The organism is Massilia sp. NBRC 108631 (genome assembly GCF_059704565.1).
Window position 1 is genome coordinate 1 of sequence record NZ_BAAKJE010000070.1, and the last position, 55746, is coordinate 55746.

General features: G+C 65.0%; 54 protein-coding genes and 1 tRNA gene (1 of these 55 only partly in view). 33 read left to right on the top strand and 22 right to left on the bottom strand.

Annotated features, from left to right (window positions below):
• From AC6H42_RS08740 to hisC, 6 genes are all read right to left on the bottom strand, one after another.
• On the bottom strand, positions 1–1340 hold a 1340-nt coding region (locus AC6H42_RS08740), incomplete at its 3' end, for a histidine kinase dimerization/phospho-acceptor domain-containing protein (RefSeq protein WP_497547849.1).
• 126 nt (positions 1341–1466) lie between these two features.
• A complete protein-coding gene (locus tag AC6H42_RS08745) occupies positions 1467–2822 on the bottom strand; it encodes a sigma-54-dependent transcriptional regulator (RefSeq protein ID WP_497547850.1) in 1356 nt (451 codons plus the stop codon).
• Positions 2819–4681 carry a sensor histidine kinase gene (locus AC6H42_RS08750; protein ID WP_057157799.1) on the bottom strand — a complete coding sequence of 621 codons (1863 nt, stop codon included), beginning with the start codon at positions 4679–4681 and terminating at the stop codon, positions 2819–2821. The genes AC6H42_RS08745 and AC6H42_RS08750 overlap by 4 nt, the downstream gene beginning before the upstream one ends.
• Before the next feature lie 57 nt (positions 4682–4738).
• Entirely contained in the window at positions 4739–5827 is a 1089-nt protein-coding gene (locus tag AC6H42_RS08755; protein ID WP_497547851.1) for a porin, read from the bottom strand.
• Between the two features lie 29 nt (positions 5828–5856).
• Positions 5857–7134, bottom strand: a complete 1278-nt coding sequence (locus AC6H42_RS08760) for a dicarboxylate/amino acid:cation symporter (protein WP_497547852.1) — start codon at positions 7132–7134, stop codon at positions 5857–5859.
• A 262-nt stretch (positions 7135–7396) separates the two neighbouring features.
• A complete protein-coding gene (gene hisC / locus AC6H42_RS08765; RefSeq protein WP_057157802.1) occupies positions 7397–8455 on the bottom strand; it encodes a histidinol-phosphate transaminase in 1059 nt (352 codons plus the stop codon).
• Positions 8456–8572: 117 nt separating this feature from the next.
• Between hisC and AC6H42_RS08770 the strand changes: the two genes are divergently transcribed.
• On the top strand, positions 8573–8923 hold the full coding sequence (locus AC6H42_RS08770) for a c-type cytochrome (protein ID WP_373888202.1): 351 nt from the start codon (positions 8573–8575) through the stop codon (positions 8921–8923).
• A 6-nt stretch (positions 8924–8929) separates the two neighbouring features.
• Here AC6H42_RS08770 and AC6H42_RS08775 read toward each other — a convergent pair whose 3' ends face one another.
• Positions 8930–10384 carry a c-type cytochrome gene (locus AC6H42_RS08775; RefSeq protein WP_057157803.1) on the bottom strand — a complete coding sequence of 485 codons (1455 nt, stop codon included), beginning with the start codon at positions 10382–10384 and terminating at the stop codon, positions 8930–8932.
• Between the two features lie 123 nt (positions 10385–10507).
• Positions 10508–11404: a LysR substrate-binding domain-containing protein gene (locus tag AC6H42_RS08780; RefSeq protein WP_057157804.1), complete on the bottom strand. Its 897-nt coding sequence runs from the start codon at positions 11402–11404 to the stop codon at positions 10508–10510.
• 98 nt (positions 11405–11502) lie between these two features.
• Here AC6H42_RS08780 and AC6H42_RS08785 point away from each other — a divergent pair, with 98 nt between their 5' ends.
• A complete protein-coding gene (locus tag AC6H42_RS08785) occupies positions 11503–12516 on the top strand; it encodes an aldo/keto reductase (RefSeq protein WP_057157805.1) in 1014 nt (337 codons plus the stop codon).
• Between the two features lie 4 nt (positions 12517–12520).
• On the opposite strand, the gene AC6H42_RS08790 is transcribed toward AC6H42_RS08785, so the two are convergent.
• The 6 genes from AC6H42_RS08790 to AC6H42_RS08815 all read right to left on the bottom strand — a co-directional run bounded on the left by AC6H42_RS08790 (position 12521) and on the right by AC6H42_RS08815 (position 20050).
• Complete coding sequence (locus tag AC6H42_RS08790; RefSeq protein ID WP_497547853.1) at positions 12521–14170, bottom strand: Ig-like domain-containing protein; 1650 nt, start codon at positions 14168–14170, stop codon at positions 12521–12523.
• 214 nt (positions 14171–14384) lie between these two features.
• Positions 14385–15524 carry an ABC transporter ATP-binding protein gene (locus AC6H42_RS08795; RefSeq protein ID WP_497547854.1) on the bottom strand — a complete coding sequence of 380 codons (1140 nt, stop codon included), beginning with the start codon at positions 15522–15524 and terminating at the stop codon, positions 14385–14387.
• Between the two features lie 10 nt (positions 15525–15534).
• Positions 15535–16362, bottom strand: coding sequence for a carbohydrate ABC transporter permease (locus tag AC6H42_RS08800; RefSeq protein WP_373888203.1), 828 nt, complete (start codon positions 16360–16362; stop codon positions 15535–15537).
• A gap of 40 nt (positions 16363–16402) precedes the next feature.
• Complete coding sequence (locus tag AC6H42_RS08805; RefSeq protein ID WP_082552141.1) at positions 16403–17401, bottom strand: carbohydrate ABC transporter permease; 999 nt, start codon at positions 17399–17401, stop codon at positions 16403–16405.
• Positions 17402–17487: 86 nt separating this feature from the next.
• On the bottom strand, positions 17488–18738 hold the full coding sequence (locus AC6H42_RS08810) for an ABC transporter substrate-binding protein (RefSeq protein ID WP_057157808.1): 1251 nt from the start codon (positions 18736–18738) through the stop codon (positions 17488–17490).
• 43 nt (positions 18739–18781) lie between these two features.
• The gene (locus AC6H42_RS08815; RefSeq protein ID WP_497547855.1) at positions 18782–20050 is read right to left on the bottom strand and encodes a maltoporin; all 1269 of its coding nucleotides are present in this window, start codon (positions 20048–20050) and stop codon (positions 18782–18784) included.
• Between the two features lie 331 nt (positions 20051–20381).
• Here AC6H42_RS08815 and AC6H42_RS08820 point away from each other — a divergent pair, with 331 nt between their 5' ends.
• From AC6H42_RS08820 to AC6H42_RS08845, 6 genes are all read left to right on the top strand, one after another.
• A complete protein-coding gene (locus AC6H42_RS08820) occupies positions 20382–21656 on the top strand; it encodes an ABC transporter substrate-binding protein (RefSeq protein ID WP_497547856.1) in 1275 nt (424 codons plus the stop codon).
• 15 nt (positions 21657–21671) lie between these two features.
• The gene (locus tag AC6H42_RS08825) at positions 21672–22385 is read left to right on the top strand and encodes a response regulator (protein ID WP_181259912.1); all 714 of its coding nucleotides are present in this window, start codon (positions 21672–21674) and stop codon (positions 22383–22385) included.
• Entirely contained in the window at positions 22378–23931 is a 1554-nt protein-coding gene (locus tag AC6H42_RS08830) for an ATP-binding protein (protein WP_497547857.1), read from the top strand. Before AC6H42_RS08825 ends, AC6H42_RS08830 begins: the two co-directional genes overlap by 8 nt.
• 22 nt (positions 23932–23953) lie before the next feature.
• Positions 23954–25000 (top strand): serine endopeptidase, encoded by a 1047-nt coding sequence (locus AC6H42_RS08835; RefSeq protein WP_057157810.1) that lies wholly within the window; start codon positions 23954–23956, stop codon positions 24998–25000.
• Positions 25001–25148: 148 nt separating this feature from the next.
• On the top strand, positions 25149–25925 hold the full coding sequence (locus tag AC6H42_RS08840; RefSeq protein WP_057157811.1) for a GIN domain-containing protein: 777 nt from the start codon (positions 25149–25151) through the stop codon (positions 25923–25925).
• A gap of 57 nt (positions 25926–25982) precedes the next feature.
• A complete protein-coding gene (locus tag AC6H42_RS08845; protein ID WP_057157812.1) occupies positions 25983–26600 on the top strand; it encodes a tetratricopeptide repeat protein in 618 nt (205 codons plus the stop codon).
• A gap of 5 nt (positions 26601–26605) precedes the next feature.
• Here AC6H42_RS08845 and AC6H42_RS08850 read toward each other — a convergent pair whose 3' ends face one another.
• Genes AC6H42_RS08850 through AC6H42_RS08870 form a run of 5 tightly spaced genes read right to left on the bottom strand, consistent with a single transcriptional unit; the run spans position 26606 to position 31690 of the window.
• Positions 26606–27136: a cytochrome b/b6 domain-containing protein gene (locus tag AC6H42_RS08850; RefSeq protein ID WP_229418330.1), complete on the bottom strand. Its 531-nt coding sequence runs from the start codon at positions 27134–27136 to the stop codon at positions 26606–26608.
• Positions 27123–27395, bottom strand: a complete 273-nt coding sequence (locus AC6H42_RS08855; RefSeq protein ID WP_057157813.1) for a PepSY domain-containing protein — start codon at positions 27393–27395, stop codon at positions 27123–27125. The genes AC6H42_RS08850 and AC6H42_RS08855 overlap by 14 nt, the downstream gene beginning before the upstream one ends.
• A gap of 25 nt (positions 27396–27420) precedes the next feature.
• Entirely contained in the window at positions 27421–28104 is a 684-nt protein-coding gene (locus AC6H42_RS08860; RefSeq protein ID WP_497547858.1) for a Fe2+-dependent dioxygenase, read from the bottom strand.
• Positions 28098–29237: an alpha-hydroxy acid oxidase gene (locus AC6H42_RS08865; protein ID WP_497547859.1), complete on the bottom strand. Its 1140-nt coding sequence runs from the start codon at positions 29235–29237 to the stop codon at positions 28098–28100. Before AC6H42_RS08865 ends, AC6H42_RS08860 begins: the two co-directional genes overlap by 7 nt.
• Before the next feature lie 56 nt (positions 29238–29293).
• Positions 29294–31690 (bottom strand): TonB-dependent receptor, encoded by a 2397-nt coding sequence (locus AC6H42_RS08870; RefSeq protein ID WP_497547860.1) that lies wholly within the window; start codon positions 31688–31690, stop codon positions 29294–29296.
• A gap of 198 nt (positions 31691–31888) precedes the next feature.
• Here AC6H42_RS08870 and AC6H42_RS08875 point away from each other — a divergent pair, with 198 nt between their 5' ends.
• The 25 genes from AC6H42_RS08875 (at position 31889) to AC6H42_RS08995 (ending at position 53228) form a co-directional block, all read left to right on the top strand.
• Positions 31889–32869 carry an NAD(P)H-quinone oxidoreductase gene (locus tag AC6H42_RS08875; protein ID WP_057157816.1) on the top strand — a complete coding sequence of 327 codons (981 nt, stop codon included), beginning with the start codon at positions 31889–31891 and terminating at the stop codon, positions 32867–32869.
• A 113-nt stretch (positions 32870–32982) separates the two neighbouring features.
• Positions 32983–33735, top strand: coding sequence for a triose-phosphate isomerase (tpiA, locus tag AC6H42_RS08880; protein WP_497547861.1), 753 nt, complete (start codon positions 32983–32985; stop codon positions 33733–33735).
• Positions 33736–33782: 47 nt separating this feature from the next.
• Positions 33783–34232, top strand: a complete 450-nt coding sequence (gene secG, locus AC6H42_RS08885) for a preprotein translocase subunit SecG (protein WP_497547862.1) — start codon at positions 33783–33785, stop codon at positions 34230–34232.
• A 132-nt stretch (positions 34233–34364) separates the two neighbouring features.
• Positions 34365–34449 (top strand) — tRNA-Leu (locus AC6H42_RS08890).
• 186 nt (positions 34450–34635) lie between these two features.
• On the top strand, positions 34636–34995 hold the full coding sequence (locus AC6H42_RS08895; protein ID WP_057157819.1) for an NADH-quinone oxidoreductase subunit A: 360 nt from the start codon (positions 34636–34638) through the stop codon (positions 34993–34995).
• Positions 34996–34998: 3 nt separating this feature from the next.
• A complete protein-coding gene (locus tag AC6H42_RS08900; RefSeq protein ID WP_056397301.1) occupies positions 34999–35475 on the top strand; it encodes a NuoB/complex I 20 kDa subunit family protein in 477 nt (158 codons plus the stop codon).
• An 18-nt stretch (positions 35476–35493) separates the two neighbouring features.
• On the top strand, positions 35494–36087 hold the full coding sequence (locus tag AC6H42_RS08905; RefSeq protein WP_057157820.1) for an NADH-quinone oxidoreductase subunit C: 594 nt from the start codon (positions 35494–35496) through the stop codon (positions 36085–36087).
• The gene (locus AC6H42_RS08910) at positions 36087–37340 is read left to right on the top strand and encodes an NADH-quinone oxidoreductase subunit D (RefSeq protein ID WP_057157821.1); all 1254 of its coding nucleotides are present in this window, start codon (positions 36087–36089) and stop codon (positions 37338–37340) included. Before AC6H42_RS08905 ends, AC6H42_RS08910 begins: the two co-directional genes overlap by 1 nt.
• Positions 37341–37358: 18 nt before the next feature.
• Positions 37359–37847 carry an NADH-quinone oxidoreductase subunit NuoE gene (gene nuoE / locus AC6H42_RS08915; RefSeq protein ID WP_057157822.1) on the top strand — a complete coding sequence of 163 codons (489 nt, stop codon included), beginning with the start codon at positions 37359–37361 and terminating at the stop codon, positions 37845–37847.
• Positions 37844–39139 carry an NADH-quinone oxidoreductase subunit NuoF gene (gene nuoF / locus AC6H42_RS08920; RefSeq protein ID WP_057157823.1) on the top strand — a complete coding sequence of 432 codons (1296 nt, stop codon included), beginning with the start codon at positions 37844–37846 and terminating at the stop codon, positions 39137–39139. Before nuoE ends, nuoF begins: the two co-directional genes overlap by 4 nt.
• A 17-nt stretch (positions 39140–39156) precedes the next feature.
• Entirely contained in the window at positions 39157–41487 is a 2331-nt protein-coding gene (gene nuoG, locus AC6H42_RS08925) for an NADH-quinone oxidoreductase subunit NuoG (protein WP_497547863.1), read from the top strand.
• A complete protein-coding gene (gene nuoH, locus AC6H42_RS08930) occupies positions 41487–42569 on the top strand; it encodes an NADH-quinone oxidoreductase subunit NuoH (RefSeq protein WP_497547864.1) in 1083 nt (360 codons plus the stop codon). Before nuoG ends, nuoH begins: the two co-directional genes overlap by 1 nt.
• A gap of 10 nt (positions 42570–42579) precedes the next feature.
• Entirely contained in the window at positions 42580–43068 is a 489-nt protein-coding gene (nuoI, locus tag AC6H42_RS08935; protein WP_056397264.1) for an NADH-quinone oxidoreductase subunit NuoI, read from the top strand.
• Between the two features lie 28 nt (positions 43069–43096).
• Positions 43097–43759: an NADH-quinone oxidoreductase subunit J gene (locus tag AC6H42_RS08940; protein WP_057157826.1), complete on the top strand. Its 663-nt coding sequence runs from the start codon at positions 43097–43099 to the stop codon at positions 43757–43759.
• On the top strand, positions 43756–44064 hold the full coding sequence (gene nuoK, locus AC6H42_RS08945; protein WP_008450334.1) for an NADH-quinone oxidoreductase subunit NuoK: 309 nt from the start codon (positions 43756–43758) through the stop codon (positions 44062–44064). Before AC6H42_RS08940 ends, nuoK begins: the two co-directional genes overlap by 4 nt.
• A 36-nt stretch (positions 44065–44100) precedes the next feature.
• Positions 44101–46191, top strand: a complete 2091-nt coding sequence (gene nuoL, locus AC6H42_RS08950; RefSeq protein WP_057157827.1) for an NADH-quinone oxidoreductase subunit L — start codon at positions 44101–44103, stop codon at positions 46189–46191.
• Between the two features lie 37 nt (positions 46192–46228).
• Positions 46229–47713 (top strand): NADH-quinone oxidoreductase subunit M, encoded by a 1485-nt coding sequence (locus AC6H42_RS08955; protein WP_229418332.1) that lies wholly within the window; start codon positions 46229–46231, stop codon positions 47711–47713.
• A 21-nt stretch (positions 47714–47734) separates the two neighbouring features.
• Positions 47735–49252, top strand: coding sequence for an NADH-quinone oxidoreductase subunit NuoN (gene nuoN, locus AC6H42_RS08960; RefSeq protein WP_057157829.1), 1518 nt, complete (start codon positions 47735–47737; stop codon positions 49250–49252).
• Positions 49253–49606 (top strand): DUF2818 family protein, encoded by a 354-nt coding sequence (locus AC6H42_RS08965; protein WP_057157830.1) that lies wholly within the window; start codon positions 49253–49255, stop codon positions 49604–49606.
• Positions 49607–49642: 36 nt separating this feature from the next.
• Positions 49643–50200, top strand: a complete 558-nt coding sequence (locus AC6H42_RS08970; protein ID WP_057157831.1) for an NUDIX domain-containing protein — start codon at positions 49643–49645, stop codon at positions 50198–50200.
• A 41-nt stretch (positions 50201–50241) separates the two neighbouring features.
• Positions 50242–50928: a hypothetical protein gene (locus AC6H42_RS08975; protein ID WP_497547865.1), complete on the top strand. Its 687-nt coding sequence runs from the start codon at positions 50242–50244 to the stop codon at positions 50926–50928.
• 9 nt (positions 50929–50937) lie between these two features.
• Entirely contained in the window at positions 50938–51660 is a 723-nt protein-coding gene (gene ispD, locus AC6H42_RS08980; protein WP_057157833.1) for a 2-C-methyl-D-erythritol 4-phosphate cytidylyltransferase, read from the top strand.
• The gene (ispF, locus tag AC6H42_RS08985) at positions 51657–52148 is read left to right on the top strand and encodes a 2-C-methyl-D-erythritol 2,4-cyclodiphosphate synthase (RefSeq protein WP_057157834.1); all 492 of its coding nucleotides are present in this window, start codon (positions 51657–51659) and stop codon (positions 52146–52148) included. Before ispD ends, ispF begins: the two co-directional genes overlap by 4 nt.
• Before the next feature lie 352 nt (positions 52149–52500).
• Positions 52501–52803 carry a hypothetical protein gene (locus AC6H42_RS08990; protein ID WP_057157835.1) on the top strand — a complete coding sequence of 101 codons (303 nt, stop codon included), beginning with the start codon at positions 52501–52503 and terminating at the stop codon, positions 52801–52803.
• Between the two features lie 17 nt (positions 52804–52820).
• On the top strand, positions 52821–53228 hold the full coding sequence (locus AC6H42_RS08995) for a VOC family protein (protein ID WP_497547866.1): 408 nt from the start codon (positions 52821–52823) through the stop codon (positions 53226–53228).
• Positions 53229–53253: 25 nt separating this feature from the next.
• Here AC6H42_RS08995 and AC6H42_RS09000 read toward each other — a convergent pair whose 3' ends face one another.
• The 3 genes in view from AC6H42_RS09000 to ribA are tightly spaced (at most 35 nt apart) and all read right to left on the bottom strand, a layout consistent with a single transcriptional unit that may run on beyond the window.
• Positions 53254–54231, bottom strand: coding sequence for an FHA domain-containing protein (locus AC6H42_RS09000; protein WP_057157837.1), 978 nt, complete (start codon positions 54229–54231; stop codon positions 53254–53256).
• Complete coding sequence (locus AC6H42_RS09005; protein WP_057157838.1) at positions 54228–55664, bottom strand: S1 family peptidase; 1437 nt, start codon at positions 55662–55664, stop codon at positions 54228–54230. The genes AC6H42_RS09000 and AC6H42_RS09005 overlap by 4 nt, the downstream gene beginning before the upstream one ends.
• A 35-nt stretch (positions 55665–55699) precedes the next feature.
• Positions 55700–55746: the 3' portion of a GTP cyclohydrolase II gene (gene ribA / locus AC6H42_RS09010; RefSeq protein WP_056397224.1), read on the bottom strand. Its footprint extends 604 nt past the window's final position; the window shows 47 of its 651 coding nt (coding positions 605–651); its start codon lies beyond the right edge, outside the window; the stop codon is at positions 55700–55702.

Here is a 55746-nt window from a genome sequence, read left to right on the forward strand (position 1 = left end):
CCCCCCCCCACGCCGATGCCGCTGTCGTGCACCTCGAAGCGCAGGCCGACCGCTTGCGCATCCTCGCTGGCAACGTGCACCTTGACCGTGATCTTGCCGGTCTCGGTGAACTTGATGGCGTTGCCCAGCAAGTTGAACAGCACCTGGCGCAGCCGGTTCGGATCGCCGCAAATGGCCACCGGGATGTCGTTGGCGATGATGAACTCCAGCAGGATGCGCTTGGCCTGCGCCTGCGGCGAAAACACATTGTCGATGTCGTCCAGCAGCTCGCGGAAATTGAAGTGGATGTACTCCACCGTCAGCTTGCCGGCCTCGATCTTGGAGAAATCCAGAATGTCGTTGATGATGAACAATAAGTGCTCGCCGGATCGCTTGACCATGCTGGTGTAGTGGCGCTGCTGTGCCGTGAGCGGCGAGGCCAGCAATAGCTCCGTCATGCCCAGCACGCCATTCATCGGCGTGCGGATTTCGTGGCTCATGGTGGCCAGGAAATTGCTCTTGGCCCGGCTGGCCGCCTCGGCCGCATTCTTGGCTTTTTCCAGCTGCTCGGTGCGCACCCCCACCTGGCGTTCCAGCTGGTCGCGGTACTGCGCCAGCTTGGCGTCGCGGCTGGCGACCTGCACCAGCATGTCGTTGAAGCTGTCGATCAGGGCGCCCAGCTCGTCGCTGCGCGCGTGCAGCACCGGCGCGCCAGGCTGGCCGTCGGCCGTCTGGCGCGCGGCGGCGATCAGGTTGGCGATCGGCTCGGCAATGTTGTCGCGGAAGCGGCGCGCCAGCAACAGCGCCACGCAGGACGACAGCAGTGCCGCGGCCGCGCCCGCCGCCAGGTTTTGCAGCACATCGCGCCACATGCGCGGCAGCCCGGCCTCCACCATCACGGCGCCCACCTGGTCGTGCTGGAAATGCACGCCGCGGAACTGGCGCAGGCCCGGCGCCCACAGCGGGCCGCTCAGTTCATACGCGCCGGCCTTGCCCAGTGCGGCCAGCGTGCCCGGCGCCAGGTCTGGCGGCGGCAGCCGCTCATGGCGCGGACTGATGCGCGACAGCAGCCTGCCGTCGCGGTCGAACAGCGCCACCTGGCGGATGTCGTCGCGGCCCTCGAAGCTGGCTTGGGCCAGCGCCTGCTCGCCTTGCGCTGGATCAACATACAGCAGCGCGATGTCGCTGCCGGCGGCCAGGCTGCCGGCCAGTGCGTACAGCTGGCGCCGTTCCTGCTCGAGCTGGCTCATGACGTGGGTGGTGGCGAACACGGCGAACGCCAGCAAGAGCGCGCCGCCGGTCGACAGCGCGCTGATCAAGGTGAGTTTCCGGCTCAGGCCGGAGCGTTCGAAGCTGAACATATGCCGGTCCTGGCAATTTCCGTTAGGAAAAATATAACTGCCAGGAAATCCGACACCTTGATTTATATCTAATGTTGAGCGCTTTGCCCCGGGCTTAGCCCACCTTCGGCCCCCTTTTCAGCGCTGTCAGCGGTAATCCTCGGCCGCCAGGCCGTATTTCTGCATCTTGTGGTACATGGTCTGCTTCGGCAGGCCCAGCGCGGCGCAGGCTTCGGCCACGCTGCCGCCGGCCGCGCGCAGCGCCTGCTCGATCAGCATGCGTTCGAATGCGCTGACCTGGTCGGCCAGCGGCGCCGGCGGCGCGGCCTCGGCGCGGGCGGACAAGCCCAGCACGAAGCGGTCGGCCGCGTTGCGCAATTCGCGCACGTTGCCGGGCCAGTCCTGCGCCATCAGCTGCTGCATCTGTGCGGCGGGCACCACCGGGCAGGCACGCTTGTAGCGCGCCGCCGCGTCCAGCATGAAATGCTCGAACAGCAGCGGGATGTCTTCGCGGCGCTCGCGCAGCGGCGGAATGTGCAGCACGATCAGGTTCAGCCGGTAGTACAGGTCGGGACGGAACTTGCCCTGGTCCGAATAGTCCTTCAGGTCTTCCTTCGAGGCCGCGATCACGCGCACGTCGAGCGGCACCGGGGTATTCGAGCCCAGGCGCTGGATGCAGCGTTCCTGCAGTACGCGCAGCAGCTTGACCTGCATGGCCAGCGGCAGGCTCTCGATCTCGTCCAGGAACAGCGTGCCGCGCGAGGCGTGCTCGATTTTGCCGATCTGGCGCTTGGCCGCGCCGGTGAACGCGCCCGCCTCGTGGCCGAACAGCTCGCTCTCGAAGATGGTTTCCGGGATGGCGCCGCAATTGACCGGCACGTACTGGTGCTTGCCGCGCTCGCTGAACTGGTGCAGGCAGCGCGCCACCAGTTCCTTGCCGGTGCCGGTTTCGCCGTAGATCAGCACATCGGCCGGCTGGCCGGCCACGTCCAGGATCACCTGCCGCAACGCCTGCATGGCAGGGGCATTGCCCAGCAGATAAGCGTCGATGCCGGCGCTGTGCGCCAGGCGCTGGCGCAGCGTGCGTACTTCCAGCTGCAGGCGGCGCTTGTCGGCTGCGCGCCGCACCACCTCGGCCAACTGCTCGGAGGAGTAGGGCTTTTCAATGAAGTCGTAGGCGCCGTCGTGCATGGCCTGCACCGCCATCGCGATGTCGCCGTGGCCGGTGACCAGGATCACCGGCAGGTCGGCGTCGATGGCGCGCGCCGCGGCCAGCAGTTCCAGCCCGCTCATGCCGGGCAAGCGCACGTCGCTCACCAGCACCGCCGCACAGTGCGGCTGCAGCAGCTTGGCCACCGGCTCGGCGCTGTCGTAGCTGTGCACGAGGAAGCCGGCCAGGTCCAGCGCCTGCGCGCTGCCGGCGCGCACGGTGGGGTCGTCCTCCACCAGGAGGACCTGGATGTCGTTGATCGGCGTGTCGCCCTGCGGCATGGTATCCATCATGTCTCCTGTGCCGCTTTGAGTTCGATGACGAAGCAGGCGCCGGCACTGGCCTGTTCCGCCCGTAAGCTGCCGCCGAAGTCGCGGATGATTTGTTCTGAAATGGCCAGGCCCAGGCCCAGCCCCTCGCCTTGCGGCTTGGAGGTGTAAAACGGTTCGAACAGGCGCTGGCGCGCTTCTTCGCTCAGGCCGGGGCCGCTGTCCGCGACCCGGATGAACACCCGCTCCGGCGTGCTGTTCACATCCAGCCGCAGCTGGCGCACCGGGCAGCCTGCCATCGAGTCGAGCGCATTGGTCATCAGGTTCAGCAGCACCTGCTCGAGCCGGTTGCTGTCGCACAGCGCGTAAATGTCGGCCTGGTCAATGTTCAGCTGGAAGCCGACCTTGTCCAGCTGCAGGCGGCGCTCCACCAGCACCATGGCGTTGGAAATCGAGGTGTGGATGGACACCGCCGCCAGCTCGGCGTTGGACTTGCGGGCGAAGCTCTTCAGCTTGCCGGTGATGGTGCCCATCCGCGCCACCACCTGGGAAATGGTTTTCAGGTTGTTGCGCACGTCCTCCATGCGGCCGCGCTCGAACAGCAGCACCGCGTTGTCGGACATGGTGCGCAGCGCCGTCAGCGGCTGGTTCAGCTCGTGCGTGATGCTGGCCGACATCTGCCCCAGCACCGCCATCTTGCCGGCCTGGAACAGCTCGTTTTGCGTGATGTGCAGCTGCTGTTCGGCCTGGCGCCGCACGTCCACTTCCTTGCTCAAGTCCTGCGTCATGCGCGCCAGGCTGGCGGTGCGCTCGTCCACCATGCGCTCCAGGTTGCCGTACGCGTGCTGCATGTCTTCCTTGGACTGCACGCGCTGGCGCCAGTACAGGAACAGCAGCACCAGGAAGCCGTAGGCCAGCAGCGCGAACAGGAAGGCCACGCGGGCGTTGCCGCGCGCCGCGCTCAGGTCGGACAGGTAGACGAAGGTCCAGTCGCGCGGCGCCAGCGAGCGGGTTTGCGCCAGCATGCGCGGCGGGGCGTTGGCCAGGCCGTTGTTGCTGTCGCGGATGGCCAGCAGGCGGGTGCCGTTCGACAGCGGCTCGTCGTGCGCCAGCGTGAGCGCGGGCAGCGCCTGCTCATGGTACTGGCGCGTCTGCTCCAGCTCGGCGCGCACGCTGGCCGGCAGCGGCCGCAGGGTCTTGAATTTCCAGGCCGAGGCCGAACTGAGGAAGAGCACGCCGTTCGGGTCCACCAGCGCCACCTTGTCGGCGCCCTGTGCCCAGCTCAGCTGCTGGCTTTCGATGCTGACCTTGATGGCGGCCACGCCCAGCATGCGGCCGTCCTTGTAGATGCCGTGCGCGTAGAAGTAGCCCGGCTCCAGGCTGGTGGTGCCCACGCCGTAGAAGCCGCCGGGCTGGCCGCGCAGCGCGTTGCGGATATAGGGCCGGAAGTTGACGTCGTCGCCGACAAAGCTGTCCTTGCTGCGCCAATTGCTGGCCGCCTGCGTGCGGCCCTGCAGGTTGACGATGTAGATATTGCTGGAGCCGGCCTTGTGGTTCAGGCCTTCCAGGTATTCGTTGACGCTGTTGCGCAAGTCCTCGTCGCCGGGCTTTTCCAGCAGGGCCACCACGTCCTTTTCCAGCTCCAGCATGCGCGGCACCAGGTCGTACTTGTCGAGCAGGTTTTCCAGGCTGGTGGCGTACACCTCCAGCCGCTGCGCACCGGCTGCGCGCAGGCGGTCGGTGGTGACCAGGTTTACCCACCAGTAGGCCAGGTAGGGCAGGGCCAGGCCGGCCAGCAGCACCAGGCCCCACACCGTGCGGACGTGATGGGGCCGGCGCATGTGCGCCTGGGCGGCAACGGTAGGGTCGGACTGGGCTAGCATCAGGCGCCACTATAGCAAACCTGCGCGCCCGCACCGGCGCGCGCGGTTCGCCCGGCCTTACAGCAGGTGGCGCAGGCCGATATTGATGGCGCTGTGGCCCTTGCCGTCGTCGCTGGCGTTGCCCACCGTGAAGGCGGCGCCGTTGGTGTTGCGGATGCGGGCGTAGGCGGTGTACACGTCGGTGCGCTTGGACAGCGCGTACAGATAGGCCACGCCGTACTGGCGCGCGTCCTTGTCGGCGGCGCTGCGGTCGGCGTGCTGCACCACCGAGCCGGCGAAGCTGTGCGGGCCGAAGGTGGCGCACAGGCCCAGCAGCAGGTCGCGGCTGGCCGCGCCGGGCGCGCCCACCGGGCCCGCCGCCGACGTGCCCGAGCCGGCCAGCGTGGTCGCGCCGGTGCCGGTGCCGACCGTGCCCAGCACGCTGCCGCCCACCGTGCCCATGCCGCGGTTGGCGGCATAGGCGGCGTGCAGCTGGTAGGCGCCCAGCGTGTAGCGGGCAGCCAGCATGCTGTTGCGCGAGTGGGTGCTGGCCAGCGCGTCTTCGCGGCGGTGGTGCGCCAGCGACACGGCCAGCGGGCCGGCGCTGTAGCTGACGGCGCCGCTCAGCGTGCGCTTGCGGGTGCTGTTGCCGGCCACTTCGCCGGCGCCGTAGGCGAGGTTGGCGGACCAGCCGGCCAGCGCCGGCGTGGCGTACACCACCGCGTTGTCCATGCGTGCATTGGGCACCATCAGGTTGGCGGCCTGGCCGGCCAGGCCGTCGCCGAACGGGTCGGCCACGTCGCGCAGCACCTTGTAGTAGGGCGAATACTGGCGGCCGGCGCTGATGGTGCCGAACGTGGTGCTGCCCAGCGACACATAGGACTGGCGGCCGAAAGTCAGCCCGCCCTGGCCGGACGCGCCGGTGTCGATGCTGACGCCGCTTTCCAGCACGAAGCCGGCCGACAGCCCGTTGCCCAGGTCTTCGGTGCCCTTGAAGCCGAGGCGCGAGCCGGAAGCCAGGCCGCTGCCGACCTTGGTGGTGGCGCCGTCGCCGCCGCGCTCGATCACCAGGCCGGCATCGGCCACGCCGTACACCTTGATGGCCGATTGCGCTTGCGCGGTGCAGCAGGCCAGGGCCAGCAGGGAAGTGGTAACGCTGTATTTCATAAGGTCTCCTTTGATTGCGATGGTTTTAGTTATGCGGCGCGCACGTAGGCGTGCTCGTCCGTTTTGTCTTTTTCTTCGTCGCCCAGCGCGCCTTCCCACTTCGCCACCACGGCGGTGGCGACGGCGTTGCCGACGGCGTTGGTGGCCGAGCGGCCCATGTCGAGGAACTGGTCCACGCCCATCAGCAGCAGCAGGCCGGCTTCCGGAATGTTGAACTGGGTCAAGGTGGCGGCGATCACCACCAGCGAGGCGCGCGGCACGCCGGCCATGCCCTTGGAGGTCAGCATCAACAGCAGCAGCATGGTGATCTGGGTGCCGACCGACAGGTCGATGCCGTAAGCTTGCGCGATGAACAGCACGGCGAAGGTGCAGTACATCATCGAGCCGTCCAGGTTGAAGGAATAGCCCATCGGCAGCACGAAGCTGGAGATGCGGCGCTGCACGCCGAACTTGTCCAGCGCCACCAGCAGTTTCGGGTAGGCCGCTTCGGAACTGGCGGTGGAGAAAGCCAGCAGGAAAGGTTCGCGGATCAGGCCGACCAGGCGGAACACGCGCGGACCGAGCACGGCGAAACCGGCGCCGATCAGCAGCGCCCACAGGCAGAACAGGCCCAGGTAGAAACCGCCCATGAACTTGGCGAACGTGGCCAGGATGCCCAGGCCGTTGGTGGTGACCACCGACGCCATGGCGGCGAACACGGCCAGCGGGGCCAGGTTCATGATGGCGCCGGTAATGCGCAGCATCACTTGCGCCAGCTCGTCGATCACGGCCAGCAGGCGCTTGCCGGAATCGCCCAGTGCGCCCAGTGCGGAACCGAAGAAGATGGAGAACACCAGCACTTGCAGGATCTCGTTGTTGGCCATGGCCTCGATCGGCGACTTCGGCACCACGTGGCTGATGAAGTCCTTCAGCGTGAAGGCCGAGGTCTTCAGGCCGGTGCTGGCGTCGATGGCGGGCAGCGGCAGGCCGAGGTTGGTGCCCAGCTGCATCAGGTTCGACAGGATCATGCCCAGTGCGAGCGAGCACAGCGAGGCGATGATGAACCAGGCGAAAGCCTTGGCGCCGATGCGGCCGGCGGCCTTGCCGTCGCTCAGGTTGGCGATGCCGACGGTGAGGGTGGAGAACACCAGCAGTGCGATGATCATCTTGATCAGGCGCAGGAAGATGTCGGTCACCAGGGAGATGTGGGCGGAAATGTCGGCGGTGAGCTTCTTGTCAGGGAACACCGTGTGACAGGCATAGCCGACGGCGATGCCGAGCAGCATCGCCAGCAGGATGTAGAGGGTGAGGGGGCGCTTCTTTTGCATACCGGTCTCCGTTTGTAGTCAGGTCCCCGCGCGGAAGGCGGAGTCCTGCCTCTTTAGCAAGCGGTGTGCCTGCCGTTTTCATGGACGGAATTGCCGGTAAGTGATTGATTTATAAGGTGGTGGGTAGCGTAATAATGCCGCTACGCAAGCTTCTCGTCCCGATGTTTGGACGGCTTGGGCGGCTTGCGTCTGAATTGTTGGATGGGCCGGCGCCGCCGCCGTTGGCGGCCACGCCGGCTCTGCTGGCTGGTCCGGCTGGGCGTCAGGCCAGAATCAGCTTCAATGCACTGACCAGCGCCGCGCATTCCGCGTCAGTGCCGATGGTGATGCGCAGGAACTGGTCGATGCGCGCCTGCTTGAAGTGGCGTACCAGGATGGCGCGCTCACGCAAGGCGGCGGCCAGCATGGCGGCGTCGCGCTGCGGATGGCGGGCGAAAATGAAGTTGGCGTGCGAGGGCAGCACTTCAAAGCCCAGCGCCTGCATCTGCGTCGTCAGCCAGCTGCGGCTGGCAACGATGGCGCGCGAGGTCCGCTCCGTATGGGCCTGGTCGTCGAGCGCTGCCACGGCGCCGGCTTGCTGCACCTGGCCCAGCGGGTAGCAATTGAAGCTGTTCTTCACGCGTTCCATACCCGCGATCAAATCGGGATGGCCTGCTGCAAAGCCGACCCGCAGGCCCGCCAGCGAGCGCGACTTCGACAGGGTCTGGATGACAAGCAAATGAGGGTAGCGGTCCAGCAGCGTCACGGCGCTTTGCGCACCGAAGTCCACGTAGGCTTCGTCTATCACCACCACCTGGTCCCGATGCGCAGCGGCCAGTGCTTCAATTTTCTCCAGCGGCAGCGCAATGCCGGTCGGTGCGTTCGGATTGGCGATGATGATCGCGCCGCATGGCTGGGCGTAATCGTCGATATCGATTTCGAAGCGCTGGTTCAGCGGCACCCGTACCTGCTCGATGCCGTACAGGCTGCAATAGGTCGGATAGAAGCTGTAGCTGATGTCGGGGCTGAGCAGCGGCTTGTCGTGTTTGAGCAGCGCCTGGAAGGTGTGTGCCAGCACTTCGTCCGAGCTATTGCCGACAAACACCTGTTCTCGCTTCAACCCGAAGCGCCGGGCCACGGCATCTTTCACCGCGGCGTTCGACGGGTCCGAATACTTGCGCAGGCCATCGCCGGCAGCGGCCTGCATCGCGGCCACCGCCTGCGGCGACGGGCCATATGGATTTTCGTTGGTGTTCAGCTTGATCAAGCCTGGCATTTGCACCTGTTCGCCCGGCGTATAGGGTATCAGGCGGTGGACGACATCACTCCAGAAACGGCTCATTACTTCTCCTTTGATACACGATCTATACTATAGCCGATCTTGACGGACCGCCATTCGGCCGGCTGTCATGCGGAGCATAAAATGGGACAAAACAGAGTGACGCGCTGGTTGCTGTGCATGCTGCTGCCCGCCATGGCGGCGGCGCAGGGGACTGTGCAGCCGGGCGATGCGGCGGCGGGGAAGGTGGCGTTCAAGCGCTGCGCGTCGTGCCACCAGGTGGGGCCTGCCGCGCGCGGGGCCTTCGGGCCGCAGCTGAACGGGATCGTGGGGCGCAAGGCGGGAGCGACGGCGGACTACCGCTATTCGCCGGCCATGAAGCAGTCCGGCATTGTGTGGACCGAGCAGAAGCTGGCGGCGTTCCTGAAGTCGCCCAGCGAAGTGGTCCCCGATAACCAGATGCGTTTCTGGGGTATCGGGGACGAGCGGCAGATCGCCAACCTGGTGGCCTACCTGCGCACGCAGCGCTAGCGGCGGCTATTTTCCGGCGTAGGTGACGCGGAAGATGCGGCCGCCATGGTCGTCGGACACCAGCATGGAGCCGTCGGCCAGCACCGCGATGTCGACCGGACGGCCCACGACTTCGTCGCCGTCGCGCAGGAAGCCGTCGATGAAGGTGGTGGTGCTCACCACTTTGCTGTTGTACAGCGTCACCAGGCTGACCTTGTAGCCGATCTTGTTGTCGCGGTTCCACGAACCGTGTTCGGCGATGAACAGGTTGTTGCGGTACTGCTGCGGGAACTGGGTACCGGTGTAGAAGCCCAGGCCCAGCGGCGCCACGTGCGGGCCCAGCTTGGCGACCGGGGCCACGAATTGCTCGCAAGCCTGCGTCTTGCCGAATTCGGGATCGGGCAGCACGCCGCCGTGGCAGTAAGGGAAGCCGAAATGCAGGCCGGCCTTGGGCGCCACGTTCAACTCGCACGACGGCGCGTTGTCGCCCATCATGTCCGGGCCGTTATCGGTAAACCACATTTCCCTGGTCTGCGGGTGCCAGGTGAAGCCGACGGTGTTGCGGATGCCGCGCGCGTACTCCTCGAAGTTGCTGCCGTCCGCGTTCATGCGCCAGATCTTGGAGTAGGGCTGGTCTTCCTTGTTGCAGGTGTTGCAGGGCGCGCCGATCGGCACGTAGATCTTGCCGTCCGGTCCGGTCTTGATGAACTTCTCGCCATGCCAGGTTTCTTTCGGCAGGTCCGCTTTCACCACTTTGTAGGCGGGCTGGGCGGCGTAGCTGGCGTCGATATTGTCGAAGCGGATGATGCGCGAGATTTCGGCCACGTACAGCGCGCCGTTCAGCAGCGTGACGCCAATCGGGTTCTGCAGGCCTGCGGCGACGGTGACCACTTTCTCGGCCACGCCGTCCTTGTCGGCATCCACCAGCGCGTACACCTTGCCGGCCTTGCGCGAGCCGACATAGACTATGCCGCTGTCGGACACGGCCATCGAGCGCGCCGTTTCCACCTTGTCGGCGTACACGGCGATGCGGAAGCCTTTCGGCAGCTTCAGGCCGCCCAGGATGGCGGCGGTCTTGTCGGCGGGGGCGGCCTTGGGCGCCGCCGTGGCTGTGCTGGCCGCGCTGGCGGCGGACGCAGTCGGCGCGGCCGCTTTGCCGCCGGTGCGGGCGCCTTGCGCCACGTAGTCCGCCAGTTGCGCGATCTGCGCCGCGCTCAGGGTGGGCGACCATGGCGGCATGCCTTTGTCGGCCACGCCCTTGCTGATCACGGTGATCAGGTTGGCCTTGGTCGGCGCGCCGTGCAGCCACACCTGGTCGATCAGGCTGGGACCGGTGGCCCCCTGCAGCTGCACGCCGTGGCAGGCCGCGCAATGCGCCTGGTACAGCTTTTCGCCGGCGTTGACGGCGGCGTGGGCGGCCAGCGGCGCCAGCGCGGACAGGCACAGCAAGCCGGCCAGGCGCAGTGTTAAGAACTTGTTCATGGCAAGTAGAAATGTTGTTGTAGGGACCCGCGCATCTTACCGCCATCCAGCCCCTCCGCAGCGAACTTTTTTCGTGCTGCGCCGTCACAGCGCGGAAGGGGACTGCCATGGCCAGCCGGGATGCTAGGCCACCAGTATTTGGCGGAAGACATCCACCAGCGGACGCAGCGTCACGCGGTGCCAGGCCACCCACAGCGGCGTGCGGTACTCGAACCACGGCACCTCGCGCAGCACCACGCCGGGCGGCGCCTGGTGGCGCAAGCTTTGCTGGATCATGGCGATGCCCAAGCCAGCCGCCACCAGGCCCAGCGCCGTGGCCGGTTCAGGCGCCTGCATGCGCACGTCGGGCGTGAAGCCCGCCTTGGCGCACGTGATGGCCAACTGGTCCTGCTCCAGCGCGCCATCCTTGTGCTGGATGGCGATCCATTCCTGGCTGCGCAGGTCGGCCACCTGCAGCGCCTGCCGCAGCGCGTCGGGCCGCGCCAGCGGATGGCTGGCTGGCAGGGCCAGCAGCATGGAGTCGCTGAGCACTTGCACGCGGTCCAGCTCGGCATCGTCGGCCTGCGGTGGCGCGCATACCAGCGCCACGTCCAGGCTGCGCTGGCGCAGGCCTTCCAGCTGGTCGGACGATTGCTGGCTGTACAGCGCCACATGCACCGACGGCCGCGTGCTGCGGATTTCGCGCAGGGCGGCCGGCAGCACGCCCGAGTGCATGGCATGCTCGACGTAACCTATGCAGAGCCCGCCCTCGTCGCCCCGGCCCAGCCTGCGGCCCAGCGATTCCAGCCGCTGCCCATGGGTGAGGAAGGCGCGCGTTTCAGCCAGGAAGGTCCTGCCATCGGCCGTTAGGCGGATGCGCTGCTGGCTGCGTTCGAATAGGATTAGTCCCAGCCGCTCTTCCAGCTGGGCGATTTGCCGGCTGAGCGGGGACTGGGAAATGTGCAGCCGCTCCGCAGCCCGCCCCACGTGCTCCTCTTCAGCCACGGCGACGAAATAGTTCAGTTGGCGGATGTCCAGCATATTAGACCCGTAGAGACTTAAGTTGTGCAAATTATGTCTTAGACTGCATTAACCTGGCAAGCTAAGATTTCCTCACCAACTACTCGAAAGGAAATGCAATGAGTCTTAAAGATAAGCTGCCGGGCCAACTCGGTTTCGGCACCGCGCCATTGGGCAATATGTTCCGCAACATTCCGGAAGCGGAGGCGCTGGCCACCGTGGACGCGGCCTGGGAGCACGGCGTGCGTTTCTTCGACGCGGCGCCGCTGTACGGTGCAGGCCTGGCGGAGATCCGCCTGGGCGAGGCGCTGGGCAAGCGCCCGCGCGAGGAATATGTGCTGAGCACCAAGGTGGGACGCGTGATCCTGGACGAGCTGGAGGACCCGGCCCAGCGCAGTTTCGGCGAGAAGGGCGGACTGTTCGAACATGGCTTGCGCAACAAGATCGTCAACGATTATTCGGCCGACGCCACGCTGCGCTCCATCGAAGGCAGCTTGCAGCGCCTGAAGACCGACCGCCTCGACATCGTCTGGGTACATGACGTGGCGCAGGACTTCTTCGGCGATGAATGGCTGATGCATTTCGAAAGCGCCCGCACCGGCGCCTTCCGCGCGCTGTCGCGACTGAAGGACGAGGGTGTCATCAAGGGCTGGGGGCTGGGCGTGAACCGCGTCGAGCCGATCGAGTTGACGCTGGCGCTGGATGAACCGAAGCCGGACGGCTTCCTGCTGGCTGGCCGCTACACCTTGCTGGACCACGCCAGCGCCTTGCAGCGTGTGATGCCGATGGCGCTGCAGCACGGCGCCGGGATCGTGGTGGGCGGTCCGTACAGCTCCGGCGTGCTGGCCGGAGGGCAGACCTTCGAGTATCAGCAGGCGTCGCCAGACATCCTGGCCAGGGTGGCGCGCCTGAAGGCGCTGGCGCAGCGCTTCGGCGTCAGCATCAAGGCGGCGGCGCTGCAGTTCTCGCTGGCCAATCCGGCGGTGGCGGCCGTTATTCCCGGCGCCAGCCGTCCGGAGCGCATCGCGGAAGATGCGGCGGCGCTGGCCGAGAAGATCCCCGCCGAGTTCTGGCACGCGCTGCGCGCCGAACAGCTGGTGGCGCCCGATGCACCGCTGCCGTTCGGAGCCTAGCGCATCAGGCGAAGTGCGCGTGCTCGGCCGCGTGCGCATGGCGGCCGATCAGCTGGATCTCGTGCTCCGGCGCCGGCACGGCAGCCACGTCCAGCGCGGTCCCGTTGAACTCCGCCGCCGCGCTGGCGGACTGCACGATGATGCCGCTGTTATCCAGCGTCATGATCATGTCGGCGAACTGGATGCGCTCATCGCGCACCAGCAAGTCGCTGCCGCCGCCGGTGCCGGCCACGTCGGTCACCTTGTAGCCATAGGCCGTCTTGCCCACCGTGTAGTTGGCGCGCACGCCGGCGTAGACCACGGTGTCGAAGCCGTCGCCGCCGTCGATGTAGTTGTTGGCGATGAGCGCCTTCAGGCTGTCGTTGCCCGCCGTGCCGGTCACGTTGCGCGCGCTCAGCACGGTGAAGTCCTGCGCCGTCGAAGCCGCCGACACATTGCCGGCCGCGTCGGTGGCCTTGGCCGTGACGTGGTAGTTGCCGTTGCCGACCGCCACGGGCGTGATGCTCCAGGCGCCGTTGGCCGCCGCCGTGCCCACGCCCATGCTGGTGGTGCCGTTGAAGATTTCCACCTTGGCGCCGGCCTCGGCCACGCCGCTGAAGGTCGGGTGGTTGCCGCTGGCGGCGGCCCAGCCGTCCTTGGTAAACACCAGCGTCGGCTGGTTCGGCGCGCTGGTGTCCGGCGGCGGCGTCACCGGGCCGGATGGGGCGATGGCGACAGTGCCGTCGCTAAAGCGCAGCTGTTCGATATTGCTCAGCATATCGCTGCCCTGCGCGCCCACCACGCTCCAGGCGGACGCGCTTACTTGCTGGACGGTATACGCGCTGCGCAGGCCGTTGTAGAAAGCGGTGTCGATGCCGGCGCCGCCGTTCAGGGTGTCGTTGCCGGCGCCGCCTTCCAGCATGTCGTTGGCGGCTGTGCCGGTCAGCGTGTCGGCCAGGCTGGTGCCGGTGAAGTAGCGTCCGCCGCCGGTGGAATTGACGCCCAGCGCGCCGCCCAGGCCGTCGCCGCCGTACAGCCATTTCAGCGCGGCGATATCGTACGCTCCGAACGTGGAATGCACGCCGCCGCTGTGGGTGTAGGACATCAGCGTGTAGGCGGTGTTGTCGGTGGCGGCCGGCAGGCGGATGGTGCCGTCGAACGAGTGCTTCAAGCCCATGGCGTGGCCCAGTTCGTGCAGCAGCGTTTCGTAGCCTTGCGTGCCGGGCGTCAGGTTGGCGTTCATGCCGGCCCATTCGGCGTTGTCCAGGTAGACCCAGGTGGAAGCCGTGAAGCGGGTCACCACGTTGTTGCCGTCGTAGGAGTAGCTGTAGCGCGAGCTGTCCAGGCCGGTCGTGCTCGAGCCGCTGATGTTGGCGTTGGCGAAGTGGACCTGGGCCGCGTTGCCGTCGGCGGTCTCCGTGAACTTGATGCCGGTCAGCTGCGAGATGTAGTTCAGCGCGCTGCGCGTAGCGCTCTGCTGTGCCGCGCTGAAACTTTGTGGGGCGCTCAGCAAGGAAGCGTTGCCGGATTCGAGACCGGCGGCAGTGGAAAAGCTGTAGTAGAGGTTGTTGCCGCCGGACGTAAGGTAGTTCCAGTTCGGCAAGTTATTCAGGAGTGCGTCGATGTGGTTCAGGCCGGAGAGGGTGGTGCTGCGGACTTCGGAAACGGTTGCCATGTCACAATGCCTTGGAGTAATCGGGCTGGTCAGTATTCCGATGCAAGGCACTGAGGTCAACAGCAAATTCAATCGTGCGGCGGGTGAGTGTGCACTCATTTTCGGATTGCTAATTCGCACCGGGCAACACTTCGTTCAACTTTGAAAACGCTGGCGGCAGGCAAAAAAAGACCGGCGCATGCCGGTCAAAAGAGGGAGCAGCGGTAAAGCGGAATTACTTGCCCAGGCGTTGCTCGGAAGCCGGGTCGAACAGGATGGCTTTCGACAGGTCGAACGCCAGCGCAACGCGCGCGCCGGGCTCGGCGCCGGCGCGCGGATGGGTGCGGCAAGTGGCGCGCACGCCGTTGAACCAGGCGAAGGCCAGCGTGTCCGGGCCGGTGGGCTCGGTCATCTCGATGGTGCAGGCCACTTCCATCGGGTGGTAGCCTTCCGGCGTTTCGGCGCGGCGCGCACTGAGCGCGTCGGTCACGTGCTCGGGGCGGATGCCGAGTATCAGCTCGCGGCCCTGCCAGGCGCCGAAGTGGCCGGCGGCGGCGTGGTGGGCAGGCAGCGGCAGCAGGGTGGTCACGCCGTGGTGCTCCAAAGCGAAGGCTGCGCCGGCGCCGTGCTGCACCAGTTTGCCGCGCAGGAAATTCATCGACGGCGAGCCGATAAAGCCGGCCACATACAGATTGTCCGGCTGGTCATAGATTTCCTGCGGGCTGCCGAATTGCTGCACCACGCCGTCGCGCATGACGGCGATGCGGTCGCCCAAGGTCATCGCTTCGATCTGGTCGTGCGTCACGTAGACGATGGTGGCGCCCAGGCGCTGGTGCAGCAGCTTGATCTCGGCGCGCATTTCCACGCGCAGCTTGGCGTCCAGGTTGGACAGCGGTTCGTCGAACAGGAACAGCGAGGGATCGCGCGCGATGGCGCGCCCCATGGCCACGCGCTGGCGCTGGCCGCCGGACAGCATGGCCGGCTTGCGGTCCAGCAGGTGGGTCATCTGCAGCGTTTCGGCCACGCGCTTGACGATCGCTTCCTGCTCGGCCTTCGGCACCTTGCGGATACCCAGGCCGAAAGAGATGTTCTCGCGCACCGTCATGGTGGGGTAGAGCGCATAGGACTGGAACACCATGGCGATGTCGCGCTCCTTGGGCGGCACCTTGTTGACCACGCGCTCGCCGATGCGGATCTCGCCCTGCGAAATGGTTTCCAGTCCGGCGATCATGTTCAGCAGGGTGGACTTGCCGCAGCCGGAGCCGCCCACCAGGATCAGGAACTGGCCGTCCTCGATGTCGAGGTCGATGCCCTTGAGGATTTCGGCGCCGTTCGGATACACCTTGCGCACATTGCGGATTGATAAGCTTGCCATGAGAGTCTCCTTAACCTTTGACGGCGCCGGCGGTGAGGCCGCGCACGAAATATTTGCCTGCGACCAGGTAGATCAGCAGTGTCGGCAGCGCGGCAATGATGGCCGCCGCCATGTTCACGTTATATTCGGTCACGCCGGTGGAAGTGTTGACCAGGTTGTTCAGCGCCACCGTCACCGGCTGTGCGTCGGAGCCGCCGAACACTACGCCGAACAGGAAGTCGTTCCAGATCTGCGTGAACTGCCAGATGAAGCACACCATGAAAATGGGCAGCGACAGCGGGAAGATGATGCGGCGGTAGATCATGAAGAAGCCGGCGCCGTCGATGCGCGCGGCGTTTACCAGTTCTTCCGGCACGGTCACGTAATAGTTGCGGAAGAACAGCGTGGTGAAGGCGATGCCGTAAATGATGTGCACCACGATCAGTCCGCTGGTGGTGTTGGCCAGCTCGGCCATGCCCAGCAGGCGCGCCATCGGCAGGATCACCACCTGGAAGGGGATGAAGCAGCCCACCATCAGCGCGGTGAACACCACGTTGTGGCCGGGGAAGCGCCAGTGCGCCAGCACGTAGCCGTTCAGCGATCCGATCAGGCTGGAGATCAGCACGGCCGGTATCGCCATCTGCATCGAATTCCAGAAGTAGGGCGCCAGGCCCTCGCAGCGCACGCCGGTGCAGGCTTCAGACCAGGCTTTGCTCCAGGCGGCGGTGGTGGGCGCGAGCGGGAAGTCGAGCAGGTTGCCGTCGCGGATCTGGTCCAGTGTTTTCACGGAGGTGGTCAGCATCACGTACAGCGGCGCCAGGTAGTACAGCGCCACCAGCACCAATAAGGCGTAAAGCATCAGGCGGCCGGCCGTGATGCGGCCGCCGTCGTGGTTCAGGTCAGCGGCCATGGCGCGCTCCTTTCGTTTCGAGATACATCAGCGGCACCAGCACGGCCATCACCGTGGCCAGCATCATCATGGCCGAGGCGGCGCCCAGGCCCAGCTGGCCGCGCGTGAACGAGAACTGGTACATGAAGATGGCCGGCACGTCGGACGAGGTGCCGGGGCCGCCGGCGGTCAGTGCCATCACCAGGTCGAAGCTCTTGATGGCGATGTGGGCCAGCACCAGCAGCACGCTGAAGAATACCGGGCGCAGCGAGGGGATCACGATGCGGCGGTAGATGGTGGGCAGGCTGGCGCCGTCCACCTGCGCGGCCTTGATGATGCTGTCGTCCACGCTGCGCAGGCCGGCCAGGAACAGGGCCATGACGAAGCCGGACGACTGCCACACGCCGGCGATGACGACGGTGTAGATGGCCATGTCGGAGTTGACCAGCCAGTCGAAGGTGAAGTTGCTGAAGCCCCAGTCGTGCAGCATCTTTTCCAGGCCCAGGCCGGGGTTCAGTATCCATTTCCAGGCCGCGCCGGTGACGATGAAAGACAGCGCCATCGGGTACAGGTAGATGGCGCGCAGCGCGCCTTCGTGGCGGATGCGCTGGTCCAGCAGGATGGCCATGGTCAGGCCGATGGCCAGGCAGAACAGGATGAACAGGCCGCCGAATATGCCGAGGTTGCTGGCCGAAACCCACCAGCGTTCGATCTCGAACAGGCGCTCGTACTGGCCGAAGCCGGCGTACTCGAAGTTGGGCATCATGCGCGACTCGGTCAGCGACAGCCAGGCGGTGAGGCCGATGAAGCCGTACACGAAGACCAGCGAAGCGATGATGGTGGGCGACAGCACCAGGCGCGGCAGCCAGGCGTCGGCCAGGGCGCCGAAGCGGCTGCTGCCGGCGCGGGGATGCCTGGCGGTGCTGTCGTTGGCGGCGGCGGGTTTGGCGGACGCGCGGGGCGCGGGCGGCGGCGCAGAGGGGACTGCGGATAAAGGTTTTGCTGACATGATGCGGGTTCTCCAGAGCGTGAGGCGGAATCCGCAGGGCGGGACGTCGCCCGCCCTGCGGTGTTGCGCTGCCTCGGTACGGCTGCTTACATGGTCTTGGCTGCCTTGGCCAGCGCTTGCGCGGCGGCTTGCGGCGTCATGTTCGAGTTCATGAATTTGGCGATCACGTCCTGGATGGCGCCGGCCTTGGCACTGTCGACGGCCATGCCGTGCGCCAGCGACGGCACCAGCGCATTGCCCTTGCTGGTGGCGGCCAGGTCATCCATCGACCTGGTGGCGCAGCTGTCGAACTTGGTGCGCGAGACACCGGCGCGCACCGGGATCGAACCCTTGTTCAGGTTGAACACTTCCTGGAACTCGGGGCTCATCACGGCGTTGGCCAGGGTCAGCTGGGCCTTCTGGTCGTCCGCGCTTTTCACCTTGAACATAGCCAGCGAATCGATATTGAAGGTGAAAGCCTTGTCGGTGCCCGGCGCGGCCAGGCACAGGAAGTCCTTGCCCGGCACCTTGCCGGCGGCGGTGAACTCGCCCTTGGCCCAGTCGCCCATGAACTGCATGCCGGCCTTGCCGTTGATGACCATGGCGGTGGCCAGGTTCCAGTCGCGGCCCGCCGCGTCCTTGTCGATATAGGTCTTGATGCGCGCCAGCGTCTCGAAGGCCTTGATCATGGTGGGGCTGGTCAGGCTGGCCTGGTCCAGCTGCACCAGGGACTTCTTGTAGAAGTCCGCGCCGCCCACGCCCAGCACCACGGACTCGAACACGGTGGCGTCCTGCCACGGCTGGCCGCCGTGGGCCACGGCCACCAGGCCGGCCTTCTTGATCTTGTCGGCCGCGTCGAAGAACTCGGCGAAGTTGGTGGGCGCCTTGGCGCCGGCCTTGGCCAGCACGGCCGGGTTCACGTACAGCCAGTTCACGCGGTGCACGTTGACCGGCACCGCCACGAAGTGGCCCTTGTACTTCATCACATTGGTGACCACCGGCGGCAGCAGGGTTTCCCACTTGCCTTCGGTTGCCGCCGCGTCGATATTGGCCAGGGTGCCTTCCTGGCCCCATTCCTGGATCGACGGGCCCTTGATCTGGGCGGCGGTGGGCGCACTGCCCGCCATCACGCGCGCCTTCAGGGCGGTCATGGCGTTTTCGCCGCCGCCGCCGGCCACGGCGAAGTCTTTCCACGCCACGCCTTTCGATTCCATGATCTTCTTCAGTTCAGCGGCGGACTTGGCTTCGCCGCCCGAGGTCCAGTAGTGCAGCACTTCGACTTGCGGGGCAGCGTGGGCTGCCGATGCGATGGCTGCGGCGAATGCGACGGCGCTCAGCGCCAGGGGTTGCAGTTTCATGTTCGTGTCTCCTGATGTATGAGAAAAGTATTTGGCGCCGCGCTTACCACCAGGCTTCCATGTGGATGCCGTAGGAAACGCCGCTGGTGTCGCTGCCGTACACCGCGCCGGAGTTATTGAAGGCGTTGACCGACTTGCCCGCCGCGTCGTTCCACTTGCCGTAGCTGACGAACAGGCGCAGTTCGGGACGCGCCCAGTAGTCGCGCGCCAGGCTGATGGTCGGCGCGATGGTCAGCTTGGTCAGGCGCTGGGTGCCGGGTTCCTTGTCGGACTTGAGCTGCGTCACGCCCAGCTCGGCCTGCAGCTTGAAGTTCTCGGCGAAGGCATACACCGGGCGCGTGCCGACGGTGGTCCAGGTGGTGGCGCCGTCCTTGCCGTTCTTGTCGCGCTGGTACAGGGCCACGAACTCCATGCTGAAGTCGCGCGTGGGCTGGATCACCACATCGTTGAACACGCGCAGGCGGGTGTAGTCCGAGCCGAGCAGGGTGCTGCCCGACGGCCCGATGCGCGCGCAGCACGGGCCGTTGATGCCGGTGCCGGGGCCGACGCCGTACTGCACGCCGAAGGTGTTGCCGCCGCCGAAGACCTTGGCCTGGCGGTGGAACACCGACATTTGCCAGCCGTCGTGCGTGCTCTTGTCTTGTCCCTGGGCCGAGATGAAGGTGGCGGCGAAGTCCAGCGTGCCGTTGGTGTTGACCGGCAGGCCCTCGTAGACGAGGTTCTGGCGCAGCGCGGAAGGCGAGTCGATCACCTTGCCGGTGGCCGGATCGGTGGTGTTGAAGTCGTTGTCCTTGAACACCGCGTAGCTGATCTTGCCGGCGCCCAGCGGATAGCCGTCGATGCCGCCGCCGGTGCCGTTCATGTTGATGTACTGCATATCGAGCATGTGGATGTCGGGACGGTAGTAGTGGCGCTTGCCGACCCAGACGATGCCGCCATTCATGAACGGCAGGTTCTTCGCTTCGATATAGGCCTTGGATACGCCCAGCTTGGCGTCGCCGAAGTCGGAGCTGTTCTTGTAGGCGTCGGCCCAGAAGGTGCCGACAAAGGTGGCGCCGTTGGCGGCCTTGGCCAACTGCTGGGTGTAGCCCAGTTCCGTGAAGCTGTCGCACTCGTTGCCGAGGCGGTAGGCCATGGTGATGCCGCCCAGGCCGTAGCAGGTCTGGGTGCCGCCGTGGTTGCTGGTGCCGCCGCCGGCGCGCACATAGCCGTGGAAGCCTTCGGTTTCGTGGTCGCCGGCGATGGCGGCGCCGCAGGACAGGGCCATCGCGATGGCGGCGGGCAGGGAACGGCGGATGAATCGGTTCATCATAAGGTTGGTCTCCGGTATGGATTTGTTATGTGTTTTTGCTACCGGAACGGACAGTAGCATCGGCCGGAATGTGATTCCAGCAAGCGCCGGCGCGGGCGCCATGGGCTACTTAAGTGGTTGATTTTTATGAAAAACAGGCCTGTGGCGACCAGGCCTGCACTAACATAACTTTACAAAGCCCCAGCATGCTGCGCCGCAGCGGCTGCAACACTTTGCAATAAATCCATACGCTTTCTTGCAAAATGCTGTGCATCCTTACCATCGTTTCAAGAATGCTTTGGGTTATAGTCTGTCCACACAAAATGCCATCCCCAGAATGGCTTCAAAAAACATGACGGAGACCGCCTTCCACAAGCTGCGCCTTGCCGCCTGCCTGCTCTTGAGCGTGGCGGGCTTTGCCGCGTCCTGCGGCGTCCATGCCGAGTCGCTGCAGGTGCTGCACTGGTGGAAGTCCGCCAGCGAGCGCAAGGCGGTCGACCTGATCGCGGCGCGCCTGGAGGCCGAGGCCGATATCGGCTGGCGCGACAGCATGGTGCCCAGCGGCTCGGGCGCCGGCGCCGGCATCGTGCTGCGCAGCCGCATGCTGGCCAAGGACGCGCCCGAGGTGGCGCAGGTAAACGGCATCGTGATCCGCGACTGGGCCCGGCTCGACCTGTTGCTGGACCTGGACGCGGTGGCCGCCGCCGGCAAGTGGGACAAGCAGCTGCTGCCGACCGTGGCCGACGCCATCAAGTCGGACGGCCATGTGTACGCGGCGCCGGTCGGCATCCACCGCATGAATACCCTGTTCTACAACCGCAAGCTGCTGGCCCGCCTGCACCTGGCGGTGCCGGAAACCTGGACCCAGTTCGAGCAGGCCGCCGCCAGGCTGCACCAGGCCGGCGTGGTGCCGCTGGCGCAAAGCAGCGAGCCGTGGCAGGTGACTACCTTGTTCGAGGCGCTGGTGCTGGCCGAAGGTGCCGAGTTCCACCGCGAGCTGTTCCAGCGCCGCAGCGCCGCCGCCTACACCGACCCGCGCCTGGCGACCGCGCTGCAGCGCCTGCGCAGCCTGAAGAAATGGATGGGCAGCCCGATCGCCGAGCGCAGCTGGGACGAGGGCGTGCGCGAGCTGGCCGACGGCCGCGCCGCCTTCATGGTGATGGGCGACTGGGCCAAGGGCGAGCTGGTGTCGCGCGGCTTGACGGTGGAGGAGGGTTTCGGCTGTGCCGCCGCCCCGGGCACGGCCAGCTACCACCTGTACAACATCGACACGCTGGGTATGCTGGCCACGCGCGAATCGCACCGGCCGGCGCAGGAGAAACTGGCCGCGCTGATCATGTCTCCCGCGCTGCAGAACGACTACAACCAGATCAAGGGCTCCATCCCGGTGCTGCGCAATCCGCTGCTGTCCAAGATGGACAGCTGCGCGCGCGCCTCGTGGAAGCTGTTTACCAGCGGCACGGATGCGCTGGTGCCCAGCCTGGTGCACCGCATGGCCACCGAGGAGATCGTGCGCGACGCCATCGTGGCGGAGGTGCACCGCTACTTCCTGGACGATAATGTGAGTGTGGCCGACACCCAGCGCAGGCTGGGCACCATCGCCCGCACCTTTACCAAGACCAGATAGACCGAGACAGATTCCATCATGCGCAAGATCCTGATCGTCGACGACGACCAAAAAACGCGAACCCTGCTGAAGACTTACCTGGAGAAAAACCAGTACGACGTCGGCCTGGCCCACGACGGCCAGACTTTCCTGGCCGAGTTCAACCGCTACGCCGACGAGCTGTCGCTGGTGATCCTGGACGTGATGCTGCCCGACACGGATGGCTTCGCGCTGTGCAAGGCGGTGCGCAGCCGCTCCAATGTGCCCATCATCATGCTCACCGCCAGCTCCGACGAGACCGACCGCGTGGTGGGCCTGGAGCTGGGCGCGGACGACTATGTATCCAAGCCCTACAGCCCGCGCGAGCTGCTGGCGCGCATCAAGGCCATCCACCGCCGCACCGGCATGGGCAACGAGTCGGCGCCGCGCTACTACCGTTTCGTCGGCTTCACGCTGGACACGGTGGCGCGCACCGTCACCGACGCGGCCGGCGAGATCGTGCCGCTGACGGGGCTCGACTTCCAGCTGCTGAAATACTTCGTCGAACACGCGGGCGACATCCTGGACCGCAGCGCGCTGTGCGAAGGCACGCGCGGGCGCGACTCGGGCCCGCTGGACCGCTTCCTGGACGTGCAGATCAGCCGCTTGCGCCTGCGCCTGAACGACGGCGGCCGCAATCCGCTGCTGATCAAGACCGTGCGCGGCGCCGGCTACGTGTTCTCGGCCGACGTCACCGCGTCCAATGCATAGCGGCAGCCAGCCGTCCGGTCCGGGCGGTGCAGGCCCTGCCCCTGCTGGCCGGCGCGCGCGCTGGCTGGACCGGGCGCTGTCGCGAATCCTGCCTCGTATCCTGCCTCGTATCCTGCCGCAGTCCCTGCTCGGCCGCCTCACGCTGGTGATGGTGATCGGCGTGCTGCTGACCCAGTTGGTGGGCAACATCATCTGGGCTGCGCAGCGCCGCGCCGAGGCGCTCAGCGAAACCACCACCGCTTCGCAGCACCTGGCGCACAGCGCGGCCAGTGCGGTGCGCTTCTTTCTCAGCCTGCCGCCCAACTACCGGCCGCTCATCATCCAGCAGTTCCGCGAAATGGGCGGCACGCGCTTCCTGGTCAACATCAACCAGGCGCCGGTGCAGGTGCGCGCCATCGCCGGCCAGGAACTGGCGGACGCTGCGCTCAAGCAGGTGCGCGCCACGCTGAAGGAGGACCTGCCCAATGTCTCGCAGGTGCGGCTGGCCTTCGCCTGGCCCGACAGGCTGCCGGTAGGCGACAACGGCGCCACCATCGCGGACTTGCCGGACACCTGGGTGCAGCACATCCTGCTGACCAAGCCGGCGCCGGTGCTGCTGATCCAGGTCGAGATGGACCCCGGCCACTGGCTCTACCTGGCCACGCTGATGCCCAATCCGTACTTCCTTGAAACCGGCAACCCGCTCACGCGCGACCGGCTGCTGCTGCAGGCGCTGTCGCTGGCGGCGGTGCTGCTGCTGTCCATCATGGTGGTGCGCTGGATCACGCGGCCGCTGGCGGCGCTGTCGGAGGCGGCCACCGCCTTCGGCAAAGGCGGCAACGCGCCCGCGCTGCCGGAAACCGGCAGCCGCGAGTTCGTCAACACGGCGCGCGCCTTCGAGGCCATGCGCCAGCGCATCCAGCGCTACATGGAAGACCGCGAGCGGCTGTTCGTCTCCATCTCGCACGATCTGCGCACGCCCATCATGCGCCTCAAGCTGCGCACCGAGCTGCTGGACGACGAGGCCATGCAAAGCGAATTCCACGACGACCTCGACGAACTGGACATGATGGTCAAGGGCGCGCTGCAAACGGTGAAGGACAGCGACATCCACGAAAATCCCACCGAGGTGCGGCTCGACGCGCTGCTGGGCCGCATGGTGCGCGACGCGCAACTGGCCGGTCATGCGGTGTCGTTCAGCGCTTCCGGCCTGAGCGTGGCGGCCAAGCCGCTGGCGCTCAAGCGTGCCATCGGCAACCTGCTGAACAACGCGCTGCACTATGGGCGCGAAGTGGAGCTGGCGGTGCGCGAACGCGCCGGCAACATCGAAATCGAAGTGCGCGATCATGGGCCGGGCGTGCCGGAGGAGGCGCTGCCGGGCTTGTTCGAGCCCTATGTGCGGCTCGAGCATGGCCGGAATCAAAACAACAGCGGCATGGGCCTGGGCCTGGGCATCGCCCGTGGTATCGTGCAGGCACACGGCGGCGAACTGCTGTTGGCCAACGCACCCGGCGGCGGCTTTCGCGCCACCATCGTGCTGCCGGGCGGCGCGTTCGTTCCCCTTTAGATGAACACTGAAGAAGGCTGACATGAGCAAATCACTGCGGTTGTCCGAGAAATGGTTCCAGCGCGGCTTGTGGCTGGTGGCGCTGGCCTTCGCCGGTTTCCTGATCGGCCTGGGCGGGCAGATCGTCGACAATCTCGGCACGGTGGAGCGGCCGCTGGCCCTGGAGCAGTTCATGGACCCGCAGCGCAGCGAGCAGTTGCGCGCCGCGCTGGCGCTGCAGGAGCAGCGCCAGGCCGAAGCCGGCGCCGCCTTGCAGCAGGCGCGCCAGAAGCACCAGGTGGCGGTGGCCAACAGCCACTCGGCGCGTGAAACCTTCGACAACTGGCTGGCCACGCGCAGCGCCACCGCGCGCTCGGAGCAGGATCCGGAGGTCATCAAGCGCACCCACGGGCTGGACGCGCTGGCCGCCGCCGAGCGCCAGGCGCTGGCGCTGGTGGAGGCGCAGGAACAGGCCCAGCTGGACGCCAGCCAGGCGAAGGACAAGGCGCAGCAGCAGTGGAACGCGCTGGAAGAAGCGGCACGCGGGCCGTATATGGATGCCGTGCGGGCCATGGAGCTGCGCGTGTTCGGCTACCGTTTGCTGCTCACGCTGCCGCTGCTGGTGGTGGCGGGCTGGCTGTTCAAGACCCAGCGCAAGGGCAAGTACTGGCCTTTCGTGTGGGGCTTCATTATCTTCGCCGGCTTTGCCTTCTTCGTCGAGCTGGTGCCGTATCTGCCGAGCTACGGCGGCTATGTGCGCTACATCGTCGGCATCGCGCTGACGGTGCTGATCGGGCGCCAGGCCATCGTCTCGCTGCAGCGCTACCTGGAGCGCCAGAAGGCCGCCGAAGCGCTGTCCGACCAGCAGCGCCGCGAGACGCTGCAATACGACGTGGCGCTGGCGCGGCTGGCGAAAAGCGTGTGTCCCGGCTGCGAGCGCAAGGTGGACCTGAAAGACCCGGCGATCGACTTCTGCCCGCACTGCGGCATCGGCCTGTATGACCACTGCGGCAGCTGCCAGACCCGCAAAAACGCCTTCAGCCGCTTCTGCCACGCCTGCGGCACCGCCGCCCAGGCCACCCCCCGGTAGCCGAATCCGCCGCCAGAATGTAATCTGCCCCGCGTTTTTTGCAGTTCGTCGCAAAACCGGGGGCGGGCAGGGTGGGCTTGGGTATAGTGCTGGAATACCGATAATGTGCGGCCAGCCGGCATTGGCCGCCGCCCCGAGGATTCCAGACATGACCATTTCCGCCCGTATTCTCTACCACTTCGGCCTGCTGCTGGCCGCCCTCGGCCTGATCCTGCCGGCCGCCCGCGGCGCCGACGAGATCGTCACCGAAACCCGCGCCATCGATGCGCGCGTGGTGCGGGTCAAGCTGGACGGGGTGATCGACCTGAAGTTGCGGCGCGGCGACGCGCCTTCGCTCACCGTCACCGCCGACAGGCGCTATATCGCCAAAATCACCACCGCCCAGTCGGGCGACACGCTATACCTGGACTCGGACGTGCACGGCTTCAAGCTGAAACGCTCCACGCTGCGCGCCGAGCTGGTACTGCCCAATCTGCGCCAGGTGGTGTCGGACGGGGTGGGCACCACCGAGGTGGCCGGTTTCAGCGGCGACGATATCGAACTGACCCTGGAAGGCGCCGGCAGCATGAAGGTGGTGGTGGACTACCGCACCATGCGCGTGAACCTGGGCGGCGTCGGCAGCATGCACGTGTGGGCCAGCGAGAACGACAGCGTGGAGCTGGACCTGCAGGGTGCGGGCTACGTCACCCTCGGCGGGCGCAGCAAGATGCTGAAAGCGACTCTGGGCGGCCTGGGCGGCCTGAATGCACAGCAGTTCCAGGCCGACAGCGTCAGCCTCGAATTGAGCGGCCTGGGCAACGCCACCGTGACCGCGCGCGACAACGCCACCTTGAACCTTAGCGGGTTGGGATCGGTCACAGTCTTTGGCAAGCCGGCCAACCGCAACGTGAGCGTGGACGGCCTCGGCAAGGTCAGCTGGAAATAAATGGTGCCGCGCGGGAGCGCGGTAATAAGAGACACAAGTACCCATTTCTTGAGCAACATGAAAAAACTATTACAAGTACTACTCGCGATCGGTTTCGCGCTGGGCGTGCACAACGCCGCCCGGGCCGGTTTCGCGGAAGGGGCCACGGCCTACAACAACCGCAACTACAGCCTGGCTTACAAGGAGATCGAGCCACTGGCGCGCGCCGGCAACAAGGACGCCGAGCATCTGCTCGGTTTGATGTATTACATGGGGCGCGGCGTGCCGCAGGACTACAAGCAGGCGCTGAACTGGCACCGCAAGGCGGCCCTCAAGGGCAAGTCCGATGCGCAGTACGTGGTGGGCGCCATGTACTACACCGGCAACGCGGTGATCCAGGACCACAAGCAGGCCGTGATCTGGTTCCGCAAGGCGGCCGAACAGGGCCATCCGGACGCGCAGCAGACGCTGGGCCTGATGTACCGTTACCACATCGGCGGCATGCCGCAGGATAACGTGCTGGCCTATATGCTGTGGAACCTGGCCGCAGCCAACGGCTCGGCCAATGCGGCCGAGCAGCGCGCCGCCGTGGTCAAGAAGATGACGCCGGAGCAGATCGAGGAAGGGCAGGCGCTGTCGGCCGGCTGGAAGGTCGGCACGCCGCTGCCGAAGCAGTCGCGCACCGGCGGCGGCTGAGCCGTTCAGTCGGGCGCCTTGTCGCCGCTGAGCATGGCGGCGACCAGGTTTTCGCGGTGCTGCCAGCTGGTGAACGCCACGCCGGCAAGGTGGGCTGCGATCAGCGCCACCAGCAGCCACGCCAGGCTTTCATGGATCAGCACCGGCCAGGCGTAGCCCCACAGCAGGTCGGTGGTGGTGAGCCAGCCGCTGAAGGCGACCAGCGCCACGCAGGACAGCAGCGCCACCACCATCCAGCCGCCCAGCGGATTGTGGCCCAGGTAGCGCGGCGCGGTGCCGGCCCGCACCTGGCGCAGGTAGGCCAGCGTGGGCCGCACGCCCAGCACGAACTCGGCAAACCGCGCATGGCGGCTGCCGGCAAAATTCCACAGCAGGCGCGCCGTTACCGTTGCCGCCGCCGCGTAGCCAATGTACTCATGCAGCGGGCCGGTCTGGCCGCTGGTGTACCAGGCCGCGGCAATACTGCAGACCAGCAGCCAGTGCAGCAGGCGCACCGGCAAGTCCCAGACCTTTATCCTGGCTTTATTCTTCAACACGGGCAAACGTCACCGGGTCGAAGAAGGCTTCCACGCGCTTGCCTTTCGGGTCCTTGGCGTAGACCTCGTAGCAGGAGCTGCTCGCTTCCATGCGGCGGATCTGCCAGCCTTCCTTGGTCAGTTTCTGCGCCAGTTCCTCGTGCGACTTCCATTCGGACTTGGGCTTGGTGGTGCATTTGACGTCGCCGTGGGCCGAGGCGGCGCCGGCGGACAGCGCGAGCAGCAAGGGCAGGGCGAGGCGGACGAGTTGCTTGTTCATGGGTTTTCCTTGAGTGCGGTTGAAATCAGGTGATGGCCCAGCGGCGCAGCAGGTTGTGGTAAATCCCGGTCAACTTTACCAGTTCGCGCTGGTGTTCGGCCAGCGCGGGCGTGAGGCGCTGGATGGCCTGGTCCAGGTCGAACAGCATGCTGCGCTCGCCGTCGTCGCCCACCAGGCTTTCGATCCAGAAGAAGGACGCCAGGCGCGCGCCGGACGTCACCGGCGTCACGCGGTGCAGGCTGGACGAGGGGTACAGCACCAGGCTGCCCGCCTCCAGCTTCACTTCCTGCACGCCGAATTCGGTTTCGATCTGCAGTTCGCCGCCTTCGTACTCGTCCGGCTCGGCCAGGAACAGCGTGGCCGACAGGTCGCTGCGCAGGCTCTGGCCGCTGCCGGGCAGCTGCATGACGGCGCTGTCGACGTGGGTGCCGTAGCTGCCGCCGCCTTCGTAGCGGTTGAACTTGGGCGGGTAGATCTTGCGCGGCAGCGCGGCCGACACGAACAGCGGGTTGGCCGCCAGGCTGCGCAGGATGTGCTGGCCCAGGCCGATGGCCGGTTCGGCGTGGTCGTCCAGCTGCAGGTTGTGCTTGACGCGGCGCGCCTGGCTGCCGCCCGTGGCGGCGCCGTCCTGCCATGGCGCGCCTTCCAGCCAGGCGCGGAACTGGGCCACTTCGTCCTTGCTCAGGACATCGTCTATGGTAATCAGCATGGTGGTCTCGCGGGGGTAAGGGCTGCCGGGGTGATCTGTTCGAGCGTGGCGCAGCCGGCCAGGGCCATGCACACCTCCAGCTCTTCGCGCAGCAGCTTGAGCATGTGGGCCACGCCCAGCGCGCCGGCCACGCTCAGCGCGTACAGCTGCAGGCGGCCCACGGCCACGGCGCCGGCGCCCAGCGCCAGGGCCTTGAACGCGTCGGCGCCGCAGCGGACGCCGCCATCGAACAGGATGGGAAAGGCTGCATCCACGCCGTCCAGCGCGGCGCGGATGGCAGGCAGGGCGTCCAGGCTGGCCGGCGCGCCGTCCAGGCTGCGGCCGCCGTGGTTGGACACCACGACGCCGGCCGCGCCCGCCGCGCGCAGGGCCAGCGCGTCGTCCGGGTGCAGCACGCCTTTCACCCACACCGGCAGCGGCGACTGGGCCAGCAGCCAGGCCAGGTCGTCCCAGACCGGCGCGTGGCGCATCACGCCCTGGAAGATGCGGCTGTCGCCTTCGTTGAGCGGCGCGGCCGGCTGGCCGGGGTAGGGCAGCAGGTTGGCCGGTACGCACTCGGGCGGCATGCGGAACTGCAGGTCCAGCGCGCCCATGCTGGCCACCTGGATCGGCGCGTCCAGCGTGACCACGATGGCGCCGTAGCCGGCCGCTTCGGCGCGCCGCAGCAGGTCCAGCGTGGCGCCGCGTTCGGGCTGGAAGTAGAGCTGGAACCAGCGCTGCGGACCGGCGGCGCGTGCCATGTCCTCCAAGGTGCAGGAGGCCAGCGTGCTGGCGATCAGGCAGGTGTCGGTGGCGTGCGCGGCGCGCGCGGTGTCCACTTCGCCGCCGGCGTGCACCAGCTTGTGGAAGGCCACCGGGGCCAGCATCAGCGGATGGGCGAAGCGCTCGCCGCGCAGCGTGGCGCGGGTGTGGCCGGCGCGCACGTCGCGCAGCAGGCGCGGCGTGATGGCCCAGCGCGCGAAGGCGGCGCGGTTGCCCGCCGTGGTCAGGCCGTGCCCGCTGCCGCCGGCCACGTATGCGAAGCTGGGCGCGGCGATGGCGCGCTGCGCCAGCACTTCGTAGTCGGCCGCGCAGCGGATGCCGGGCGGGGTGCCGGGAGCGGTCGCTGCGGTGGCGGTGGCGGAGGTTGTCATGGGAATGAAAAATGCCGGGTTGGACCCGGCATTGTACCTAAAGCTTCAAGCGTCGATTACAGCTCGTAGTTCACGGTCAGGCGCACAGCGCGCGCGTCGCCCTTGTACAGGAAGGAACCGGAGCGGTACACGGCGGTGTAGTAGTCCTTGTTGGTGGCGTTCAGCACGTTCAGGCGCAGGTCGAAGCGGCGGCTGAAGCGGTAGCTGGCGAACACATCGTACACGGTGAACGACGGCACCGGCTGCGAGCACACGCCGTTGGCAACGCCGGCGCCGGTGTCCGGCTGGCCGCCGCAGCGGTCGCCCTCGTGGCGCGCGCTGCCGCCGAAGGAGAAGGCGTCCGTGGCCTGGTACTTGAGCTGGGCCGAGTAGGTCTGCTTGGCGAAGTTGCTCAGCGCGTTGCCCAGGTTGGCCGGGTTGGCCGAGGCCAGCACCTTCGAGGTCATCAGGGCGCCGCCGATCTGGCCGGACAGCTTGTCGGTGAAGTTGCCCACCAGGCCAAACTCGATGCCGCGCACGCGGTTCTCGCCGGTGTTGAAGGTGCCCACGGTGTCGTAGTTGGCGCCTTCCATCACGTCCTTCTTGGTGGTCTGGAACAGCGCGGCGGTGGCCAGCAGCTTGTGGTCGAACAGGTCCCACTTGGTGCCCAGTTCCAGGTTCACCGAGGTTTCCGGCTTGGCGCCGGCGATGTTGCCGTTGTACAGGACCGCGCCGCCGTAGCCGCTGGCGGTGCCCGAGTCGGCCTCGCCGCCGTTGATGTCCTGCGCCGACGCGGCGCTGGCGTAGACGATGGCGTCGTTGGCCACCTTGTAGCTCAGGCCGAAGTGGCCGTTGACCAGGGTGTCGTTGAAGCTGTAGTCGCCGGTCTGGGTGGCCGTGGTGGCGGTCACGTTGCGGCGCACCAGGCCCAGCTCGAAGTGGTCGGCGCGCACGCCGCCGAAGGCGGTGAACTTGTCGGTCAGGTCCACGGTGTCCATCGCGCTCAGGGCGGTGGTTTTCACCTGCCAGTCCTGGTTCCAGTTCAGGCGCTGGATGTTGCGGGTGGCCAGGCGCGACAGGTCGGCCACCGGCGTGCCGTTCGGGTTGGTGAAGCAGTACGCGTTGTTGGGGCCGACGGCTGGCGTGGACTGCGCGGGCGGGATGGCATTCGGAGTCGCGCTGCGGCAGTTGAAGCCGCTGTTGTTCAGCGCGAAGGCGCCCGACTGCACTTTGTGGTCGGTGTATTCCAGGCCGAAGATGAACTCATGCTTCAAGCCGCCGATCTGCTTGTCCCAGCGCAGGTTGCTCTGGTGCGCGAAGTAGTCCACTTCCTGCCAGCCGGTGTGGCCGTTGTCCAGCGTGGCGGTGGTGTAGGCGGCGCCGGTGACGCCGTTGTAGCGCGTGCCGGACGAGGCGCCGGTGGTGATGTAGGCGTTGCTGGCGGTGCCGTAGCGGGTCAGGCTGGTGAGCTTTAGCGCAGGGGCCAGTTTCCAGTTCACGCGCGCGGTGAAGGTGTCGATCTGCGACTTGAGGAAGTCGTCGGCCTGGGCATAGACGGGCACGTTGGGCGCCGGCGTGCGGTTCGGCGCGGTGCCGACCAGGTAGCCGCCCAGGTCGGGCATCTTGTCGCGGGTGTGCAGGCCGTAGTAGTCCAGCGTGACCGACAGGTCCTTGTTCGCTTCGTACAGGCCGGACAGGGCCACGCCCTGGCGGCGGCGGCTCGACGGCGCGCGGTCAGGCACGTCTTCCTTGGAGTCCAGCAGGTTGGCGCGCAGCGCGAAGTTCTCGCCGAAGCCCTTGTTGATGTCGGCCGAGGCGCGGTGGTGCGCGTCGCTGCCGACGGCGCCCGAGACGCGGGTGAAGTCGTGGTCCAGCGTGGCTTGCTTGGTGATGGCGTTGATGGCGCCGCCGGCGGTGCCGCGGCCGGCGAACGAGGAGTTCGGGCCCTTGGAGATTTCCAGCTGCTCGATGGCGAAGCTCTCGCGGGTGCTCATGCCGGGATCGCGCAGGCCGTCGACGAACACGTCGCTGCGGGCTTCCTGGCCGCGGATGATGTAGCGGTCGCCGAAGGCGTTGCCGTTTTCGCCGGTGCCCAGGGTGATGCCGGGCTGCGCGCCCAGGATCTGTTTCAGGTCGGTCAGGCCGGAGTCGTCGATGGCGGCCTTGGTCACCACTGAGATGGTCTGCGGGGTTTCAGCGATAGGGCGGGTGTGGCGGCTGTCGGCCGAGGTCTTGGCCTTGTAGGCGGCGCCTTGCTCGGCGTTCGGGTTCGGGTCCAGGCGCTTGCCCAGCACCACCACGTCCGGCAGTTGCTGTTCGGCCTTGGCGGCGGGGGCGGCATCGGCCGCGCCGGCTGCCAGCGGCAGCAGCATGGCGGTCGAGATGCCCATGGCCAGGCTGGTTTTCTTCATGGCGCCGAAGGCGCTGTCGTGATCGAGGCGTATGCTCTTTGGCTTGCGGATAGGCTGGCTCAAAATTCTTCCTTGGAGATGTGCGATTTTGTTTAGGGCAAAACGAGGTTGCCAAAAGTATAGTTACCATTGGGCACAAAGTAAATAAGAATCGATCTCATTCTTAATGTCATTCTTATCTTGACTGGCGGGCAGGAGGCGGGCGCTGCGGCGCTGCGGCGTCTCGCGTACAATCGCCGTTTTTACCGAGAGAGGGCAGCCATGCGTGCGATAGAAATCTCCCAGCCCGGCCCGGCCGACGTGCTGCGCCTGTGCGAGCGTCCAATTCCCGAATTCAAGGCCGGCGAGGTGCTGATCAAGGTGCACGCGGCCGGCATCAACCGGCCGGACGTGTTCCAGCGCCTGGGCAGCTACGCGCCGCCGCCGGGCGCGTCCGACTTGCCCGGCCTGGAAGTGGCGGGCGAAATTGTCGACGGCGACCTGGCCGGCAGCCGCTTCAGCAAGGGCGACCTGGTGTGTGCGCTGGCTCAGGGCGGCGGCTACGCGGAATACTGCACCGCGCCGGCGGAGCAGTGCCTGCCAGTGCCCAAGGGCCTGTCCATGCTGGAGGCGGCCTCGCTGCCGGAGACCTTTTTCACCGTGTGGAGCAATGTGTTCGACCGCGCCCACCTGATGCAGGGCGAAACCCTGCTGGTGCAGGGCGGCACCTCCGGCATCGGCGTGACGGCCATCCAGCTGGCCGCCGCCATGGGGCACCGCGTGTTCGCCACCGCCGGCAGCGACGACAAGGCGCGCATCTGCGAGCAATTGGGCGCCGCGCGCGGCATCAATTACAAGAGTGAGGATTTTGCCGCCGTGGTCAAGCAGCTGACCGACGGCAAGGGCGTCGATGTGATCCTGGACATGGTGGGCGGCGACTACCTGCCGCGCGAGATCGGCTGCCTGGCCGACGACGGCCGCATCGCCGTGATCGCGCTGCTGGGCGGCGCCAAGGCCACGCTGGACCTGGGCCAGGTGCTGCGCCGCCGTCTCACTGTCACCGGTTCGACCTTGCGCCCGCGCCCGGTGGCGTTCAAGGCGCGCATCGCGGCGCAGCTGCGCGCGCGGGTCTGGCCGCTGCTGGAGTCGGGCGCCATCAAGCCGGTGATCCACCAGGTGTTCCCGCTGGAGCAGGCCGCTGCCGCGCACGCGCTGATGGAAAGCAGCACCCATGTCGGAAAAATCATGCTGCAAGTCGCGTGACCGGGCTACGACGTAATCAAATAGCCAAGTTTTTCGCCACACTGTGGCGGCACTGGTTTGACCCCGGTTTGCGGCTCGCGTTAAAATAGCGGGTTATTGAACTTTAGGCTACTATGCGACGCAAACTCGTCATCGGAAATTGGAAAATGAACGGCAGCCGCGACAGCAATGCTGTGCTGTTGTCCGGCATTACGGCAGGTTTCTTGGCCAAGCAGGCCGATTGCGCCGTCTGTGCGCCCGCGCCCTACCTGGCACAATGCCAGGCAGCGCTGGCGGGTTCGCCGGTTGCATGGGGCGCGCAGGACGTGTCGGCGTATGCCGCAGGCGCCTATACGGGTGAAGTGGCGGCCTCCATGCTGGCCGACTTCGCTTGCCGCTACGTGATCGTGGGCCACTCGGAACGCCGCGCCTACCATCAGGAAAGCAATGAGCTGGTGGCGCAAAAGGCGCTGGCTGCGCTGACCGCCGGGCTGACCCCGGTGGTGTGCGTGGGTGAAACGCTGGCCGAGCGCGAAGCAGGGCGCACCGCCGTGGTGGTGTGCGCACAGCTGCAGGCGGTGCTGGACGTGCTGGACACGGCAGCCGTGGGCAAGATCGTGCTGGCTTACGAGCCGGTATGGGCGATCGGCACCGGCAAGACCGCCACCCCGGCCATGGCGCAGGAAGTGCACGCGCAGCTGCGCCAGCAAGTTGCCACGCGCGACGCGGCAGCGGCGGCCGGCATGCAGATCCTGTACGGCGGCAGCATGAAGCCTGAGAACGCAAAAGAACTGCTGGCCCAGCCGGACATCGATGGCGGCCTGATTGGCGGCGCGGCACTGAAGGCGGCGGATTTCCTCGCCATCGTTCACGCGTCCGAGCAGTAAGCCTGGTAAGAGTTAACTGAAACACCTTCAACTGGAAATGGAATAGCATGAACACTTTGCACAACCTCATCGTCGTCGTCCAGGTGCTGTCGGCCCTGGCCATTATCGCCCTGGTGCTGCTGCAGCACGGCAAGGGCGCCGACATGGGCGCCGCCTTCGGTTCGGGCGCTTCGGGCAGCCTGTTCGGCGCCAGCGGCTCGTCGAACTTCATGTCCAAGTCGACTGCCGTGGCCGCCGCAGTGTTCTTCGGCGCCACGCTGGCGCTGGCGTCGATGGCCAGCAGCCGCGGTGTCAGCAGCGGTGGCGGCGTGATGGACAAGATCACCGCGCCGGCGCCGACCAAGGGCACGGCAGCGATCCCGGCCGCCGCGCCGGCCGCGCCGACCGCGGCTGAAGCCGCAGCGGCGGCCGGCGTGCCTGCCGCCGCACCTGCGGCATCAGCGCCTGCCGCGCCAGCTCCCGCAGCGCCTGCGCCTGCGCCTGCGCCGCAAAAGTAATACCTGATATTCCCGGAATCGAGGAAGCCCTTGATACTCTAGGAATTCAGTCAAGCTTTACCGTTTTCTTCTTGTTTCTCCGCAATACGCATTAACAAAGCGGTGAAATCACTGTAGAATAACGGGCTTAACGCCGACGTGGTGAAATTGGTAGACACGCTATCTTGAGGGGGTAGTGGCGAAAGCTGTACGAGTTCGAGTCTCGTCGTCGGCACCAAAAGAAATACAGAAAGCCAGCAGGTGCGTCTGGGCAGGGAATTTCCCTCCACCCGGGCCTAAGCTGGTTTTTTTACGAGGATGTGTCGTTTGATCCTGGTCTCAATGTTGATTGGGGTCGAGCGTTAAATGCACCGCAGGGTAGCGCGGTGCCTTCCTAACCGATCGTTCAACATTAAGCTCATCAATGAACCTCGAAAATTACTTCCCCGTTCTCTTATTCCTGATCGTCGGCATTAGTGTCGGCGTACTTCCCCAGGTGCTCGGCCGTCTGCTCGGTCCGCACAAGCCTGACGCGGCCAAATTGTCCCCCTACGAGTGCGGTTTCGAAGCCTTCGAAGACGCGCGCATGAAATTCGACGTACGATACTACCTCGTCGCGATTCTGTTTATTTTGTTCGATCTGGAAACGGCATTCTTCTTCCCATGGGGCGTCTCCATGCGCGAACTGGGCTGGACCGGTTTCATTACGATGATGGTGTTCATCGCCGAATTCGTGGTCGGTTTTTGGTATATCTGGAAGAAAGGTGCCCTTGATTGGGAATAAGCCATGGCTATTGAAGGCGTATTAAACGAAGGTTTCATCACCACCACAGCCGACAAGCTGATCAACTGGGCGCGCACCGGGTCGATGTTCCCGATGACGTTCGGCCTGGCCTGCTGCGCGGTTGAAATGATGCACGTGGGCGCTGCCCGTTACGATCTGGACCGCTTCGGCATCGTGTTCCGTCCCTCGCCACGCCAGTCCGACGTGATGATTGTGGCCGGCACGCTGTGCAATAAGATGGCGCCAGCGCTGCGCAAGGTCTACGACCAGATGTCCGAGCCGCGCTGGGTCATCTCGATGGGTTCCTGCGCCAACGGCGGCGGCTACTATCACTATTCCTACTCCGTGGTGCGCGGTTGCGACCGCATCGTACCGGTGGACGTTTATGTGCCGGGCTGTCCGCCTACGGCCGAAGCGCTGCTGTACGGCATCCTGCAGTTGCAGAACAAGATCAAGCGTACCAACACGATCGCACGCTAAACGGGGCGCTTCAGAACTATGAGTACACAATTGGAAGTCTTGCAAAACGCCCTGGCTACGGCTTTGGGCGATCGCGTTACTACGGTAGTAGCGCTGGGTGAAATCACCCTGACCGTGAAAGCGGCCGATTACTACGCCGTCATGCAGACCCTGCGCGACGACGCCACGCTGCATTTCGAGCAGATGATCGACCTGTGCGGCGTCGACTATTCGACCTATGGCGAAGGCACGTGGGACGGCCTGCGTTTCGCGGTCGTGTCGCACCTGCTGTCGGTCAAGCACAACTGGCGCGTGCGCGTGCGCGTGTTCGCGCCCGACGACGACATGCCGGTGGTGGCGTCCGTGATGCCGATCTGGCGTGCCGTCAACTGGTACGAGCGCGAAGCGTTCGACCTGCTGGGCATCCTGTTCGAAGGCCACAACGACTTGCGCCGCATCCTGACCGACTACGGTTTCGTCGGCCATCCGTTCCGCAAGGATTTCCCGGTCTCCGGCTATGTGGAAATGCGCTACGACGAAGCACAGAAGCGCGTGATCTACCAGCCTGTGACGATCGAGCCGCGCGAAAACGTGCCGCGCGTGATCCGCGAAGAAAACTACGGGATGAAATAATGGCTGAGATTAAGAACTACACCCTGAACTTTGGTCCGCAGCACCCGGCAGCGCACGGCGTGCTGCGCCTGGTGCTGGAGCTGGACGGCGAAGTGATCCAGCGCGCCGACCCGCACATCGGCCTGCTGCACCGCGGCACCGAGAAGCTGGCCGAGCAGAAGACCTACCTGCAGTCCGTGCCTTACATGGACCGCCTCGACTACGTGTCGATGATGTGCAACGAGCACGCCTACGTGATGGCGATCGAGAAGCTGCTGGGCATTGAAGTGCCGCTGCGCGCACAGTACATCCGCGTCATGTTCGACGAGATGACGCGTTTGCTGAACCACCTGATGTGGCTGGGCGCGCACGCGCTGGACGTGGGCGCCATGGGACCGTTCCTGTACGCCTTCCGCGACCGCGAAGACCTGTTCGACTGCTACGAAGCGGTGTCGGGCGCGCGCATGCACGCGGCCTACTACCGTCCGGGCGGCGTGTACCGCGACCTGCCGGACTCCATGCCGCAGCACAAGGCCTCGCCGATCAAGTCGGCCAAGACCATCAAGGAACTGAACGACAACCGCCAGGGCTCGCTGCTCGACTTCATCGAAGACTTCAGCAACCGTTTCCCGACCTATGTCGACGAATACGAAACCCTGCTGACCGACAACCGCATCTGGAAGCAGCGCACCGTCGGCATCGGCGTGGTGACGCCGGAAGACGCACTGGCGATGGGCTTTACCGGCGCCATGCTGCGCGGTTCGGGCATCGAGTGGGATCTGCGCAAGCACCAGCCGTACGAAGTGTACGACCTGATGGACTTCGACATCCCGGTCGGCACCAACGGCGATTGCTACGACCGCTACCTGGTGCGCATCGAAGAAATGCGCCAGGCCAACCGCATCATCAAGCAGTGCGTGGAATGGCTGCGCAACAATCCGGGTCCGGTCATGTCCAGCAACCGCAAGGTGGCGCCGCCGTCGCGCGTGGACATGAAGACCAATATGGAATCGCTGATCCACCACTTCAAGCTGTTTACCGAAGGCTTCCATGTGCCGCCGGGCGAAGCATACGCCGCGGTGGAGCATCCGAAGGGCGAGTTCGGCATCTACCTGCTATCGGACGGCGCCAATAAACCATACCGCATGAAGCTGCGCGCGCCCGACTACGCCCACCTGCAGTCGCTGGACGAAATGGCGCGTGGCCACATGATTGCCGATGCCGTGACCATCATTGGTACGCAGGACATCGTGTTCGGCAGTATTGACCGCTAAGTTCGAGAGGCGAAAAGAATGTTGTTATCAGAGCAGTGCTACAAAAAGATCGACCGCGAACTGGCCAAGTATCCGGAAGACCAGCGCCAGTCCGCCGTGATGGCCGCGCTGGCCCACGCCCAGGTTGAACTGGGCTGGGTGTCCACCGAAGTGATGCAGGAACTGGCTGACTACATCCGCATGCCGGCCATCGCCGTGCAGGAAGTGGCCACTTTCTACAATATGTACAACACCAAGCCGGTGGGCAAGCACAAGATCACCGTGTGCACCAACCTGCCGTGCGCCCTGTCGGGCGGCGAGCGCGCCGCGCACCACCTGAAGCAGAAGCTGGGCATCGATTACCGCGACACCACCGCCGACGGCGAATTCACGCTGATGGAAGGCGAGTGCATGGGCGCCTGCGGCGACGCACCGGTGCTGCTGGTAAACAACCACCGCATGTGCTCGTTCATGTCGAACGACAAGATCGACGCGCTCGTGGTTGAACTGAAGGAATCGAACAAATGACCAGTCTGCACGACCGTCACATCAAGCCGCTGATCCTGAAGGATCTGAACGGCGACAACTGGCACCTGGCCGACTACGTCAAGCGTGGCGGCTACTCGGCGCTGCGCCGCATCCTGGAAGAGAAAATTCCGCCGGAAGCCATCATCGCCGACCTGAAAACCTCCGGCCTGCGCGGCCGCGGCGGCGCCGGTTTCCCGACCGGCCTGAAATGGAGCTTCATGCCGCGCCAGTTCCCGGGCCAGAAGTACCTCGTCTGCAATACAGATGAGGGCGAGCCGGGCACGTTCAAGGACCGCGACATCATCCGCTACAATCCGCATTCGCTGATCGAGGGCATGGCCATCGGCGCCTACGCGATGGGCATCACCGTGGGCTACAACTACATCCACGGCGAGATCTTCCAGGAATACCTGCGCTTTGAAGAAGCGCTGGAAGAGGCGCGCGCCGCCGGTTTCCTGGGCGACAAGATCATGGGCAGCGAGTTCAGCTTCCAGCTGCACGCGCACCACGGCTACGGCGCCTACATCTGCGGCGAGGAAACCGCGCTGCTCGAATCGCTGGAAGGCAAGAAAGGCCAGCCGCGCTTCAAGCCGCCGTTCCCGGCCTCGTTCGGCCTGTACGGCAAGCCGACCACCATCAACAACACGGAAACCTTCGCCGCCGTGCCGTTCATCCTGAACATCGGCGCGGAGAACTACCTGGCGCTGGGCAAGCCGAACAACGGCGGCACCAAGATCTTCTCGATCTCGGGCGACATCGAGCGTCCGGGCAACTACGAAGTCCCGCTGGGCACCTCGTTCGCCGAGTTCCTGGAACTGGCCGGCGGCATGCGCGGCGGCAAGAAGATCAAGGCGGTCATTCCCGGCGGTTCGTCGGCGCCGGTGGTGCGCGGCGAGATCATGATGCAAACCGATCTGGACTATGACTCGATCGCCAAGGCCGGCTCCATGCTCGGTTCGGGCGCCATCATCGTCATGGACGAGACGCGCTGCATGGTCAAGGCGCTGGAACGCCTGTCCTACTTCTACTTCGAAGAATCGTGCGGCCAGTGCACCCCATGCCGCGAAGGCACGGGCTGGATGTACCGCGTGGTCCACCGCATCGAGCACGGCCAGGGCCGTCCGGAAGATCTGGATCTGCTGAACTCGGTCGCCGACAACATCCAGGGCCGCACCATTTGCGCCCTGGGCGATGCCGCCGCGATGCCGGTACGCGCCTTCGTCAAGCAATTCCGCGAAGAATTTGAATATCACGTCGAGCACAAGCATTGCTTGGTGCCCGCTTACCTCTAAGCTGCGTAACGATCACCATGGTTGAAATCGAAATAGACGGCAAGAAAGTCGAAGTCCCTGCTGGTAGCATGGTGATGGACGCTGCCAACAAATTGGGAACCTACATCCCGCACTTCTGCTATCACAAGAAATTGTCGATCGCAGCGAACTGCCGCATGTGCCTGGTCGAAGTGGAAAAGGCGCCCAAGCCTTTGCCCGCTTGCGCCACGCCCGTGTCCGCCGGCATGATCGTGCGCTCGGCCAGCGACAAGGCTGTGCAGGCGCAGAAGTCCGTGATGGAATTCCTGCTGATTAACCACCCGCTGGACTGCCCGATCTGCGATCAGGGCGGCGAATGCCAGCTGCAGGACTTGGCGGTGGGCTACGGCAAGGGCGAATCGCGCTATGCGGAAGACAAGCGCGTGGTCGTGCCCAAGCAGGCCGGCCCGCTGGTGTCCATGCAGGAAATGGCGCGCTGCATCCAGTGCACCCGCTGCGTGCGTTTCGGCCAGGAAGTGGCCGGCGTGATGGAGCTGGGCATGATCGGCCGCGGCGAGCACTCGGAAATCACCAGCTTCGTCGGCGAAGCGGTCAGCTCCGAAATGTCGGGCAATATGATCGACCTGTGCCCGGTGGGCGCGCTGACCTCCAAGCCGTTCCGCTACAGCGCCCGTTCGTGGGAACTGTCGCGCCGCAAATCGGTGTCGCCGCACGACTCGCTGGGCGCCAACCTGATCGTCCAGGTCAAGGGCGGCAAAGTGATGCGCGTGCTGCCGCTGGAAAACGACTCGGTCAACGAGTGCTGGATTTCCGACAAGGACCGCTTCTCCTACGAAGCGCTGGACAGCGCCGAGCGCCTGACCCAGCCGATGCTGAAGCAGGGCGGCGAATGGAAGCAAGTGGACTGGCAGACCGCGCTGGAATACGTGGCGCACGGCCTGAAGAACATCAAGCATGAACACGGCGCCGACGCCATCGCTTCCTACGCGACCGCGCACTCGACCACCGAAGAACTGCACCTGCTGCAAAAGCTGACCCGCGCGCTCGGTTCCGAGCACGTCGACTTCCGCCTGCGCCAGAGCGATTTCGCGCTGGACGGCGAAGTGTCGCCATGGCTGGGCATGCCGGTCGCCGACGTGACCGGCCTGCAGCGCGTGTTCGTCATCGGTTCCTTCCTGCGCAAGGACCACCCGCTGCTGGCAACGCGCATCCGCGCCGCCGTCAAGTCGGGCGCCAAGCTGTCGGTACTGAACGGCACCGCCGACGACAGCCTGATCACCGTCGCCAACCAGATCACCGCCGCGCCGTCCGACTGGCTGGCCGCGCTGTCGCAAGTGGTGGTGGCCGTGGCCGCCGCCAAGGAAGTGGCCGCGCCTGCCGGCTTCGAGGGCATCGAAGCGTCCGACGCCGCCAAGGGCATCGCCGCCTCGCTGCTGTCCGGTGAACGCAAGGCCGTCTTCATGGGCAACGCCGCCGCCGCGCATCCGCAAGCGTCCGCGCTGCACGCCGCTGCGCAGTGGATCGCCGGACAGACCGGCGCCAAGCTGGGCTACCTGGTGGACGCCGCCAACACCGTCGGCGGCTACCTGGTCAACGCCACCGCCAAGAACGCCGCGCCGGCCTTCAGCGCGCCGAAGAAAGCCTACGTGCTGCTGAACGCGGAACCGGAACTGGATGCGGCCAACCCGCAAGCCGCCGCCGCCGCGCTGAAGCAAGCCGACATGGTTGTGGTCATGTCCGCCTTCAAGCACGGCATGGACTACGCCGACGTGCTGCTGCCGATCGCGCCGTTCAGCGAAACCTCGGGCACCTTCGTCAACGCCGAAGGCCGCGCACAAAGCTTCAACGGCACCGTCAAGCCGCTGGGCGATGCGCGTCCGGCCTGGAAAGTGCTGCGCGTGCTGGGGAATGTGCTGGGCCTGTCCGGTTTCGACTACGACACTTCGGAAGCGATCCGCGACGAGCTGTTCGGCAAAGGCGTGACCGACCTGTCGGCCAAGCTGAACAACCTGTCGAAGAAGGCCGTTGCCGCCGCAAGCTTCGGCACCGCCGGTGCGCTGGAGCGCCTGGCCGACGTGCCTATCCACTTCGCCGACGCTATCGCGCGCCGTTCCGGCCCGCTGCTGGCCACCATCGACGGCGCCGCGCCTGTGGCGCGCATCTCGGTGGCCACCGCCGCCGCGCTGGGCATCAAGGCTGGCGACCAGGTCAGCGTGAGCCAGGGTAGCGGTTCGGCCGTGCTGCACGCCGTGATCGACGCTGGCCTGCCGGCCAACGTGGTCCGTGTGCCTGCCGCACACGAGTCGACCGCCAAGCTGGGCGCCATGTTCGGTGCCATCACCGTAGCCAAAGCAGGGGAGGCCAAGTAATGGCGCTGGAATTCGTCAACACCATCACCACCAATGGCGAGGCCCTGCTGGGCCAGCAAGGGTGGTTCGTCGTCTGGACCATGATCAAGCTGCTGTGCGTGCTGCTGCCGCTGATGGGCCTGGTCGCCTACGCCACCCTGTGGGAGCGCAAGCTGATCGGCTGGATCCAGATCCGTATCGGTCCTAACCGCGTCGGTCCCGGCGGCCTGCTGCAGCCGATCGCCGACGCGCTCAAGCTGCTGCTCAAAGAGATCGTGATCCCGACCAAGGCCGCCAAGGGCCTGTTCGTGATCGGTCCCGTGATGACCATCATGCCGGCGCTGGCCGCCTGGTCGGTGGTTCCCTTCGGTCCGGAAGCCGTGCTGGCCAACGTGAACGCCGGCCTGCTGCTGCTGATGGCGATCACTTCGATGGAAGTGTACGGCGTGATCATCGCCGGCTGGGCATCGAACTCGAAGTTCTCTTTCCTGGGCGCGATGCGCGCCTCGGCGCAGATGATCTCCTACGAAATCCCGATGGGCTTCGTACTGGTGGTGATCCTGATGGTGTCCGGTTCGCTGAACTTCATCGACATCGTCGGCATGCAGGGCAAGGGCCAGATGGTCGACGCCGGCCTGAACTTCCTGTCGTGGAACTGGCTGCCGCTGCTGCCGCTGTTCGTGATCTATCTGACCTCCGGCCTGGCCGAGACCAACCGCCACCCGTTCGACGTGGTGGAAGGCGAGTCGGAAATCGTGGCCGGCCACATGGTGGAATACTCGGGCATGTCGTACGCCATGTTCATGCTGGCCGAATACGCCAACATGATCCTGGTCGGCGTGCTGGCATCGATCATGTTCCTGGGCGGCTGGGCAGCACCGTTCTCGTTCCTGGAATTCGGCGGCGGTTTCGGCGGCTTCTTCTGGCTGTTCGCGAAGACCTTCGCCATCGTCTCGATCTTCATCTGGGTGCGCGGTACTTTCCCACGCTACCGCTATGACCAGATCATGCGCCTGGGCTGGAAAGTGTTCATCCCTCTGACCCTGGTCTGGCTGGTGCTGGTGGCCGGCGTGATGCAGACGTCCTGGAATATTTGGAAGTAAGGAAGCAAACATGGAAAAAGTTAAAGACTTCTTCGGCAGCCTGATGCTGTCGGAACTGATCAAAGGCATGGCCCTGACGGGCAAGTACATGTTCGCCCGCAAGATCACGGTGCAGTACCCGGAAGAGAAGACGCCGATGTCGCCGCGCTTCCGCGGCCTGCACGCGCTGCGCCGCTACCCGAACGGGGAAGAGCGCTGCATCGCCTGCAAACTGTGCGAAGCGGTGTGCCCGGCGATGGCCATCACGATCGAATCGGAACAGCGCGACGACGGCTCGCGCCGCACCACGCGCTACGACATCGATCTGACCAAGTGCATCTTCTGCGGCTTCTGCGAAGAGTCCTGCCCGGTGGACTCGATCGTCGAAACCCACGTGCTGGAATACCACGGCGAGAAGCGCGGCGATCTGTACTACACCAAAGAGATGCTGCTGGCAGTGGGCGACCGCTACGAAGCGGACATCGCCGCCAACCGCGAAGCGGATGCAGCGTACCGCTGATCGCCGCCGATACTGATTTGGACTATAAATGGACTTTAACTTTACAACCGTTTTGTTCTACGTGTTCTCCGCCATCCTGGTGCTGGCGTCGATCCGCGTAATCACGGCCCCGAACCCGGTTCAGGCCGCGCTGTTCCTGGTGCTGGCCTTCTTCCAGGCCGCAGGCATCTGGATGCTGCTGAAAGCTGAGTTCCTCTCCATCGTGCTGGTGCTGGTGTATGTCGGCGCCGTGATGGTGCTGTTCCTGTTCGTGGTGATGATGCTGGACATCCACGTGGCCAAGCTGCGCGAAGGCTTCTGGGGCTACCTGCCGATCGCCGGCGTGATCGGCGGCATCATCGTGCTGGAAATGGCGTCGGTGATCTGGCGTTCGTTCGGCATCAACGGCGCAGCCGCGCCGGAGGCGGCCGGCACCATCGGCTCGACCAAGGCGCTGGGCATGCTGATCTACACCGAGTACATCTACGCCTTCGAGATCGCCGCAGCCGTGCTGCTGGTGGCCATCATCGCCGCCGTGGCGCTGACCCTGCGCAAGCGCAAGGACATCAAGTACTTCGATCCTGCCGACGCCGTGCGCGTCAAGCGCAACGACCGCCTGCGCATCGTGAAGATGGACGCGGTGTCGACCCGCAACGCGCCGGACGCACCCGCAGCAGCTGCAACGAATGAAGCACCGAAGGAGGCTAAATGACTTTATCCCTGGCTCACTACCTGGTCCTGGGCGCGATCCTGTTCGCGATCTCGATCGTTGGTATTTTCCTGAACCGCAAGAACATCATCGTTCTGCTGATGGCCATCGAACTGATGCTGCTGGCAGTGAACATGAACTTCATCGCCTTCTCCCACTACCTGGGCGACGCGGCCGGTCAGATCTTCGTCTTCTTCATTTTGACCGTGGCGGCTGCCGAATCGGCAATCGGCCTGGCGATCCTGGTGGTGATGTTCCGCAACCTGGACACCATCAACGTGGAAGACCTGGACAGCCTCAAAGGCTGAGTTAATCACCTCGAATAATAAACATTAAGGTTCATCATGACGGGGCTTAACCCTAACCTCCTTTTGGCTGTACCGCTGGCTCCGCTGGCGGGCTCAGCTATCGCCGGTTTGCTCGGCACTAAGTTCTTCGGCAACGTCGTTGGCCGGAAAGTGGCAACCGCCGCGACCATCCTGGGCGTGCTGATTGCTTTCATTATCTCCTTCCAGACGCTGCTGGCGATGCTGGACGGCGCACCGGTGTACAACGCCGACGTGTACCGCTGGATGACCGTGGCCGGCGTGAAGCTGGCTGTCGGCTTCCAGATCGACACCCTGACGGCCATGATGATGAACGTGGTGACCTTCGTGTCGCTGATGGTTCACATCTACACCATCGGCTACATGAAGGACGACGAAGGCTATAACCGCTTCTTCTCCTACATTTCGCTGTTCACGTTCTCGATGCTGATGCTGGTCATGTCCAACAACTTCCTGCAGCTGTTCTTCGGCTGGGAAGCGGTGGGCCTGGTTTCCTACCTGCTGATCGGTTTCTGGTACACCCGTCCAACCGCGATCTTCGCCAACATGAAGGCCTTCCTGGTCAACCGCGTGGGCGACTTCGGCTTCATCCTGGGCATCGGCCTGCTGCTGGCCTACGCCGGTTCCATGGACTACCAGGAAGTGTTCGCCAAGAAGGACGCGCTGGCCGCCATGACGCTGCCGGGCACCGACTGGATGCTGCTGACCGTGGCCTGTATCTGCCTGTTCATCGGCGCCATGGGTAAATCGGCCCAGTTCCCGCTGCACGTGTGGCTGCCGGACTCGATGGAAGGTCCAACCCCGATCTCCGCGCTGATCCACGCCGCCACCATGGTGACCGCTGGCATCTTCATGGTGACCCGCATGTCGCCGCTGTTCGAGCTGTCCGACACCGCGCTGTCCTTCGTGCTGGTGATCGGTTCGATCACCGCGCTGTTCATGGGCTTCCTGGGCATCATCCAGAACGACATCAAGCGCGTGGTGGCTTACTCCACGCTGTCGCAGCTGGGCTACATGACCGTGGCGCTGGGCGCTTCGGCTTATTCGGTGGCTGTGTTCCACCTGATGACGCACGCGTTCTTCAAGGCGCTGCTGTTCCTGGGCGCCGGTTCGGTCATCATCGGCATGCACCACGACCAGGACATCCGCAACATGGGCGGCCTGCGCAAATACATGCCGATCACCTGGATCACCTCGCTGCTGGGCTCCCTGGCGCTGATCGGCACGCCGCTGTTCTCGGGCTTCTACTCGAAGGATTCGATCATCGAGGCCGTGCACGAGACCCATATCTGGGGTGCGGGCTTCGCGAACTTCGCCGTGCTGGCTGGCGTGTTCGTGACCGCGTTCTACTCGTTCCGCATGTACTTCCTGGTGTTCCACGGCGAAGAGCGATTCGGCAAGGCCCACGCGCACGATGCGCACGATGACCATGCCCACGACAAGCATGCCGCTCCGGCGCATGACTCGGACGCGCACCACGAGGAAGAGGAAGACGATCACGGCCACCACGGCCTGGCCCCGGGCGAGAAACCGCACGAGTCGCCATTCGTGGTCTGGTTCCCGCTGGTGATGCTGGCCATTCCGTCGGTCCTGATCGGCTACTTCACCATCGCGCCTATGCTGCATGGCGACTTCTTCAAGGGCGTCATCACCATCGGTGAAAACCACGAAGCGATGAAGATCCTGGGCGAAGAGTTCCACGGCCCGATGGCCATGGCGCTGCACTCGCTGACTTCGCTGCCGCTGTGGCTGGCGATCGCCGGTGTCGCCACCGCGTACTACTGCTACATGGTGAACCCACGTGTACCGGCATGGTTCTACGCCAAGTTCAAGGCGCTGCACACCCTGCTGGACAACAAGTACTACATGGACAAGTTCAACCAGGCAGTGTTCGCCGGCGGCGCGCGTGTGCTGGGCAACGGCCTGTGGCAAGTGGGCGACCGTACCCTGATCGACGGCCTGGTAGTGAACGGCAGTGCCAAAGTGGTGGCGTGGTTCTCCTCGCTGACCCGCCTGGCGCAGACCGGCTACATCTACCACTATGCGTTCGTGATGATCCTGGGCATTGTCGGTTTCCTGGTCTACTTCCTGCCGTTTTGGCACGCTTAACAGCTGACACGCAAAGAGAAAAAAGATGCAGTCAACAATGAATAATCTTACTCCCTACCTGAGCCTCTCGATCTGGCTGCCGATACTGGCAGGCTTGATCGTGCTGGCCATCGGCCGCGACTCGCGCGCCGGCCTGGTGCGCGTGCTGGCCCTGATCGGTTCCATCGTCTCGCTGCTGCCGACGCTGCCGCTGATTTCGCACTTCGACAACGCCGCCCACGGCATGCAGTTTGTCGAGCGCTCGCCGTGGATCGAACGCTTCAACATCTTCTACGCCCTGGGCGTGGATGGCCTGTCGCTGTGGTTCGTGCCGCTGACCGCCTTCATCACCATCATCGTGGTGATCTCGGCCTGGGAGGTGATCCAGGAGCGCGTGGCGCAGTACATGGGCGCCTTCCTGATCCTGTCGGGCCTGATGATCGGCGTCTTCACCGCCACCGACGGCCTGCTGTTCTACTTCTTCTTCGAAGCCACGCTGATCCCGATGTACATCATCATCGGCGTGTGGGGCGGCGCGAACCGCATTTACGCGTCGTTCAAGTTCTTCCTGTACACCTTCTTCGGCTCGCTGCTGACCTTGGTGGCCATCATCTACCTGTACAACAAGACCGGCAGCTTCAACATCCTCGACTGGCACGTGGCCAAGCTGACGATGAAAGAGCAGGTCCTGATCTTCTTCGCTTTCTTCATGGCCTTCGCCGTGAAAGTGCCGATGTTCCCGGTCCACACCTGGCTGCCGGACGTCCACGTGGAAGCGCCGACCGGCGGTTCCGCCGTGCTGGCCGCCATCATGCTGAAGCTGGGCGCCTACGGTTTCCTGCGTTTCTCGCTGCCTATCGTGCCGGACGCTTCGCGTGAACTGGCCTGGTTCGTGATCGGCCTGTCGCTGATCGCCGTGCTGTACATCGGCCTGGTGGCCCTGGTGCAGAAGGACATGAAAAAGCTGGTCGCTTACTCGTCGATCGCCCACATGGGCTTCGTCACGCTGGGCTTCTTCATGTTCAACGACATGTCGGTGCAGGGCGGTATCGTGCAGATGATTTCGCACGGTTTCATCTCCGGCGCCATGTTCCTGTGCATCGGCGTGCTGTATGACCGCGCCCACTCGCGCAACATCGCCGACTACGGCGGCGTGGTGAACAAGATGCCGAAATTCGCAGCCTTCTTCATCCTGTTCTCGATGGCCAACTGCGGCCTGCCTGCGACCTCCGGTTTCGTCGGCGAGTTCATGGTGATCCTGGGCGCGGTGCAGTTCAACTTCGTGACCGGCATCGTGGCCGCCTCGGCCCTGATCTGGGGCGCGGCGTACTCGCTGTGGATGGCCAAGCGCGTGATCTTCGGCAAAGTGACCAACCACCACGTGGCCGAATTGACCGACATCAACGGCCGCGAGTTCTTCATGCTGGGCGTGCTGGCGATCGCGGTACTGTGGATGGGCCTGTATCCTGCGCCGTTCACCGACACGATGCAAACCTCGGTTGCCGACCTGCTCAAGCATGTCGCGCAGACCAAGCTGCCATAAGAAATAACGGGAAAGCTCTACATGAATCCAATTAATCAGGCCACCGACGTGGCCACCCACGTGGCCACATTGACGCCGCTGTACGCCGAGATCTTCCTGCTGGTGGCTGCCTCGGCCATCCTGCTGATCGACATGTTCCTCGGCGAAAGCAAGCGCGTGATCACCTACGTGCTGTCGCTGCTGACCCTGGCCGGCTGCGCGATGTTCTCGTTTGCCGACTTCAACGCCGGCACCACGGTGTACGCGTTCAACGACATGTTCATCTCCGATCCGATGGCGAACCTGCTGAAGATCGCGTCGTACATTGCCGTGGCGCTGACCTTGATCTACTCGCGCCAGTACGCGCACCAGCGCGGCATGCTGGGCGGTGAACTGGGCGGCGAATTCTATGTGCTGGCGCTGTTCGCACTGCTGGGCCAGATGGTCATGATCTCGGGTAACAACTTCCTGTCGATCTACCTGGGCCTGGAACTGATGTCGCTGTCGCTGTACGCCCTGGTGGCGCTGCGCCGCGATCACGCGCAGTCGACCGAAGCGGCGATGAAGTACTTCATCCTGGGCGCGCTGGCATCCGGCTTCCTGCTGTATGGCATCTCGATGCTGTACGGCGCCACCGGCTCGCTGGAACTGACCGAAGTGGCCACCAAGGCTGCCAGCGGCACCGTCAAGCCTGCCATCCTGGTGTTCGGCCTGGTGTTCGTGGTTGCCGGCCTGGCCTTCAAGCTGGGCGCCGTGCCGTTCCACATGTGGGTACCGGACGTGTACCAGGGTTCGCCGACGCCGGTGACGCTGCTGCTGGGCGCCGCGCCCAAGCTGGCCACCTTCGCGATCTGCGTGCGCCTGCTGGTGGAAGGCCTGCTGCCGATGGCCAACGACTGGCAGCAGATGCTGATGATCCTGGCCGTGCTGTCGCTGGGCATCGGCAACCTGACGGCCATCGCGCAAACCAACCTGAAGCGCATGCTGGCGTACTCGACCATCGCGCAAATGGGTTTCGTGCTGCTGGGCCTGCTGGCCGGCGTGGTGGGCGTGGACAAGAGCAATACCGCCGCCGCCTACAGCGCCGCGATGTACTACTCCATCGTCTACGTGCTGACCACGCTGGGCAGCTTCGGCCTGATCATGGTGCTGTCGCGCGTGGGCTTCGAAGCCGACGAACTGAACGACTTCAAGGGCCTGAGCAAGCGCTCCCCTTGGTACGCGATGATCATGTCGATCCTGATGTTCTCGCTGGCCGGCGTACCGCCGCTGGTGGGCTTCGCCGCCAAGTTCTCGGTGCTGCAAGCCGTGCTGAGCACCGGCGCGCTGTGGCTGACCGTGCTGGCGGTGATGTTCTCGCTGATCGGCGCGTTCTACTACCTGCGCGTGGTCAAGGTCATGTGGTTCGACGAACCGGCAGACACCGCGCCGCTGGCCGTGAACGCGGACACCAGCATCGTGCTGGGCCTGAACGCGCTGGCCGTGGTGGCAATGGGCATGATTCCGGGCCCGCTGCTGGACGCCTGCCTGAAGGCCATGAAAACTACCTTGGCGGTGTAAATGGATATTGGCGCCTCCAGCTGGCTGGTCATCATGCTCGCGCTTGCGGGCGCCAACCTGCCGTTCTTCAACGACAAGGTATTCGCTGTCATCCCGGTCAAGGCCGCGCTCACTTCCGGCGCGCCGTCGGCCACCCGGCGCGCCGGCAACACCGTGCACAAGACCTTCCTGGTGCGCCTGGTGGAGCTGGCGGTGCTGTACTTCCTGGTGGGCGGCGTGGCCGTCCTGCTGGAAGGCCGCATCGGCACCGTGTTCCCGCAATCGTGGGAGTTCTACGCCATTTCCGCCTGCCTGTTCATCGTGCTGGCCTTCCCCGGCTTCGTGCTGCGCTACCTGTACAAGCCCCGTCACTGATACACTGCGGTTTCTGTCTCAGCAAGAGGAGGGCGCATGGATGCGCACCTGAAAGAAACCAAGATCGACGGCGGCATGGTCTATGACGGCCACTTCCTGAAAGTCCACAAAGACCGCGTTGCGCTGCCGGATGGCAAGCCCACCGGCCGCGAGTACATCAAGCACCCCGGCGCGGTGGTCATCATCCCGCTGCTCGACGACGGCCGCGTGCTGCTCGAGCGCCAGTACCGCTATCCGCTCGACCGCGTATTCATCGAACTGCCCGCAGGGAAGAAGGATCCCGGCGAGTCCGCGCTGGACGGCGCCAGGCGCGAACTGGAAGAAGAAACCGGCTACACCGCCAGCGACTGGCAATTCGTCTGCACCATCCACAACGCTATCGCCTATTCGGACGAGCACCTGGACATCTTCCTGGCGCGCGGGCTGACGGCCGGCCCGCCCAAGCTGGACGAGGGCGAGTTCGTGGAGACCTTCACCGCCACCGTCGAGCAGGTGCTGGACTGGGTGCGCAGCGGCGAAATCACCGACGTGAAGACCATCATCGGCGCGTTCTGGGCGGAAAAGATACTGGCCGGGGTCTGGCAGCCGGGCTGAACGCGATGAAGACAGTGTGGCGCCGGGTTGGACTGTGGCTTGTGCTGAGCTTGCTTGTCGCGGTGGCCGGAACGGCGTCCGCGGCGGGCGCCGGCCGCACGCCGTTCCAGATCCGCTGCGAAGACAGCATCAACAAGTCAGTCTCGATCCTGACCGCACAGCAGAACGGCTACAGCGTGGACAACCATTTGTCCTACCGCACGCTGACCACCATGAAGGGGGCGGCGCGGGCCAATACCTATGTGCTGGGCCTGACCAAGACCGAGTCGCGGGTGGCGATTTCTTCCGATGGCGCCATGCTCACCGATCCGGTCACGGGCTACGAGTGCGTCTCGCCGCAAGTGACCGTCAAGCTGAGTTACGCGCCGGTGCTGATCTACGTCAGCAGCGAATTCCCGCCGGGCACTTGCGGCTACAAGGAAATCCTGGAACACGAGTTCCGCCACATGAAGGCGTATATGGACCACCTGCCCAAGGTGGAGCGCACGGTGCGCGCGGCGCTGGCCAACCGCTACGGCGGCAAGCCGCTGTACGCGCCGGGCGGCACCGCCCGGGTGGCGCTGGCGCGCGAGATCGACACCGGCTGGCTGCCCTATATCAAGGCCGAAATGGGCAAAGTGGAGGCCGTGCAGGCGCTGATCGACGCGCCCGCCGAATACCTGCGCCTGAGCAAGGCGTGCAATGGCGAGATCCAGGCCGTGCTGAACACAAGCCGTGGCCGCCGATAACGAGAAAAAATGACAACTACACCAAGATATTTCGCGCTGGTCCCGGCGGCGGGCGTCGGCTCCCGCATGGCGGCGGCCAGCCCCAAGCAATATTTGCCCATCAACGGCAAGCCCATGCTGCGCCACACGGTGGACGCCTTCCTGGCCAGCCCGCTGATCGCGCACAGCTTCGTGGTGGTGAGCGAGGGCGACGGCTACGTGGATGAGGTGCTGACGGACGCGGCCGGGCTGGCCGGCGGCGGCGTGACGGTGCTGCGCTGCGGCGGCGCGACCCGCATGGAGAGCATCCTGAACGGCCTGCGCGCCGTGCGCGGGCAGGTCGGCGACGCCGACCTGGTGCTGGTGCACGACGCGGCCCGGCCGGGCCTGACGCCGGCGCTGATTGCCAGACTGATCACGCAAGCGGGCGCCAATCCGGCTGGCGGCCTGCTGGCGCTGCCGGTGGTCGATACCGTCAAGACCACCAGGTCCGGCGCCACCGCCACCATCCCGCGCGAGGGCATGTGGCTGGCGCAAACCCCGCAAATGTTCAGCTATGAACTGCTGCTGCGCGCCTTGGCCAGCGCCGCCGACCCCAACGCCATCACCGACGACGCCAGCGCCGTCGAGCTTCTCGGGTTGTCGCCGCAACTGGTGGAAGGCCATCCAAGGAACCTGAAAGTGACTTTACCCAGCGACATCCGCATCGCGGAAATGTATCTGGCGCATCCAGAAAAGGAAGAAAACCAATGACCATACACCTCCCATTCCGCATTGGCCAGGGCTATGATTGCCACCGCCTGGTGGAAGGCCGCAAACTGATATTGGGTGGAGTGGATATTCCCCACCATCTCGGCCTGCTTGGCCATTCGGACGCCGACGCATTACTGCACGCCATCACCGATGCCATATTGGGCGCCGCAGCGCTGGGCGATATCGGCAAACATTTTCCTGACACCGACCCTGAATTCAAAGGCGCCGATTCGCGCGCCTTGCTGCGCGAAGCGGTCAAGCGGGTCAAGGCGAGCGGCTATGATGTCGGCAATATCGACGCCACGATTATCGCCCAGCGCCCCAAAATGGCGCCCCATATTCCGGCGATGGTGGAAAATATTGCGGAAGATTTGGGCGTGTCGCCCGGGCAGGTGAATATCAAGGCCAAGACCAATGAGAAGATGGGTTATCTCGGTCGCGAGGAGGGCATTAATGCCGATGCGGTCGCATTGCTGATCCGTTCCTGATTTTCTGATTTTATCTCGCGCACCAGCTCCCGTTTTTTCTGTTTTAATGTTGCTCATGTGCGCGGGACCGCCTCTGGATGCTCGTCATCCAGAATAGTCTCTCCATCCCGCATACAACCCATCCTCGTCCATTCCGTAAAGCGATTCTCGTCGTAGCCGCTCCCCGACCTTGTACAAGTTTTGGCATTTTGTCGTGCGTCCGGCGCTGGCGCCTTGCGTTTGCCCATTCGCACAGGCCGATTATGCCAAGTATTGGCTTGAACGCGCTGAAAGTGGGCATGAGTCCACCTTGCAGCCGGCAGTGGCGGGCGTTTGCGGGCATAATATGGCTGGTCTATTTCAAGGAAGAGCGATGGCGCGCGATATTTATGCTTATCGGGATGTGGCGGTGGAGTCTTGCTGGCGGGACGGACAGGTGAAAATATGCCCGGTGCCGGGGCAGGCGTATTCGCATTCCCTGCTGGTGCATTGCGCCCGCGCCATGAGCGATACCGATGTTTATCCGCTGGGAACCCGCTTCCTGGTATCCGCAAAATTAACGGACAGGCTGGGCGGCACGCCTTTTCTGTATGTTTATCACGGCGATCCGGTTGCCGTCCTGTCGCCCAAAGAATGCAAGACTTTCCTTGCGAAATTCATTCGCGGCCGCATCTAAATGCCCAGGGAGGCGTCATGATTAAATTGCGTGAAATCGACCATATTGTGCTGCGCGTGGTGGACCTGGATAATATGGTCCGGTTTTATACCGGCGTGCTGGGCTGTACTATTGAAAAGCGGCAGGAAGCCATCGGATTAATCCAGCTACGCGCAGGAAGTTCGCTGGTCGATCTGGTGCCAGTGGACGGTAAATTAGGCAGGATGGGCGGCGCCGCGCCTGGAAAAGAAGGGCGCAATGTGGATCATTTCTGCTTCCGCGTGGAAGATTTTGACGAAGCCGCTATTCTGGCCGATTTGAAAGCGGCCGGCGTGGAAGCCGGACCGGCTGAATCGCGCTATGGCGCGGAAGGAGAAGGGCCGTCGATTTATATCAACGACCCGGAAGGCAATACCGTGGAATTGAAAGGGCCGGCCTGGACTTGAATGCAGCCAGCGGCCGGCCCGGGTTTTATTCGTCCTCGTCCAGTTCGGCTTTGACCGAGCGCGAGCGCGCCGTGTCGGCCTGGGCTTTCAGCTTGGCTGCTTCGGCCATGAAGTCGCTGACCGGATGGTCGGGGCTCTGGCGCACCACGGGCGGCAGCAGCACCGACATGTAGAGCTCGTCCGCCAGCCGGCCCGAATTCTGCAGATTGCTCGCCAGGATCAAACCCGACCCCAGTGCCATCAGCACCATGCAGCCCTTCATCAGCGGCTTGGGATGGCGCGGCTTGATGGTGCGCATGTGGAAGAAGATCACTCCGCAGATGATGGCCAAGGTGACAAGATTGCCGTAGCGGGTGAGGAATTCCAGCGACCACGCGTAGGCCAGCACATTGCTCACCACGCGCCACGCGCCGGCCGTCACCAGGCCCGCGCCCAGGATGAACAGGTGGCGCCCCATGCGGGCATGGCCGCCGAACAGGCGGTTGGCCAGCGCCCACAGGCCGCTCCACACCAGCCCGCCGGCGATGCCGGAGGCGATCAGCAGCAGGTAGCGTATGGTCTGGAACGATTGCGACTCGGCATCCACCAGTGCCGCCTCGGCGCCAATGAACAGCGCGATCAGCGCCACGCCGGCCAGCGCCGGGGCGCCTCCTTCCCAGGCGTGCATGGTGGTGTCGGCCACTTCCGGCGGCACCGGAAAGCCGGCGTCGCGCACGCGCAGCCGGGTATGGCCCAGCCTTACCACCGTGGTACCGTTGAGCGGCACGCTGAGCTGGCGCTTGCCGAGGTGGATCACGCCGTTCTGGGTTCCCAGGTCGTGCAGCACCAGATGGCCGTTGTCGTCCGCCTCCACCACCGCGTGGCGCTCGGCCGTATGGGCATCGTCCAGGATGAAATCGTTGTGGTAGCCACGGCCGATGTGAATCGGCAGGTGCTCGATGCGCTGGCGCTGCAGCACGTCGCCGTTGGCGGCCAGTACCTCGATGAAATAAGGAGGCGTCATTTGACCGCCCCGCGCGACAGCGCTTCAAGGAAAGCCTGGGTGGCGCGCAGGCCGTTTTCGTAAGACACGCCGCGCGCGTCCATGCGGCTTTGCAGGTTCATCAAGCCTTCGTCGGTGCTGGCGCTCAGCAGGGCGAAATCGTACAGGCCGGCAAACTTGCGGTAGGCGCGCACGCACAGGACGGCGCGCAGCGGCAGATTCTTGTTCTTGACGAACATTTCCGTGCATTGGGGCGCGGTCAGGTGCTGGTCCTTGTGGCCGCCGAAGCCTTCATTCTCGAAGGAAGCGCTGGAGAGCTGGGCGAAGCGCAGCGCGTCCAGCCCGGTGCTGCGCATGAACTGGTGGCGGATGCCGATGGCGCCGGTCTGCAGGGTGCCGGACACGAAGATGGCCGATTCCATCGAGCAATTGGTGATATCGACCGTGTAGGGCTTGTTGGCCTTTACGTTTGAGCGGCCCCAGCAGCGCATCTGCTCGGATTCGCGCACCGGCACCATGTAGGGGCCCATGGCTTTCAAGGTCATCGGCGTGGCCAGCAGCTGGTCCACCATGGCTTTCTGGTGCTGCAGCAGTTGCTCGACCACCACCGGGGTGAAGTTGCGCGGCGGCGCCTTGTCCTGGGGGATCTTTTTCAGCAGGTCCTGGGCGAAGCGGGCCGGCACCAGGAAGCTCACCAGTTCGCCGTCCAGGCGCTTCGATACGTTCACGCCGGCGATGTCGCCGTCCACCGTCACACTGGGACCGCCGCTCATGCCCGAGTTGATCGGGCCGGTAAACATCAGCTGGTCGTAGAAGCTGCGCGCGATAACGCCGTTGTACGAGCCCTCCGAAATGGCAAAGCCGAGGTCGAGCGGATTGCCCAGCGAGTACAGATACTGTCCCTGGCTCAGGCGCGCCAGCTGCTCGGGCATCTTGAACACGCCGGTACCGTTGCGGTTTACGCGCACCACGGCCAGATCGTGCAGCACGTCCACCGCCAGCAGTTCCACGTTGCCGCGCTGGCCGCCGGTGTCCACCCATTCGCCGGTGTAGTTGTCCGGGTCCAGCGCGAACTGCGATACCACGTGGTAGTTGGTGACGACCAGGTTGCTGTTACCGACCAGGAAGCCGGAGCCCACCGACGACTGGGTGCGGCCGCTTTTCAGCAGCGAACGCACCTGCAGCAGGTCGGCCTTGGCGCTGGAATAGAGTTTTTGCGCCGCGCTGGACGGCGGCGGCAGGGGCGCACCCGCGTCGGAGGCGCCTGGCGCCGGCGCAGCCTGGCCGGGCTGGTTTTGCGGCGCCGGTGCGGCCGGGGCGCCGGGAACGGGCCGGGCCGCAACAGCGGGAAATGGGGGAGATGCCTGCGGCGGCGCTGCGGCCTGCGGGGCCGCCAGCGCCTGGGCGCAGCCCCAAGTCATGGTCAATACGGTGGCAAGACGGGTAAGTTTCATGCAATCCTTGGACTTGGGACGGGAGGGGCTAGCGCTTACAGTTCGCCGTCCTCGGCTGCCGCTGGCGGCGGGGTCATCATGT

Excerpts from the sequence above, each read along its gene's own strand:
- AC6H42_RS08745 (WP_497547850.1), bottom strand. The coding sequence starts at position 2,822 with ATGATGGATACCATGCCGCAGGGCGACACGCCGATCAACGACATCCAG.
- AC6H42_RS08750 (WP_057157799.1), bottom strand. The coding sequence starts at position 4,681 with ATGCTAGCCCAGTCCGACCCTACCGTTGCCGCCCAGGCGCACATGCGC.
- AC6H42_RS08755 (WP_497547851.1), bottom strand. The coding sequence starts at position 5,827 with ATGAAATACAGCGTTACCACTTCCCTGCTGGCCCTGGCCTGCTGCACC.
- AC6H42_RS08760 (WP_497547852.1), bottom strand. The coding sequence starts at position 7,134 with ATGCAAAAGAAGCGCCCCCTCACCCTCTACATCCTGCTGGCGATGCTG.
- hisC (WP_057157802.1), bottom strand. The coding sequence starts at position 8,455 with ATGAGCCGTTTCTGGAGTGATGTCGTCCACCGCCTGATACCCTATACG.
- AC6H42_RS08770 (WP_373888202.1), top strand. The coding sequence starts at position 8,573 with ATGCTGCTGCCCGCCATGGCGGCGGCGCAGGGGACTGTGCAGCCGGGC.
- AC6H42_RS08775 (WP_057157803.1), bottom strand. The coding sequence starts at position 10,384 with ATGAACAAGTTCTTAACACTGCGCCTGGCCGGCTTGCTGTGCCTGTCC.
- AC6H42_RS08780 (WP_057157804.1), bottom strand. The coding sequence starts at position 11,404 with ATGCTGGACATCCGCCAACTGAACTATTTCGTCGCCGTGGCTGAAGAG.
- AC6H42_RS08785 (WP_057157805.1), top strand. The coding sequence starts at position 11,503 with ATGAGTCTTAAAGATAAGCTGCCGGGCCAACTCGGTTTCGGCACCGCG.
- AC6H42_RS08790 (WP_497547853.1), bottom strand. The coding sequence starts at position 14,170 with ATGGCAACCGTTTCCGAAGTCCGCAGCACCACCCTCTCCGGCCTGAAC.
- AC6H42_RS08795 (WP_497547854.1), bottom strand. The coding sequence starts at position 15,524 with ATGGCAAGCTTATCAATCCGCAATGTGCGCAAGGTGTATCCGAACGGC.
- AC6H42_RS08800 (WP_373888203.1), bottom strand. The coding sequence starts at position 16,362 with ATGCTTTACGCCTTATTGGTGCTGGTGGCGCTGTACTACCTGGCGCCG.
- AC6H42_RS08805 (WP_082552141.1), bottom strand. The coding sequence starts at position 17,401 with ATGTCAGCAAAACCTTTATCCGCAGTCCCCTCTGCGCCGCCGCCCGCG.
- AC6H42_RS08810 (WP_057157808.1), bottom strand. The coding sequence starts at position 18,738 with ATGAAACTGCAACCCCTGGCGCTGAGCGCCGTCGCATTCGCCGCAGCC.
- AC6H42_RS08815 (WP_497547855.1), bottom strand. The coding sequence starts at position 20,050 with ATGATGAACCGATTCATCCGCCGTTCCCTGCCCGCCGCCATCGCGATG.
- AC6H42_RS08820 (WP_497547856.1), top strand. The coding sequence starts at position 20,382 with ATGACGGAGACCGCCTTCCACAAGCTGCGCCTTGCCGCCTGCCTGCTC.
- AC6H42_RS08830 (WP_497547857.1), top strand. The coding sequence starts at position 22,378 with ATGCATAGCGGCAGCCAGCCGTCCGGTCCGGGCGGTGCAGGCCCTGCC.
- AC6H42_RS08835 (WP_057157810.1), top strand. The coding sequence starts at position 23,954 with ATGAGCAAATCACTGCGGTTGTCCGAGAAATGGTTCCAGCGCGGCTTG.
- AC6H42_RS08840 (WP_057157811.1), top strand. The coding sequence starts at position 25,149 with ATGACCATTTCCGCCCGTATTCTCTACCACTTCGGCCTGCTGCTGGCC.
- AC6H42_RS08845 (WP_057157812.1), top strand. The coding sequence starts at position 25,983 with ATGAAAAAACTATTACAAGTACTACTCGCGATCGGTTTCGCGCTGGGC.
- AC6H42_RS08855 (WP_057157813.1), bottom strand. The coding sequence starts at position 27,395 with ATGAACAAGCAACTCGTCCGCCTCGCCCTGCCCTTGCTGCTCGCGCTG.
- AC6H42_RS08860 (WP_497547858.1), bottom strand. The coding sequence starts at position 28,104 with ATGCTGATTACCATAGACGATGTCCTGAGCAAGGACGAAGTGGCCCAG.
- AC6H42_RS08865 (WP_497547859.1), bottom strand. The coding sequence starts at position 29,237 with ATGACAACCTCCGCCACCGCCACCGCAGCGACCGCTCCCGGCACCCCG.
- AC6H42_RS08875 (WP_057157816.1), top strand. The coding sequence starts at position 31,889 with ATGCGTGCGATAGAAATCTCCCAGCCCGGCCCGGCCGACGTGCTGCGC.
- tpiA (WP_497547861.1), top strand. The coding sequence starts at position 32,983 with ATGCGACGCAAACTCGTCATCGGAAATTGGAAAATGAACGGCAGCCGC.
- secG (WP_497547862.1), top strand. The coding sequence starts at position 33,783 with ATGAACACTTTGCACAACCTCATCGTCGTCGTCCAGGTGCTGTCGGCC.
- AC6H42_RS08895 (WP_057157819.1), top strand. The coding sequence starts at position 34,636 with ATGAACCTCGAAAATTACTTCCCCGTTCTCTTATTCCTGATCGTCGGC.
- AC6H42_RS08900 (WP_056397301.1), top strand. The coding sequence starts at position 34,999 with ATGGCTATTGAAGGCGTATTAAACGAAGGTTTCATCACCACCACAGCC.
- AC6H42_RS08905 (WP_057157820.1), top strand. The coding sequence starts at position 35,494 with ATGAGTACACAATTGGAAGTCTTGCAAAACGCCCTGGCTACGGCTTTG.
- AC6H42_RS08910 (WP_057157821.1), top strand. The coding sequence starts at position 36,087 with ATGGCTGAGATTAAGAACTACACCCTGAACTTTGGTCCGCAGCACCCG.
- nuoE (WP_057157822.1), top strand. The coding sequence starts at position 37,359 with ATGTTGTTATCAGAGCAGTGCTACAAAAAGATCGACCGCGAACTGGCC.
- nuoF (WP_057157823.1), top strand. The coding sequence starts at position 37,844 with ATGACCAGTCTGCACGACCGTCACATCAAGCCGCTGATCCTGAAGGAT.
- nuoG (WP_497547863.1), top strand. The coding sequence starts at position 39,157 with ATGGTTGAAATCGAAATAGACGGCAAGAAAGTCGAAGTCCCTGCTGGT.
- nuoH (WP_497547864.1), top strand. The coding sequence starts at position 41,487 with ATGGCGCTGGAATTCGTCAACACCATCACCACCAATGGCGAGGCCCTG.
- nuoI (WP_056397264.1), top strand. The coding sequence starts at position 42,580 with ATGGAAAAAGTTAAAGACTTCTTCGGCAGCCTGATGCTGTCGGAACTG.
- AC6H42_RS08940 (WP_057157826.1), top strand. The coding sequence starts at position 43,097 with ATGGACTTTAACTTTACAACCGTTTTGTTCTACGTGTTCTCCGCCATC.
- nuoK (WP_008450334.1), top strand. The coding sequence starts at position 43,756 with ATGACTTTATCCCTGGCTCACTACCTGGTCCTGGGCGCGATCCTGTTC.
- nuoL (WP_057157827.1), top strand. The coding sequence starts at position 44,101 with ATGACGGGGCTTAACCCTAACCTCCTTTTGGCTGTACCGCTGGCTCCG.
- AC6H42_RS08955 (WP_229418332.1), top strand. The coding sequence starts at position 46,229 with ATGAATAATCTTACTCCCTACCTGAGCCTCTCGATCTGGCTGCCGATA.
- nuoN (WP_057157829.1), top strand. The coding sequence starts at position 47,735 with ATGAATCCAATTAATCAGGCCACCGACGTGGCCACCCACGTGGCCACA.
- AC6H42_RS08965 (WP_057157830.1), top strand. The coding sequence starts at position 49,253 with ATGGATATTGGCGCCTCCAGCTGGCTGGTCATCATGCTCGCGCTTGCG.
- AC6H42_RS08970 (WP_057157831.1), top strand. The coding sequence starts at position 49,643 with ATGGATGCGCACCTGAAAGAAACCAAGATCGACGGCGGCATGGTCTAT.
- ispD (WP_057157833.1), top strand. The coding sequence starts at position 50,938 with ATGACAACTACACCAAGATATTTCGCGCTGGTCCCGGCGGCGGGCGTC.
- ispF (WP_057157834.1), top strand. The coding sequence starts at position 51,657 with ATGACCATACACCTCCCATTCCGCATTGGCCAGGGCTATGATTGCCAC.
- AC6H42_RS08990 (WP_057157835.1), top strand. The coding sequence starts at position 52,501 with ATGGCGCGCGATATTTATGCTTATCGGGATGTGGCGGTGGAGTCTTGC.
- AC6H42_RS08995 (WP_497547866.1), top strand. The coding sequence starts at position 52,821 with ATGATTAAATTGCGTGAAATCGACCATATTGTGCTGCGCGTGGTGGAC.
- AC6H42_RS09000 (WP_057157837.1), bottom strand. The coding sequence starts at position 54,231 with ATGACGCCTCCTTATTTCATCGAGGTACTGGCCGCCAACGGCGACGTG.
- AC6H42_RS09005 (WP_057157838.1), bottom strand. The coding sequence starts at position 55,664 with ATGAAACTTACCCGTCTTGCCACCGTATTGACCATGACTTGGGGCTGC.